The sequence below is a fragment of the Arthrobacter sp. TJ-266 genome, from assembly GCF_058269115.1.
The window spans coordinates 1-40,784 of sequence record NZ_JBZCNC010000008.1 but is presented as its reverse complement, the minus strand read 5'-3'; the positions used below and the strand labels follow the sequence as shown (position 1 = coordinate 40,784).

Annotated in this window: 40 protein-coding genes; 16 read left to right on the top strand and 24 right to left on the bottom strand. The window is 60.8% G+C overall.

Going from position 1 to position 40,784, the window contains the following annotated elements; all coding sequences use genetic code 11:
• Window positions 1-445 precede the first annotated feature (445 nt).
• Together AC4D12_RS16595 and AC4D12_RS16590 are read left to right on the top strand one after the other, a co-directional pair.
• Window positions 446-763: a hypothetical protein gene (locus tag AC4D12_RS16595; RefSeq protein ID WP_490951067.1), complete on the top strand. Its 318-nt coding sequence runs from the start codon at window positions 446-448 to the stop codon at window positions 761-763.
• Window positions 764-766: 3 nt separating this feature from the next.
• Window positions 767-1,465 carry an RES family NAD+ phosphorylase gene (locus AC4D12_RS16590; protein ID WP_490951066.1) on the top strand — a complete coding sequence of 233 codons (699 nt, stop codon included), beginning with the start codon at window positions 767-769 and terminating at the stop codon, window positions 1,463-1,465.
• A 1,135-nt stretch (window positions 1,466-2,600) separates the two neighbouring features.
• On the opposite strand, the gene AC4D12_RS16585 is transcribed toward AC4D12_RS16590, so the two are convergent.
• From AC4D12_RS16585 to AC4D12_RS16510, 16 genes are all read right to left on the bottom strand, one after another.
• The gene (locus tag AC4D12_RS16585) at window positions 2,601-3,614 is read right to left on the bottom strand and encodes a hypothetical protein (protein WP_490951065.1); all 1,014 of its coding nucleotides are present in this window, start codon (window positions 3,612-3,614) and stop codon (window positions 2,601-2,603) included.
• A 749-nt stretch (window positions 3,615-4,363) separates the two neighbouring features.
• A complete protein-coding gene (locus AC4D12_RS16580) occupies window positions 4,364-5,689 on the bottom strand; it encodes an MFS transporter (RefSeq protein ID WP_490951064.1) in 1,326 nt (441 codons plus the stop codon).
• Between the two features lie 34 nt (window positions 5,690-5,723).
• On the bottom strand, window positions 5,724-6,875 hold the full coding sequence (locus tag AC4D12_RS16575) for a hypothetical protein (RefSeq protein ID WP_490951063.1): 1,152 nt from the start codon (window positions 6,873-6,875) through the stop codon (window positions 5,724-5,726).
• 69 nt (window positions 6,876-6,944) lie between these two features.
• The gene (locus AC4D12_RS16570; protein ID WP_490951062.1) at window positions 6,945-7,220 is read right to left on the bottom strand and encodes a hypothetical protein; all 276 of its coding nucleotides are present in this window, start codon (window positions 7,218-7,220) and stop codon (window positions 6,945-6,947) included.
• 12 nt (window positions 7,221-7,232) lie between these two features.
• A complete protein-coding gene (locus tag AC4D12_RS16565) occupies window positions 7,233-8,420 on the bottom strand; it encodes a hypothetical protein (RefSeq protein WP_490951061.1) in 1,188 nt (395 codons plus the stop codon).
• 1,048 nt (window positions 8,421-9,468) lie between these two features.
• A complete protein-coding gene (locus tag AC4D12_RS16560) occupies window positions 9,469-9,894 on the bottom strand; it encodes a DUF4913 domain-containing protein (RefSeq protein WP_490951060.1) in 426 nt (141 codons plus the stop codon).
• Window positions 9,891-11,582: a type IV secretory system conjugative DNA transfer family protein gene (locus tag AC4D12_RS16555; protein ID WP_490951059.1), complete on the bottom strand. Its 1,692-nt coding sequence runs from the start codon at window positions 11,580-11,582 to the stop codon at window positions 9,891-9,893. The genes AC4D12_RS16560 and AC4D12_RS16555 overlap by 4 nt, the downstream gene beginning before the upstream one ends.
• Window positions 11,579-12,883, bottom strand: coding sequence for an ATP/GTP-binding protein (locus AC4D12_RS16550; protein ID WP_490951058.1), 1,305 nt, complete (start codon window positions 12,881-12,883; stop codon window positions 11,579-11,581). Before AC4D12_RS16550 ends, AC4D12_RS16555 begins: the two co-directional genes overlap by 4 nt.
• A 329-nt stretch (window positions 12,884-13,212) precedes the next feature.
• Entirely contained in the window at window positions 13,213-14,634 is a 1,422-nt protein-coding gene (locus AC4D12_RS16545) for a hypothetical protein (RefSeq protein ID WP_490951057.1), read from the bottom strand.
• 200 nt (window positions 14,635-14,834) lie between these two features.
• Window positions 14,835-16,769, bottom strand: a complete 1,935-nt coding sequence (locus tag AC4D12_RS16540) for a hypothetical protein (RefSeq protein ID WP_490951056.1) — start codon at window positions 16,767-16,769, stop codon at window positions 14,835-14,837.
• Window positions 16,770-16,848: 79 nt separating this feature from the next.
• Entirely contained in the window at window positions 16,849-17,637 is a 789-nt protein-coding gene (locus AC4D12_RS16535; protein ID WP_490951055.1) for a hypothetical protein, read from the bottom strand.
• A gap of 91 nt (window positions 17,638-17,728) precedes the next feature.
• Window positions 17,729-18,022 carry a hypothetical protein gene (locus AC4D12_RS16530; protein ID WP_490951054.1) on the bottom strand — a complete coding sequence of 98 codons (294 nt, stop codon included), beginning with the start codon at window positions 18,020-18,022 and terminating at the stop codon, window positions 17,729-17,731.
• Between the two features lie 10 nt (window positions 18,023-18,032).
• Complete coding sequence (locus AC4D12_RS16525) at window positions 18,033-19,316, bottom strand: MinD/ParA family ATP-binding protein (RefSeq protein ID WP_490951053.1); 1,284 nt, start codon at window positions 19,314-19,316, stop codon at window positions 18,033-18,035.
• Window positions 19,313-19,549, bottom strand: coding sequence for a hypothetical protein (locus AC4D12_RS16520; RefSeq protein ID WP_490951052.1), 237 nt, complete (start codon window positions 19,547-19,549; stop codon window positions 19,313-19,315). The genes AC4D12_RS16525 and AC4D12_RS16520 overlap by 4 nt, the downstream gene beginning before the upstream one ends.
• Window positions 19,546-20,136, bottom strand: coding sequence for a hypothetical protein (locus AC4D12_RS16515; protein ID WP_490951051.1), 591 nt, complete (start codon window positions 20,134-20,136; stop codon window positions 19,546-19,548). Before AC4D12_RS16515 ends, AC4D12_RS16520 begins: the two co-directional genes overlap by 4 nt.
• Window positions 20,136-21,266 carry a M23 family metallopeptidase gene (locus AC4D12_RS16510; RefSeq protein ID WP_490951050.1) on the bottom strand — a complete coding sequence of 377 codons (1,131 nt, stop codon included), beginning with the start codon at window positions 21,264-21,266 and terminating at the stop codon, window positions 20,136-20,138. The genes AC4D12_RS16515 and AC4D12_RS16510 overlap by 1 nt, the downstream gene beginning before the upstream one ends.
• 517 nt (window positions 21,267-21,783) lie before the next feature.
• On the opposite strand from AC4D12_RS16510, the gene AC4D12_RS16505 reads away from it, so the two are divergent.
• A complete protein-coding gene (locus AC4D12_RS16505) occupies window positions 21,784-22,125 on the top strand; it encodes a hypothetical protein (RefSeq protein ID WP_490951049.1) in 342 nt (113 codons plus the stop codon).
• A gap of 112 nt (window positions 22,126-22,237) precedes the next feature.
• On the opposite strand, the gene AC4D12_RS16500 is transcribed toward AC4D12_RS16505, so the two are convergent.
• The 4 genes from AC4D12_RS16500 to AC4D12_RS16485 form a co-directional block, all read right to left on the bottom strand.
• Window positions 22,238-22,705 (bottom strand): hypothetical protein, encoded by a 468-nt coding sequence (locus AC4D12_RS16500; RefSeq protein WP_490951048.1) that lies wholly within the window; start codon window positions 22,703-22,705, stop codon window positions 22,238-22,240.
• A 73-nt stretch (window positions 22,706-22,778) separates the two neighbouring features.
• The gene (locus AC4D12_RS16495; protein WP_490951047.1) at window positions 22,779-23,396 is read right to left on the bottom strand and encodes a phosphatase PAP2 family protein; all 618 of its coding nucleotides are present in this window, start codon (window positions 23,394-23,396) and stop codon (window positions 22,779-22,781) included.
• Entirely contained in the window at window positions 23,393-24,382 is a 990-nt protein-coding gene (locus tag AC4D12_RS16490; RefSeq protein ID WP_490951046.1) for a hypothetical protein, read from the bottom strand. Before AC4D12_RS16490 ends, AC4D12_RS16495 begins: the two co-directional genes overlap by 4 nt.
• A complete protein-coding gene (locus AC4D12_RS16485) occupies window positions 24,379-24,741 on the bottom strand; it encodes a hypothetical protein (protein WP_490951045.1) in 363 nt (120 codons plus the stop codon). The genes AC4D12_RS16490 and AC4D12_RS16485 overlap by 4 nt, the downstream gene beginning before the upstream one ends.
• 407 nt (window positions 24,742-25,148) lie before the next feature.
• On the opposite strand from AC4D12_RS16485, the gene AC4D12_RS16480 reads away from it, so the two are divergent.
• From AC4D12_RS16480 to AC4D12_RS16470, 3 genes are all read left to right on the top strand, one after another.
• Window positions 25,149-25,385 (top strand): hypothetical protein, encoded by a 237-nt coding sequence (locus AC4D12_RS16480; RefSeq protein WP_490951044.1) that lies wholly within the window; start codon window positions 25,149-25,151, stop codon window positions 25,383-25,385.
• Window positions 25,386-25,758: 373 nt separating this feature from the next.
• Window positions 25,759-27,483 carry a hypothetical protein gene (locus tag AC4D12_RS16475; RefSeq protein ID WP_490951043.1) on the top strand — a complete coding sequence of 575 codons (1,725 nt, stop codon included), beginning with the start codon at window positions 25,759-25,761 and terminating at the stop codon, window positions 27,481-27,483.
• Window positions 27,484-27,572: 89 nt separating this feature from the next.
• Window positions 27,573-27,857, top strand: coding sequence for an ANTAR domain-containing protein (locus AC4D12_RS16470; protein WP_490951042.1), 285 nt, complete (start codon window positions 27,573-27,575; stop codon window positions 27,855-27,857).
• Between the two features lie 484 nt (window positions 27,858-28,341).
• Here the strand turns inward: AC4D12_RS16470 and AC4D12_RS16465 are convergent, their stop codons facing one another.
• Window positions 28,342-28,593, bottom strand: a complete 252-nt coding sequence (locus AC4D12_RS16465; protein WP_490951041.1) for a hypothetical protein — start codon at window positions 28,591-28,593, stop codon at window positions 28,342-28,344.
• 355 nt (window positions 28,594-28,948) lie between these two features.
• Here AC4D12_RS16465 and parA point away from each other — a divergent pair, with 355 nt between their 5' ends.
• The 4 genes from parA (at window position 28,949) to AC4D12_RS16445 (ending at window position 31,195) form a co-directional block, all read left to right on the top strand.
• On the top strand, window positions 28,949-29,593 hold the full coding sequence (gene parA, locus AC4D12_RS16460; RefSeq protein ID WP_490951040.1) for a ParA family partition ATPase: 645 nt from the start codon (window positions 28,949-28,951) through the stop codon (window positions 29,591-29,593).
• 4 nt (window positions 29,594-29,597) lie between these two features.
• Window positions 29,598-29,813, top strand: a complete 216-nt coding sequence (locus AC4D12_RS16455; protein ID WP_490951039.1) for a hypothetical protein — start codon at window positions 29,598-29,600, stop codon at window positions 29,811-29,813.
• Between the two features lie 374 nt (window positions 29,814-30,187).
• Window positions 30,188-30,442 carry a hypothetical protein gene (locus AC4D12_RS16450; protein WP_490951038.1) on the top strand — a complete coding sequence of 85 codons (255 nt, stop codon included), beginning with the start codon at window positions 30,188-30,190 and terminating at the stop codon, window positions 30,440-30,442.
• Window positions 30,443-30,877: 435 nt separating this feature from the next.
• Window positions 30,878-31,195, top strand: a complete 318-nt coding sequence (locus AC4D12_RS16445; RefSeq protein ID WP_490951037.1) for a hypothetical protein — start codon at window positions 30,878-30,880, stop codon at window positions 31,193-31,195.
• Between the two features lie 866 nt (window positions 31,196-32,061).
• Here the strand turns inward: AC4D12_RS16445 and AC4D12_RS16440 are convergent.
• A complete protein-coding gene (locus AC4D12_RS16440) occupies window positions 32,062-32,643 on the bottom strand; it encodes a GNAT family N-acetyltransferase (protein WP_490951036.1) in 582 nt (193 codons plus the stop codon).
• Window positions 32,644-33,058: 415 nt separating this feature from the next.
• Here AC4D12_RS16440 and sigK point away from each other — a divergent pair, with 415 nt between their 5' ends.
• Together sigK and AC4D12_RS16430 are read left to right on the top strand one after the other, a co-directional pair.
• Window positions 33,059-33,718 carry an ECF RNA polymerase sigma factor SigK gene (gene sigK, locus AC4D12_RS16435; RefSeq protein WP_490951035.1) on the top strand — a complete coding sequence of 220 codons (660 nt, stop codon included), beginning with the start codon at window positions 33,059-33,061 and terminating at the stop codon, window positions 33,716-33,718.
• Window positions 33,719-33,762: 44 nt separating this feature from the next.
• Window positions 33,763-33,891 (top strand): hypothetical protein, encoded by a 129-nt coding sequence (locus tag AC4D12_RS16430; RefSeq protein ID WP_490951034.1) that lies wholly within the window; start codon window positions 33,763-33,765, stop codon window positions 33,889-33,891.
• Between the two features lie 203 nt (window positions 33,892-34,094).
• Here AC4D12_RS16430 and AC4D12_RS16425 read toward each other — a convergent pair whose 3' ends face one another.
• Complete coding sequence (locus AC4D12_RS16425; protein WP_490951033.1) at window positions 34,095-34,439, bottom strand: histone-like nucleoid-structuring protein Lsr2; 345 nt, start codon at window positions 34,437-34,439, stop codon at window positions 34,095-34,097.
• Window positions 34,440-34,691: 252 nt separating this feature from the next.
• Here AC4D12_RS16425 and istA point away from each other — a divergent pair, with 252 nt between their 5' ends.
• Both istA and istB read left to right on the top strand, forming a co-directional pair.
• Window positions 34,692-36,401, top strand: a complete 1,710-nt coding sequence (istA, locus tag AC4D12_RS16420; protein ID WP_490951032.1) for an IS21 family transposase — start codon at window positions 34,692-34,694, stop codon at window positions 36,399-36,401.
• The gene (istB, locus tag AC4D12_RS16415) at window positions 36,398-37,270 is read left to right on the top strand and encodes an IS21-like element helper ATPase IstB (RefSeq protein ID WP_490951031.1); all 873 of its coding nucleotides are present in this window, start codon (window positions 36,398-36,400) and stop codon (window positions 37,268-37,270) included. The genes istA and istB overlap by 4 nt, the downstream gene beginning before the upstream one ends.
• 50 nt (window positions 37,271-37,320) lie before the next feature.
• Here istB and AC4D12_RS16410 read toward each other — a convergent pair whose 3' ends face one another.
• On the bottom strand, window positions 37,321-38,844 hold the full coding sequence (locus tag AC4D12_RS16410) for a SulP family inorganic anion transporter (protein WP_490951030.1): 1,524 nt from the start codon (window positions 38,842-38,844) through the stop codon (window positions 37,321-37,323).
• A 174-nt stretch (window positions 38,845-39,018) separates the two neighbouring features.
• Between AC4D12_RS16410 and AC4D12_RS16405 the strand changes: the two genes are divergently transcribed.
• Together AC4D12_RS16405 and AC4D12_RS16400 are read left to right on the top strand one after the other, a co-directional pair.
• Window positions 39,019-39,426 (top strand): MerR family transcriptional regulator, encoded by a 408-nt coding sequence (locus tag AC4D12_RS16405; protein WP_490951029.1) that lies wholly within the window; start codon window positions 39,019-39,021, stop codon window positions 39,424-39,426.
• A 588-nt stretch (window positions 39,427-40,014) separates the two neighbouring features.
• Complete coding sequence (locus tag AC4D12_RS16400; protein WP_490951028.1) at window positions 40,015-40,698, top strand: helicase associated domain-containing protein; 684 nt, start codon at window positions 40,015-40,017, stop codon at window positions 40,696-40,698.
• The last annotated feature ends 86 nt before the right edge of the window (window positions 40,699-40,784 follow it).

Below are 40,784 nucleotides of genomic sequence, written 5' to 3'. Positions count from 1 at the left end.
CGTGGAGGAACTCCTCCAGCTACAGGCGCAGATCACCGCATAGCTCCACCGAACGCCCGGAGAGCGAGACTCACAACACAGATGATCGGAAGATGACCCACCTCGAGTCACTGACAACGTCGGCGAGCGGTCCTACACGAGAACGTAGCGTGGGACCTGTCGCCTGTCCGCACGCGAACTCCACTCCTACCCCTCGGTTGCACCACGTCAAGACACTCACAACCAGGACCCCTCCCCCGCATTGCAGTGGGTGTAGCAGGTGTACTCGTCAACATACATTGACATAAGCTAGCTAATCAGTGATCGCGGATGTGATCTGGCATGGGTTAAAACCATGGATTTCATGCGGGATGCATGAGATCATTGTGGCATGACAGCTGTAGCGGGAGCGCGCACGGACCTTCAAGCTCACCGAGATTCCATCCGGTTTCATGAGGATCAGCTCGTGCGTGAGCTGCGCGAGATCCTGGGCGCAAAGCTGGTGGCTTATCTGGGGTCCGTAAAGGAAACCCGGGCTGTACGCCAGTGGGCTGATGGTGAGCGCAAGCCATCCGCGGAGGTCGTGCAGCGGCTCCGCGACGCCTACCACGTGGCAGCGTTGCTCCGTCAGCGTGATGCTACTCCCGTCGTTCAGGCCTGGTTCATGGGCATGAACCCCCAGCTCGATGATGTGCCACCAGCACGACTGCTGCGCGAGGGGCGACTTGAGGACGCCGGCCCAGCGGTGCTGGCTGCTGCCCGCGCGTTCGCAGCAGCAGGTTAGTCCTTGCCACCCCGGACACTGACGACGATCAACACATCCCAGGTAGTTTGGCGGGTCGGCTTCTCTCCTGACCCGTGGGCGTGGAGCGGCTGGCAGTACGCCACCGACGGCCGGTTTCCAGGTCGTTGGGACGACGCCGACGGCAACTTCCGTACCATCTATGCCGGCTCCAGCCTGCTGGCATGCCTCCTTGAGGTGCTTGCACACTTCCGCAAGGACGCCCACTTGGCCGCTGAAATCCAGGATATCCACGAGGACGACCTCGACCGACACATGCACCCCACCATCGAGCCCGGGCTTGTCCCCCGGCGGTGGCTCGACCCCAGGAGCATCGCCACGGGAACGCTCACCGGCACCTTCTGCGTCGTAGCGTCGTCAAAGACCATCGCGAGCCTCTACCCGGACTTCATCGGGCAGGCTCTTTCTCTGGGGCTGACCGATTTCGACGCAGCCGCGCTAAAGGACGCTCGCCCACGACATCTGACCCAGAGCGTCGCGACATGGCTGTACGAAAATACCGACGTCAACGGCGTCAGCTTCAACTCCAGACACGGGGATGATCTGACCCTGTGGGCGGTCTTCGAGCGCCCCGAGGACGGGCCAGTATCAGCGTGTCTTACGGATACCGGGCATCACTCGTTCACAGGCGCAGAGCCCGAGTTGATGCGCGCTCTTCATCTTCTTGACTTGCAGTGGGCCTGAGCCTGAGCCCAAACTGACGCCCGCTGGACCATCGGCGGCGATTGTCCAACGGCCTGTTGGACAACTGATGTCCGGCCCCTGGCGTCAGCATTAAGGTGTTTGCGCCACAGGTCGTGGCGCAAACCGGCAGCGGCACAGATACCTATCCTTCTATGTATCCGTGCCGAGAAACCCGCCCATGCTTCTCCAGTAGGTGGGCGTGGTCGTGACTCCGCGACAACTGCGAACCCGACAGAACGTCGGTTATCGGCGATTAACAGGGACACGCCCACGACGTCGATAGCGCTCAAACGAGACGAAATTACCGGCTCAACTGACGAGATTTAACGCACGTAGGATCTGAACTATGGATGAATTTATTGCTCATTCTGCTTAAGGTGCGTGGGATTAGAATCTTCATGAGCTGAGAAGCTTGATTCGAGGTGCATTGTCTCTACCCTTTGGCTGCGGTAGGACGTCTGACGCCTAGCTTTCCGGGTCAGGCGTCAAATTCATCACCGGCTTGCAGTGTGCCGGCGGCCCGCAGCCCGCTCAGGGGTAGCAGGCCAGCGCCATTCCCGCGGAACATAAGTAAGGCCCCGTGCTGTAGCACGGGGCCTTACTTAGTCTTTTTCAGGGCTCGATCATGGCCGCGGTGGTTGGATAGGAGATGGTTCTGTGTTCTTTGGCTCTAATCCCCGCTGATAGTGCTTAAAGGCACTGTTGATTAGCATTGCCGTCAGCACCAGCCCCGCAAAGATAATGGCCGTCATGTAACCGAGAACCAGTCGACTCCACCACTGATCAGCGAACATACCGACAACTGCACACACTAGCGCGGCGCCCACCATTGAGCAGTAGCCCCCGAATAAGACTGTCCGAATGTGATTCCCGTACTCTCGCATCAGCGCCTCAAGCATCTTCGAGTTGAGTGTTAGGACTGCAGTGCCGGTCAGCGAGAGACCTCCAACTACTCCGCCAATCGTGGAGATAGCCGTAAACCCGTCTGTAAGTTTATCCTGGTCGACGCAACGATAAACGAGGAAGAACCCCGCGCCGACTAGTAGGACGCCAATTGAGGTGAATATATATAGCAGCGTTAGGCTACGATCCGTTCTTACTTTATTCCGTCCCTTCATGACCCTCCCCGCACAACTTAGGTGACACTTTGCAGCTCGTTGCGGATGCGTAGTAGGTCAGCCCTATCCTTGTCGAAGGCACTGACAATTTGCTCGATGGTTCTGATGGCCTCGAACGCTCGCGTCGCGCCGCTTGTCAGACGGATGTTAGTCGTCCTTGTCAGGCGGTGGTGCAGAAGGTCGATCTCGGTCGGAGGTATGTCGGCCTGATGGTCGCCTGCCGTCTTGACTTGAGCCTTCAGTACGTCGCCCTGGAGCTCGCCGAAGGTCTGATTGTAGAAGTCAAGGAGGGTGCGCTCGTCCTCTTCAGTGCTGATCCCTCTCACCGTCGAGACCTTGATCTCGATCCGAAGCGCACCCACTGTTTTAGACTGCCCGCCGAAGAGCTGCTGCAGTCCACTCGCATCCATGACGAACTGCCCCAGGTTACCAGCGACGGTCATTGACTTCAGGCCGTTCGCGCGGTTCAAGTACTGGATGCGTTCCTTGTCGATCACGGGTAGCGCCTCCAGCGAGAAGTGTGCGGGGCCTACCGTCACGATGCCCTCACTGAGCAGTACCCGGGTGAGCCACTCGGCGAAGATGGCCGCGCGAGGGGACGAAATCGACTCAGATATGACTCCGAACATGTTCCCGAAGGGGCAGAACCAGACGAAAAGGTTGTCGACCGGGTTCCAGGCCTCGCCTGCAAGCTCCATCGCTTGCTGATCACCGGTGTCCTCGTGTTGCTGGTTCGGCACATAGTCCTTATCGCCGGCAAGGATCAGACCATACGTCGTAGTCCGGTCCTCGATGGTTGGAGCACCCTCAGCGTCGTGGACACTGAGCGCATCCTGCAGGGCCGATGGGACGCCAAGTGCCACGATGGTGCCGGTAAGGACCTGACCGTCAATCGTCTGCTTGTGCGCCCTTCCGTAGAGCGCCACCAGGGTATGGATCCAGTCAGTTTCCGGGAGCCCCGAGGAGCTCTGGCTGTTCGTCAGCCGCCAATATTGAAGAGTGCGCGGTAATGTTTTGGCTCGTGCGGCCACAGGTCCCCCAACGTGTATGGGCAAGAGGGCAAGCTCGCAGCCGCCTCACGCGATGTTTAGATGCAGTGTAAGCAGACGCCGGGCCAGGAAAGCGCAGCGGGATGCGTGTCCGATAGCGGCAACGTAGGGTGACGGCGCAAAGCCGCCTAACTTCGGCGTCCTCAGGTAGCGATAGAAGATTAAGGCGAAGCAACGTCTCTATGTCACTGGTCTATTGAGCAATATGAAAAGGTCAGACTTCCTGACCATATGTCTAAAGGTGCATCACGAGTGTTTTGTGTCAGTTTGTTCGTATCGCAACATGAGGGCTGGACTGGCGCGCGCGAACTCAATCTCACGGAGTGCTTCCCAATCGGTCATGAGCGTTGTGTAGACATACCGATCATTGAACCAAATCTCGACTAAACCCTCGCGGGCCGTTACGCCGAAGGAACGGCCGTCATCCGAAGGTTCGAAGGTATACGGGTGACGCATCCTTACTCACCACTATCGTTCGATCCGAAATCTATATCGAGGCTGCTGCGCGTAACCCGGTTGATACAAATCTGACGTGCTCGTTCGCCGTTGACGAAGAGAGCGAGCGTTCCTCAAGCCCGGGGAAATAAGCATGCGCACGCTGCCCGTTGCGCCTACTCGATGAATTTGATTCCAGTACCCTCCTGTCAGTCCGCAGGAGAGTTGGAAAGGCTGCCGTTTCCCTGACAATCATCTAAGGCGGCCCTTCCGCGCGGAGGCTCGCGGAGATTCCACTAAATACTGGAGGCCTCCTCCTCTTGGGGCAATTGCGACCGAGACGTGGTGGCTTGCCAGACTCTGCGTTGTACTAGGAGCCAGAACACACCACACACACCAAGGGTCAAACCAGATGCCAAAAATACGATCGTTCCGCCCAAGTAGTCCATGATGTAGGCGGCAGAAATGATTGCCAAAGCATTGACAACTCGTTCTGTGCCGTTTATGAGAGCGAACCATGATCCCAGCTGTCCTCGAGGAGCATTTAGCTGAATGATTAGACTCATCGACTTCAACTGAAGCACGCTCCCGAATCCAAGAACTACCGCTCCAATCCCCGTCCAAACCAGGTTACCGCCCCCGGATGCGACCAAAATCACACCGAATCCGCTACCTAAGCACCCTATTCCGAAAAGACGCGATAATCCTTCTTTGTTTCCCTTGGCGATAAATAAGGCAGCAACTAGAGAGCCCAGTGCGAGCAGACCCAGAAGCGCCCCAGCAGTAGGTGGTTCAAAGCCATAGTCTTGTCTAAAAAGAGAATACATAAGTAAGAGAACTGTCGATAGTGACATTGTTGCAACGACGTCGAGCACCAGAAATACTCTCCATCGTTTTGATCTGCGAACGGCCGAAAAAACCTCCCCCAAGGAAGTAGACTTCCTCGGTGTCGATTCCTCGACCTGAACCGAAGACGCATGCAGGGCGGCAGCATTGGGGAGGGGGGAGGCCTCATTGCTGACAACGGTTGACGCCGACTTCGTGACTCTAGTGCCGGCTCCGGTGAGGCGAGTTTTTTTCACGCGAAACAAAAAAGAAACGAAGAATACATACCCTGCCGCATATAAGGCACTAACAACAACGAGAGACTGGAACCCAGGCGACTGCAAGATGATGAAGCCGGATATAACAGGTGTAACAGTTGCCGCAACCGAACGAACAGAAACATCGAGGCTCGCGAACTTTATAAGACCTTTGTCGTCATCACCGAACGCTTCGGGTAATGCTGCATCACGACTGATACCAACGAGTTGGTTGATATAGTCAATCAGTGCTGCCGTCAGGATAATAAATACTACGCTGGTAATACCAAGTATCGAGCTCGAAAAACCAGCAATAGCAAGCACTACCGTCCCGAGTCCAGAGAAAATAATCATGGACCGCAGTGGACCCCAAGCATCTATTTTAGAGCCGAGGGTGAAGCTAGCTACTGCTTCCGTCATGTACCCTGCAAAATATATCCATCCGACTGTACTGACTTTTTCGGATAAAGTCAGTGCGGTATTAGCGAAGGCCATGTCGTACGTTGACTCGCCCAGTGTGGCAAGAATGCCAGCCGTCACGAATATGAAAACAATTGGCAGACTGCTACGGAACCTATTCATCAAGTGCCAGCATTCGTTCGACTGATACATCGACCCGATCACCAGGTGCCCTGAATTTATGAGAAGCAACGTCATTTTTATCGATGGCTATGAAGGCTGGTTGGTCCTGGCCGGGACTCTGCGTGTGAATCTCATACTCAAGTCGGTAGTGGAAGTTGGAAGGACTGTGCATCCGCCACATCACCCCCGGTTCTATCCTCAGACACAACCGAGGATCTTGAGGCAGAGAAATTTGAGATCTTTCCCCAAAACTCTCCGATCCCTCACGACGATCGATCAAGTCCAAACTGACGGCGGTTCCGGTTGTAGTTAGAACGGAGATCTGCATCGTTATGTATGGGTGAACTGAGTAATGCGTCGGCCAACTCGTGGAGCCCTCGGAGAGAATCGTCTGCGCAATACCGCTGGGAACGTGACTTGCCACTGTGACGGCGTCTTCGCGAACCTGCTGATACGATCCTCGTTTCACTGATGCCAGTCGAATTCCGGTCTCGATCGAATCGGGTTCTGTGCCGAACTCCTTATCGTTTTCAAGATGCAATTGTACTTTCCGGTCCCCGACAGTGACTTCCACTTGACTTGAACTCTTCGCTACACCTCCTCGCCAGGACTCAGACACTAGGCGAGATATGAGGAACTGGGCATCAATAGGAAGCATGCGGTCGTTCTGCCGGACTCGAGGTCGGCTTTTCTCCATCATCGCCACAGGCACGGTAACGTCATCGTTCATCGCGTTCCATTTCGACCCTGAGAAGGAAGGAGCGAGAATCGAATAGTCGTTTCGAGTGGCTACATTCTGGAGATCAGTAAACCAGTGAGCATACCCAGGTGGAATTTCCAGTATCTGCGATCCATCGGTCGGAACTTTCACGACCATTTTTCGATCGAGGTCGTCAGAATCCTCGCGGCAATCATAGATATGAACAGATACTGGGTCGGTTATTGTAGCCGAAAAGAACGAGAGTCGATCCATCTGTCCGCGATGAATGCCGTACTCTTGATACTCGAAATCCGGCCCGTGCGTCACGTAGTGGTAGGGCGAGCGATTGCGTGACGTAATGATGCGCTGAGCGGTTGGGGTGCCTGACTTTGGGTCATACCTCTGCGTGCGACTCATAATGATTCGCGGTTGATCGAGTTTCATTGCTACTCCTTGACGTGGGCAGGGAGGGTGCTCTCGCACCCTCCCCGCCTTTGCTACATACTTCGAACGTTAGAGCGCGTTGACAGTGATTCCCTGCGGAAGCATCGCCTCAACCTCGGAAAGATCCTTGAAGGTGCTCGTCGTCAGCTTCTCTTCATCAGCCGATGACATCATCGTCGTCTGAATCTTCGACAGAAGCGTGTTGAATGACTCCGGCTGGTCGAAGTAGGGGTCAAGCGCGCTCTTGAGCTGCACAAGGGCTTCGACGTCGCCTTCGCTGGACGTCTCGATGAGACGGTCCAATTCGCTCTTCCAAGACTGCGTATCTGCTGTAGTAACGGACATGTTTTTCTCCTTTTATTGTGTGACGAGCTCAGTTTCTTTCCTTGCCAGGAGGTTTGTGACGCTCCCTGGTATAAATGCCCAGCCTTCGTTCGGGGCGGCGGGGCCAAAATCATTCGATCGATGTGGATTTACTGTCGTCTCGATATCGCGATTCACTTCGTTCGACTCACTGGGAGCAATTCGCAGTTGTTCGGAACGTAAAATCGCTGTGCCGGTTCCGATGTAGCGGTACCAGGTGTAGGGTGGGATATTCACGTGGATCGTGGGGTCTGCTGCATGGATGATGCTCGATCCGTCGCAGGAAAGAATTTCTACAGCGAAAGTTCCTTCACCGCCGAGCCATGTCAGTTTCCGATGAGATCGGGGATGCCTAGTCCAAGACTCATCCAAAGCGTCAAGACGAAGGCGTAAGAAGTCGGACGTACAGCTGCTTGTGCTGGGCACGATGGTGAAGGACTTCGGCCCAGTCATCGCGTAACGATTCTCTTCGACCCTAGGATCGTCCTGCGAAACCGCGCCCTCGGTTGATGCCCACGCCGGGCGGACAGTGACATACCGATCCCCATCGGTGAATTTCAAATTATACCGAGCTGCATATGCAGCATGCGTGGTGGTGTTCACGCGCTGTGACATCTTGGAGATGAGAAGGCAGGCCTCATGAGGAACGAGCTTGTCGCAAACTTGTACGACTGGGTGGACTGGTGATGAACGCACGATGGAGACAAGGTCATTGTCCACGTACCAATCGGGCGTCGTGCCTGAATACCACACTGGTTCGTCCCGCGTGATTACTCCGTCAAGGCCATCAAGCGTGTGAGCTACGCCCCTGGGGATGACGATCATACGGTTGCAATCAACCTTCATCGTCACCCGGACCTCAGTTCCCTGGGTTGGGGAGTTCTCTCGACAATCGATGAGGCTGATTATGACGACTTGATCGACACCTAGGAAGGTAAGACGGTCGTCTTGTCCAATATGGATGCCGTAACTTGAGTACTCAAAATTGGTCTCGTGTGTGACGTAATCGGTAACGCCCGTGCCGCTCGATACTTTCACTACTTCGATAGGCGCTCCTTGAAAATGTCCTGTCACAGCTCTTGTGGGGACAACTTCAGCTCCCTCGATCGGAAGGACGGCGCTATTTTGTCCGTCGGCGAGATCAACTGCAATGATCTCAGCAACACGTTTGGCTTCGAACACAATGACTCCAATTCTGCAGATATTAGTCGGCGAGATGGGTAACGCGAATGGGTAGGGCATAGCAGAACGGTTTGCCTTAGGTCATCAACTCTCACTGAAAACTGGTGATCGTATCGCGCCTCCTAGGCGCTATTCGACTCAGGCATCGGTTGTGAATACTTCATGTTTGCGCTACCAAGTGAAGAAGTTAGCAGGTAGAAAAAAGGAACGCAATAGTGCAATTTGATGCAAGTGATCCAATCCTTCGTCACCTTTTTGAGCGCGACTAAGGGACTAAACAAATCACGAATTGATTGGTCAGGGCTCGCGCAGATTTAGATCTTCTCGATGCCGAGCGTTAGAGTTCGGATTCTACGCGAGGGTATGGAGTAAGCCGTGATGAAGGCTTCTACCAGCGGACAACTGGAACACGCCCAAGATGACTGTGAATCAGATTCCTCAGATTCTGGGTGCCGTCCTGTTTTATGTTCAATGCTGATTGTCACTGCTCCCCCTTGAAACGTCGTAAGCAGGAACATACCGGACCGTCTGCGCCTTCACGGGCCGTTTCGGGGAAATACCTACAGTGACTTACGTGAGTATTGCCTTTCAAGCTCCTTGCTGCTATTGGGGGAGGTTCAGGCTTGGTTTGATCCAGGAGCTTAGAGGTAGGGGCAGTCCTCCTCGATGTCTTATCGGTCTGCGCAATAAATCGCGAGGATGACTCCGATTCGTAGCTGAACCGTTACATCTGTATGAGTGTCGTTCAGCAGTAGTAGACCAGGGCCATGGATGAGTTGGATGAGTTGGGATTCACAGAGTGCATTGCTGGTTCCTTATCGCTCGTCCGCAGGCAGCGCGACTATCTCGTGCCCAATGACAAGGTCCTGCCCATCACCTCCTCTTCGGTGACATCTCGCTCCAACGCTTCGTTATGTCACACACCCTTTCCTCAGTCATGCGTGCTCGTGGTGGTCATGCGTGCCCGTGGGCTTTGGGACGTCTAGGCCAAGAGGGTCGTCCTCATATTCAGCTGGAAGTACCCAGACGCCGCCCACGATGCTTGGCATCATGTCCCCCAACCATCGGGCGGAGGAACCGTGTCGAGTCGAGGCGCGTAGGTCTTACTTCTCAGCAGGAATTCGTGTTCCTTTTGACAGTTCTTGAAGGGACCCTCCGTCGAGAACAACACGCGGGCCTGGGGGTCCCAGTGCTGAATCCACCAGGCGGACATGGTCTGCTCCTCCACGGCGGCGGCGTAGGCCTCATGCAGTGCTTTGAGTCGGGCAACTCCTTCAGGATGCTGCCACCATTCACGGCACCAGTGCTGGTCGGTGTAGTCATCAGGCACTGATTCGAGGTCGTGTGTGAAGGCTTCTACCCACAAGACGAACTGATCGACCAGCTCCGCCTCGGTAGTTTGCTCGAGTTTGTCCTCAGCGCTGTCCGTACGTTCCGGGTTCTGATCCTCGAACATGCTCTCGAGCTCGCTCATACCTGGAGTCCTCGAACGATTTCTGTCGCGGCGAGCTTGTCCTTCTTAATCTGGTCCGCGTCAGGGCGCTCCCACCACGGTGTGAGCTTCACACGTGCTGGCGGCAGATTGCTGTAGTGCATGAACGCCTCACCGACCGGCAGCTGCTGGATGTTGTGACCGCGGATCACAGGGTGTTCCTCTTCGCTGGTTGTACGGGACGACCCGCCGCGGCCCTGCGACGTTGACACCCGTTCCTTCTTCACGGTGCCGGCGGCCCGGGCGATCTTGTCGAGTTCATCGAGTTCCTCCAAACCCGGGAGGAACAGGCGGATCGATGACGTGCCACGGATTGCTGTGGCGGCATCCGTTCCCCACCGTTGCCGGTTCTGGGCGAACGATTGGCTGAGCCCGATGACGCGGATCCCGCGCCCGCCGGAGTCCGACAGGGCGCCGGCCATGTCCGGGAGAGCAGCGACATTCGGCGCCTCGTCGAGGACCATCGAGAGGACCGGCCACAGCCGCCCACCGGGCATCGCCTGCGAGATGCGCTGCGCTTTTCGGAACATGAAATCGGCGAACATGGCCACGAGCGGTGCGACCGGTGACCGTTCACCGTCGGTAAGCAGGTAAACAGTGTTCGGTCTGGCCAGAAACTTTTCCATGTCAAATCCTTGGCCCGGTTCGGGGCTGAGGATTTGCATTGCTTTCGGCGATGACAGGGGCTCCAACAGGCCCGCGAGAGTCTCCTGGATTGAGTCGACAGTTTCCCCGGCCCGCGACATCGTCAAAGCCTTCAGCCGTGCGGAGAACGCCGCAGGCGCGTTGTGCGCAAGCAGGATGTTCATTGGCTCCCGGTCGGAAAAGTTGTTCGTCCACCGGACGACGTCCTCGATCGTCTTGCCGTCCAGCGCTGCCGCGTGAAGAAACCGGCCGAGTACGGCGGAGGCTTTGGAGTTGAAGAAGTCCCCGTTTTTCACGTCTCCCATTGGCTGCGCACCGGCCCAGGCTTTTGCCCGGGCCAGAGCTTCGTCCGGGTCCTCGCAGCCGTCGATGACGTTCCATCGGATCTTGTTCGGCCAACCCGAAATGTCCTGCAGGTCAAATACGGACACCTCGCCCTTACGCTGCCGTGCCACCGCGGTGAGCATCAGCACGTCGTTCTTGGTAGAGGTCACCACCACCGCTCCCGGTGCGTCCAGGATGGTGCCGACCGCCAAGAACAGGGTCTTACCGGAGCGCTGGGGGGCGAAGACCCACATCGAGTCCTCGTGCTGCACGTACAGGGTCTGGCCGTCGAGCTTGCAGAGGGCCACGATCATCTCGTCTTCCGTAGCATTCGCGGGAAGTTCTAGGGACTGCCTCGCTTTGGCCAGCGCGCCCTTGCGGCCCATGCGCTTCTCGAGGTCCTTGTAGCGGGGCAGGCCATCGTCACGGGTCCGCTTCGACCCCGACATCACACTGAGGTACGCGGTTCCCAGGAAAAGCAGGATCCCCAGAACCACGGCGATCCACGTCGACGCGGACGGCCACACGAACTGACCGGCCTTGATCTTCGTCCACACCGCGGCCGGATTCGTCCACGGCATACCCGTCGGGGTGATCAGCTCACCGAGGAACGCGGACGCCCAGGCAACGCACACCGCCACAACGAGGAACACCACCAAGTAAATCTTCATCAACGTGTCGATCGACGTTCTCTTGCTCATGCCGCTTCCTCGTCCCGGTCAACATCGCTCGTGTCAGTGGCTGTGTCGTGGCCGCCGAAATCGACGGTGCTCGTGGACTGCATGGACTTGCTGGTGTCGGTCAGTTCCACCTCGAGCTCGCTGCGCACATGGATGGCGACGAACGGGTCGAGGCTTCCGATCTTCATCAGGCATGTTCCCTGCGGGAGGGAAGCGATGTTCGATGCCGACCCGGGCGGCAGGTTAAACATGTCCTCGCACGCCCGCGCGTCGGCGCCCTTGTCCTGCTTGTAGAGAAGGACCGTCCCGCATTCCTTCAGCATGGCGATAGCCGGGCTGTCTTCGGGGATGTCCGAGATGTGGTGGAACGCGAACTGGCATGACAACGACAGGGCGCGGGAGAGCTTGGTGTTGCGCCGGGTGACCTTGGCGACCGAGCCCTGAACCGTGTGCCACGCCTCCTCGATCAGCAGAGTCGTGTTCACCGCGGTCTCCTGCCGGTACAGGGTGTTCGCCAACCACGTGTTGATGATCGTCATGACGATCGGCAGCGCCGGACCGTCCTCAGGCAGCAGGGACACATCGAACACGGTCAGACCGTCGTTGAGCTTCACTTCCGGGCTCGTCGGCCCGTCGATCAGTCCCGACAGGTCATCCTCGATCATGCGTTCGAGCTCGAACGCAGGATCCTGACCCCATTCCCTCAACTCGTCCGCCGTGAGCTTCGACGCCTTCGCCGCTTCCTCATCCGGCTCGTACAGCGCCGTCAGGACGTGGCCGATATGGGCTTCCTCGCCGGCCGCGGTCGCAGCCCGGAGGGCCTGCTTATGGGCCATCCGCACCGCCTTGCCCTCCTTCGGGTACATCGGCCGGCCGAGTGCTTCCTCAACCACGGCTCGCAGGAGCATCGACTGGCCCGCCGGCGTATTAACGTTCGGGTCATCGTGGTTGGTCTCGTTCAGGCGGGCAGCGATGTGCGGGTCGAGAATGTTGATCCGCGCCCCACCACCACCGACCGTGAACTGCACGGTGGTCACACCCAGTGCCCTAGCCAGGTTCGTGTATTCCCCACCCTTCTGATCGACCTGGTACTTCTTGTCGATCACGACCACGCGGCGGCCCAGGATCAGTTGACGCATCACGCCCCAGGTCTTCATCGCGGACGACTTCCCCTGGTTGAGGTCCCCGATGTAGCAGACGTTCGGGGATCCCAGATCTTTGCCGTGCCCCGTGAACGGGTCATGCATGACCATCCACCCGGACCCGGCATCGATGCCGAAGACCAGACCCCTGTGCGAGGTTGGCGGCGACGCGATCGCCATGTGTGAGAACTCCATCTGCCGGGTCGAGGACAACACGCCAGGAGCCGCGGGGTCGTAGTACCCGAGGATCGATGCCCGCTTGGACTTCCGATCATGGAACCACCGCTCGGTCTCACCGACCCCAGCAGCTGCCTTCTCCCGCTTCCTGGCCTCGTCCTTCGCCGCTCGCTGCGCTGCCTTCTTCGTAGCCCTCTTCGAAGGGGTCTTCACAGTCCTGCGCTTCCGCTCGTGAGCGCTGGAGCCGCGACGATGTGCGTTGCCTGTCGAGGTGTCCGACGTCGACTCATCCGACGTTGACGTCATCTCTTTGCGGTCCTGTCCAAGGATGGTCATCGGATTCCTCTCGTGAAGGGCATGGTCGTGATCGAGGCGAGGTCCTGGCGCTTGTCCATCCAGTCGATGAACTCGATCCCGGCGTCAGCTGCGGCTGCCTCGATCAGATCGGCGGTAGTCAGCAGTTCCGCCTCTGACTCGACGGAGTAGGACACATACAGGGCGTAGGCCGCGCCATGGTGCCCGGAGCCCGGCTTCAGATCCAGCAGGCGCTGCGTCGACGCGCCTTTGAGAACTTCTTCCATGCCGTCGGTCACGATGCCGGACTTCGCGACCTCTTTCTCCCGTGCCCGGTCCATGGCCGCGTCAGTGCGGGCCCGCCGGCGGGCCTTCCGTGCGTCCTCGAGCTCCATCACCATGGACACCGAATGCACGACGGCCGGCTGGATGCCGCTGATCAACGCCTGCAGGGCGGAAACCGGGATGGCTTCCGGTGAGAAGGCGGACGCCGGAACGTATCCGGTGCGGGTGTACCAGTGACCGTTGACGACCACAGCCTTATCGGCTGCGGTCCCATCGAGGTGCTGCCAGCAATCCATGAGGTCCGCGCCGTCGGTGTCATCGATGTCCCAGTCAGGGTCCTGCAAATGCCGCAACAGTGCGGCTGTCGCCTCAGGCCCGAGCGGTCGGAAATCACGGATGGCGCCCGTCATCGTCGCTTGAGCCATCGCCGATCGCACTTCCTGGAAGATGGCCTGCCCGAAGCCCTCGTCCCCGCCGCCGAGGCTCTCGGCCCGACGAGTGAGGGCGTCGGAGCGGGGAATCCGGAACGTCTCATAGGTGCGGTGTTGCTCGGAGCGGGACTGCACCGCTTCCACTAGGTTCCCGTAGGACTCAAGCAGCACACGCGGCACAGACGCGGCCCTACGGTCCTTGATCCACAGCAGGTGATCCGCGGAGTCCATCGGTACCGCACGGGACAGGGACTGGACGTGTGTCACCAGGGACTGGGGTCGGGCCAGACGTGCGAGCAGCTGGCCGCGGGCGAAGTACGCCGAATCTTCCTTGTGTTCCTCACGAAGACCCGAGGACGACCCCATGACCTCTACCGTCACGGTGTAATACGGGTCGTTGATCTTGCCCTGATGCCGGAACACCGTCATCGGACCCGCCATGGTGGCCACCGTGAACGGGCGGACGTTCCCGACCATCAACGGTGCGTTCTCCTTGTGACGGATAGGGACCTCGATCATGCCCTTCTCATCAGCCCTGTCCCGGTCGGCTTTGCCGGCCTTGATCTTCCGGGTTTGATCGCGGAACTTCACCGGCACGAACGTCGCGGTTCCCTTCCGGGCGCGCACACGGTTATGACGCGATTCCACGTACAGGGCCCCGACCGAGCGGTGACCGGTCAGCCGGCTCGGCGTCGTCAGCGCCACCCCGACCAGCAACACCGCCGCGGCCAGGGTGATGCCCACCAGACGATTCGATCCCGCGGCTGCCAGAACGATCCCTGCGAGCAGAACAGTGACCGCCAGCGCGAACCATTCCGGCCCCGTCCGGCCTCCGCCGAACAGGCCACGCCGTGATACCTCGCCTCCAACGACGACCATTCTTCCCATGACCACTCCCCTACCGCTACGTGTTGCACAAGACCGCTAGCTACTGCTCTGACTGGTTACCGGCCGCTGATGTGGTCGGTGTTCGGCACGATCGATTTCGCTCCCTGACGGCCTCGCATGCTGGTCTGGCGGGCCCCCTCGCGGCCCGCGAGTAGGAACGCGGTAGCTCCGCCTGCGGCGATCTTTGCCGACCCGCGTCCAACGGCGGCAGTGCCACGGCCAGCGGCCCCAGCGCCCGTCCGCAGCGCTTCACCCGCCTTACCAGCCGGGGTTCCTGCGCGCTCATCACGCTGCAGCTGCGCGATCGTCCGCGTATCTGGAGCTCCACCAGCGGCGCCGTCGGACCCGTCGGCGGCCCCCTCGTCGGCAGACCCGGTCCTGGCGGAACCATTGCCGCTGCTTTGACCGTCAGAGCCCGCATCACCGGGAGGCTGGCGGTTCATCATGCGTGAGCTCGGCTGGGGCGCGGTCTGTCCGCCACCAGTACCCGTGCCAGTGCTTGTGCTTGTGCTTGTGCCGATACTCGCCCCACCATCGGTTCCTCCACCCGTGTTGTTGCCCGAAGGGGCATTGAATCTGTTGGTGGCCTTGCTGCCGGCACCGCTTCCGAAACCGCCACCAGAACTACTGCCCGAACCGGACTGGTTCTGGCTGATCCTGCGGTTGCTGATCGCCGACTTCAGAGCCGCTCCGGTGCCTGCGACCATCGCAGCTCCCGCGATGGAAGGACGATCTGCGCCGTATCCGGTTGCGGACGATGGAAGGATCGGGACGAACTTGAAGAGCGCAGCAGGTGAGAACGCGAGGACGAGCATTGCCGCCGCAGCCAGGAACACTGAGGACGCGTTGATCAGCGCGTCATTCACGCCCTCCGCCTGAAACGCAGGACGGGAGCTGATGAAGCTGAACAGCGCTCCCATCAGCAGCAAGATGAGCGGCTTCGACAGGGCGATGCTGACCCACAAGGCTGCGGTCTTGCTCACCTTGGCCCGGTACTCGGGATGAATGAGGAACCCGACCATCAACGCCAGTCCGACGCCGAGCATGTACAGGGCGAACGGTTGCAGAGCGAATAGTCCCAGCAAAGCCCATGCGCCGAGGAACATCATCCCGAACAGCAGTACGGCGGCCAAAGGGCCGAACGCGCCATTGGACTCATAGCTGGCGAACCGTGAAATCGCCGTCGCGAAATCGGTGATCTGGTTCGAGGTCCAGAACGTCATCGAGCCCGTCACCTGCATCAACCACCCGTTGATCACGTGTCCGAGAGCGGGCCCGAAGAGCACAAGTACCATCGACAGCGGCCCGTACCAGAAGATCGACTGCCGGGCGGTGTCGAAGTCGATCTTCTCGTCAGCGACGTCCTTGAAGAGCTTCAGATACATAAGCGCCATGATGACGACCCCGACGCCGGCGAAAATGGCCCACAGGTCCCTGAAGGAATCATTGACCTCGAAAGAGGACACCTTCAACAGGTTGTTCAGGACCTCGTTCGTTGCCTGGATTGCGCCTTCCTTGGTCGAGTTCGCGAACTTCTCGAACCCGTCTTTCGCATTTGCGATGAAAGCCACCGTGTCAGCAACACCCAGCACGAACAACCCGCCCGGCTGCAGGCCGATCGCCGTGCGAAGAGCAGTCCCTAAAGCGGGCTGAAAGTCCTTCCACGCGGTGTCTACAGCGCACGCAAGAACCGCAGGATTAGGCGCGCCCTCTTGATCCAGGGCCGCACAGAAAGTTGTCTTCTGAGTAGCAGGGTCGTAGTCCATCGATTGCTCGGGCGTCGTCAAGAAACGACCGAACGCTCTTGTAGCTAGTCCTTCGCAGTCTTGTCCTATGAGCGCAGTTGACATCAGATTCGGCTCGCATGCGTTTTTGGCCAACTCCTGATTGAGCTGGTCACGGATCCCGTCGCGCTGGTCCTGCGGCAGGCCGGCCAGACGTTTCATCTCGTCGGCGTTGAGTCCACCCTCAGATGTAAACAGGTCCTCCATTGCGCTAGCGGAGCCAGCGGTAAGCAGTCCGAGGCCGAGGAACACGGCCAGGAACGCTGCGACGAGTCTCAGGACGGAGCTAGCGCTTAGCGTTCGCATACTCGATCCACCCCTCCCGGCTCAGGTCCTTGAAGTAGTAGTCCGCGACGTCCGATGTCAGAACGGGCATCACGCCGGTTCCCTCGTCGGTATAGCCACCACTGGGACCTCGATCGGGAAGGCGCTGTTCAAACTCGGGATTTGTACGCAGCAGCGCATCGGAAATTTTCCAGTCTCCGTCCCAAGTCAGCTCCAATGACTGAGTACCGAAAAGGCCTTCAGGGAGTGTGTCGCTTGAACTGAGTCCCCCGAAAAGCACCTGCACGAGAGCCTGTTTTTCGGGTTCGCAGGAGACCATTCGATACATACCGCCCGCCCGTACGTCCGTTTGTTCCATCCAGCCACCATCAAACAATCCAGGGAGCTCGGTAGTCGCAGCAGTCTCATAGATGAGATCCCCGCCTAGTACGGCGTCCTCCACCCACGGCCCTTCTACAGCAAGAGACAGGAGCGTTTCCTTCTGTTCTGGCCAAGTTCCGACATTGAGGTCGGTCAGCAAAGGTGTGTACGCCGCTGCAGCCTGGGCTGCTGAGTCGCAGGACCCGTTGTAGCCGATCGGTGTGCGGCCATCCGGTGCGGTTGCGGTGCCGCCCTCCCCGATGTTGATGTCCGAGACAGGGAAACCGAGCGTGCCGGTCGTGATCGTGCTGTCCGTATCCGGCGTCGGTTCAGCTGTTGGGTCGGGGCGTGCACTGATGATGATCGCGGCGACGACCACGGCGATCACCACTGCGGCCACGGCGGCCAGCGCCTTCCAGTGTTTCCTCATGAGGTTCCGTTCAAAGGTTGAGGTGAGTTATGCCGGGTGCTGTCCGGTGATCCGGACAGCACCCGACGGCGATGGCTCAGGGGTGTGTGACCTATGCACCTGCAGCTGTGGCGACGGCAATGATGCCGCCGAGGATGACGCTCGCTCCGACCGTGGCCCCGAATGCGATGCCGCTGCGCTTGGCGCCTTCAGCGCCGTCCGCGATGTCATCGGAGTGGCCCTTCTGCCGTGCGATGCCCCACTTCATGAGGTTCCACAAGAACGCGGCGGCAACAAATGCGAGAGCCAGAGCCCAGATGCCGCCGAGGACGAGAGTGATGGCACCCTGAAACTCGACGCCGAAGACGGAAATGCTGGGCGTGACGCCCTCAAGTGGGTTTTCCATGGTGATTCTCCTATCGGGTGATGGTGCTGTTGGAAGTGGTGGTGAGGTTGGTCGTTGGTCTGCTGTCGACCTCGAGGAGGCCGGCGGCGATCTCCGCGGTGACGCGTTCGAAGGCCCGCCGTGCGGGATCTCCGACGAGCTGCCAATCGATGATCGAACCCGTGTCCAGTGCCGCGTCGTACGGGATATCGATGATCGTGCGCACAGCGGAACCGAGCTTCTCGCGCAGGTCGGCCTGCTCGGCCGGGGAGGCTTTCGCGCCGCCGCCCTGAGTCACGATGACGACTGCGTTGTCGACCAGGCGCTTGTAGTGCGGGTTGCCTGTCCGCTCGGACATGGTTTCGAGCTGCTCGATCATCCGCAGCGCGGATACGACCGAGTTGCGCTTGAGCGTTGTGGGGATGACCAGCTGATCGGTGACTTCGATGGATGCCAGCCAGTTCGCAGACCGGGTGTTGTTGCCGGTGTCCACGATGATGGTGTCGTAGAAGCGGGACACCACCGTGTGGATGCGGTTGAACTCTTCAGCGCCGATCGAGCTCATCCGGTCAGGATCCTCGTCAGAGGCCAGCACCGAGAACTGATTCTTGCCCTGGTGACGGGTGTAGAAGGTGAAGTCACCCTTCCGGGCCGAGACGGTTTCGAACTTCTCCAGGACGTTCAGCAGGTCCCAGACGGTGCGGGTTGATTCGTTGGAGTTGGTGCGCACTCCCGCTGTGCCCATCATCTCGTTGTTGTCCCACACGATCGCGTTCTGTCCCGAGTGGATACCGAACGTCGACCCGATGCCGACACTGCAGGTGGTCTTGCCGACTCCGCCCAGGGGCTGGGCGACCATGATCTGCATCGGACGCGAGTAGACACGCTGGATCGCTGACAGGTCGGTGCGCCGCGCGAGCTCCGCTGCGCCGACCTTCGGGGTGATCAGACCGAACGTGATCGACCGGATGAACGCCTGCCACCCTGTTGCCGGCGGCAGCTGATCGTTGACGTTCTCCTTGCGCAGGATCGTCGCGCTGCGTCGGCCGCTCACCAAGGGCCGCTCTACCGAAGGCTGTACCGGAAGCGCAGCAGGAACACTCTGGATTACCGAGCCGGTCGTGGTGCTCGCCGTCGCTTCCTGCTCCTTGTCCTGCACAACATCCGTCGAGGCAACAGGCTCGACCCCTGTTGAGGTCTCGACCTGCGCCCCCTCCTGCACCCCGTCCTGAATGTCGTTCTGGGGTTCGTCGGGATCGGTGAGGCTGATAGGAGAACGTGACTTGCGTTCCACTCCTGACCAGTTGGTCGTCATCGGGTCGTCCTTCCACTCGTGGTGTGCGTGCCTGCGGCGGGGCGGGGCTGGATAGGGTCCTGGAAGACCACCGCATCGGGCCGGGTCCTGAACGGCTGATACGTGGGGTCCATCTCAGAGACGGCAAGCGGATCGGTGAACAGAGGTGGTGTGCCGTACTCGTCCGGCAGCGTGTGCGTGCTCAGGCCTGGGTTCATGTCTGGGTTCATGTCGGTTTCTTTGAGGGTGCTCATGTGGTTTTGGGGCTGATGGCCGAGACGAGCCAGGGGGCGTCTTGGCCGGTGCGGTGCAGTAGCACGTCCCACGGCCCGTCGTTGGTGTAGAAGGACGCGGTGACGGTCATCGGGTTATCTGCCTCCCGGCTGATCGCAGGTCCATCGGTGATCGTGGTGATCGGGACACGTGCCGGGTCGATGTACTTCGCGTTCTCCGCGTACTCGACCGTCAAGAGCGGCTCAAGCTCGGGAAACCACTGCGTCTCGGGAACCTCGGGGCGAGCGAACATAGTCATGGCCTTTTGAGCGGCGTCCTTCACCCGCGCCTCGTCATCGGCGCTCCACACGACGTTCGGGCCGTCGTAGTGCTCCGTCACGTCATGCTCCTCATCGCCTTCTGCGTGCTCGCCATCGGTCCCGGCGCCGGCCTGGTCAGTGGGAACGCTGGTGCTGGTGCTGGTGCTGGTGCTGGTCCTGGCGCTGGGGGTAGTGGTCGGGGCGGTGGCTGATGTCGGCTCGCTGGCACACCCCGTCATGCCGATCATGAGCACTGAGCCCGCGACGAGAACTGTCAGGGCCGGTGGCAGGGACACGGGCTTGCGCATCAGTAGATGCCTTTCTCTTGAAGGATCGGGGTCGGATCGATGGTCGGGTTGATAGGAATGCCGGGGTTGGTATGTGCCCCGGCAAAGAACTCCATGTGCAGGTGCCGGCCGGACACGTTGCCGGTGGCGCCTTCGGTCCCCAGGGGCGTGCCGGCGGACACGGTGTCACCGGCCTTGACCTTGATCGATCCGGTTTCCATGTGGAACATGCTGATGGTGAGCTTGCCGTCCAGGGTCTGGCCGACGACGCCGTTGCCGTACTGACCTTCCATCTCCTTGATGTGGACGATCTTCATGTCCGTGATCGCCACGACCGTCCCGGCCTGGCCGGGGGTGGAGAAGTCGATGCCGTAGTGGAAGTTCGCCAGCACTCCCCCAGCGGTCCCACCGGGCGCTTGCCGGGGTCCGTAGCCGCTGGTCACGACTCCTTCGGCCATCGGCTTCACCCATTCGCCAGCAAGATCACCGATGACCTGGTTACCCTCCGCCGGGCAAACACCCGAAGGGTCGAGCTGCGCCGCAGCCTCCCCGCCAAGGGCCTTGACGATCTGCGTCGCCGGAACCCGGAACTGGGTGTAGTGATTCGGGTCAGCGTTGCGCTGGACCCGGTTGATCGCGATCGTCGGTTCCAGCGACTCCCAGCCCTCGACGGTCTGGAGGACCTTGAAGAAGTTCGTGGCACTGATGTAAGGGTCCATGCGGTCCTCATAGGACCCCCACGCACCATTGGCACGCTGCTGGAATAGACCCCCAGAATCAGGGCCGGCACCGTCCCCGAAATCAACGACCCGCAGGGTTGATTCACCGATCGCGGTCTGCACGCCGATCAGCTGCGCCTCCACAGGCAACCCAAGATCCGCTGCCGCCTTCATGATCGCGGACGCGTTGTCCATCTGCTCCGCATCGAAGCCTTTGACCGGGCTTGCGCCTACCTCAGGGCCATCACCTGCCGGCGTCCCTGGCGCCACGCACGCCGACGCGGCCTGGGCAGGTGTCCCACCGTCGTCCAGAACCACAACGACGAAACCCAGGGCTATCGACGTCGCGGCCACTACGGGCACGACCACCTTCCGCAAGACCTTCCCCGACACACGGGCGGCCTGCGCGGCGAGCAACGGATTGACGGCCATCAGAGCCTCGTCACCAGAGGCCCGGAAGGCTGGGAAGCACCGATCAGCGCATCACTCATCGCCCCGCTCCTCCTCATCGTTGTTTTGGCCTGCTGGCACGCAGTGCTCTGACGGGCCGATTGAGAGGTGCTGTCCACCGGGTTCACCGGGGCGTGGAGGAAACAAGTTTGCACGGGGCTTTCCTGCGCAGCAGGCCGGGCGAAGTTTTTCCGGAAGGACCCGGCGCGAAGCGCCCGGTTGACCGTGCCTCGCGGTCCGTCATGATCCGAAGGACAGCTGACCAAAACGTCGCTTGAACAGTCCGAGCGAAGCGAGGCCCGCTCTAGCAATTCCTCGACAGCGGCAAAGGTGGCTGAACACGACTTGTGCATCGTTCCTTCTCCCCTTCGTCGCACCTCGAGTGGTGATACGTGCTATCACGCCAAGTCTGACATATAAAGCATTGAACTAGACACTTAAGATGCTAAGTTGCATATGGAATTACCTGATCAGTGGAAGGTTCGGCACAATGGAGCGCATGCCCCGACACGTCCGTCCGAACGACCCTTTGTGGTCTGAGGACTTGGACGCCGCGATCGTCGCCTACGGCACTGCCGTTCGCATGCAGATCATCCGTCATCTGAGGATTTCTGGGCCCTCGATGCGGTACCAGATCCAGGAGGCAACGGGCATCAATGCGAGTGTGCTGACTCAAAGCCTAGGCAAGCTCGAGCTGACGAAGGTTGTCACGGCGAACCTCTCGGCGGAGGAACGATCCACGAGAGCTCTGACCTACACCCTCGATGCTGATCGAGCGGACAAGCTTCTTTCGCTCATCGCCGGCTACGTCAGCGCTGACGGCCTTCGGCCGAGCGAGTAGTGCGAAGCGTGCAAGGCGCACGACAAGGCTGGGGACTGCAAACATGCAACCAGCATAGGTGCAAAACTGAAAAAATTTCAGTGATGGAGGCGTTCAGCCCCTGATGTTCATGTCAGGTCGACCTGGGCGCACGCTTCGGAAGATTGCGAAGTGCCCGGGTTACCGCCCGAAGCGCGTCTACGTTCACCTCACCGAGTGCTCGGGCAGCGTAGTGCTCAACCTCAGAGATGCGATAAGCCTCGATGAGCCGAAGCTCGGCTTCCACACGCTCCGGCACTGGACCCGAGCGTTGCAGGAGAAAATTTGGATCGACGTCGAAGAAGTAGGCAAGGGCCTTCAGTAGTGCGGGGTCCCATTTGTTGTCCGCAGATCCTGCCAGCAGTCGATGCCACCGGGTCTTCGTGAGTGTGAATCCCTGCTCCTCGAGACCTTGCCGAATGTCTTCGTAGGTGAAGCTCGCGGCGTCTTTCTCGTGAACTATGTCGAGCAGCAGCCGGAGCTTGGAGGCAAGAACCTCTTTATCAGTCCGGGGGTCAACTGGGTCCTGATCTTCGCCCAAGGTGACCTCGTTTCGACTCATAGACCTGTCCGGACGCAGGGCACCACGTGATGCACGGACGGTTGCAGCACGGTGATGCACTCTGGCGAGACCACTACCTGGCAATCAGTGTGTAGGAGATCCCGAACGCAACCGCGCCGACGAGAAAGCCAACAATTACTTGCGCTGCCGAGTGATCTTTCAGATACACCCTAGACCAGCAGACGAGCGGGGCGGCCACCAAGACGGGCAATCCTGCCCATCCGAACATCAACAATGACGTCACCGTGGCTCCCCCGAGCGTCATAGCGTGTCCCGATACTTTCCACACAGGACTGATGACGATCAGGGTCACAATTCCTGCGAAGATACCGCCGATCAAGCCCCACACTGGCCTTGGCGTGTCCATGAGGGTGAGGAGGCCGGCACCCACGATGGCTGAGCCAAGCGTCCAGAGCATGACCCCGCGCCGTTGCCGCTTATCGCCCACGTGATGGTCGGTCAGGCGGCCCCGGCGAGCCATCACGACGACGACCGCGAAGGGAATCAAGCAGATCGACAGCGCTGCCACGAGGCCGGTCGCTACGAACGGCAGGAGCGGATTTTCGAGGATGGATGCGAGTACGAGGAGGGCGGACAGCACGAGCGGAGGCTGAGCCACTTCTGTGGCTACCCGGGCAACACGGCCCAGTGCCGAAGACTCCCGGGACTTGCTGATCATTTGGATGCTCATCGGGTGTCCTTCTCTCTCAACGTCATGTCGAACGACTCATCAAATCGATTCTCGGCCGAGGAAAGCGCGCGCTCGGTCAGTCGAGGCAGAGCTCGATGCTCACCGGTCACACGTCTGTCGCTCTCTCGGATGATGTGTTCGTACACGGCTCCCGAGGGGTCGGGGTGCACGACCGCAGACCTTACTCGTGCGAGTGGGCGAGGTCTCGCTGGCGACGTGCCGGCGAGAGCTGATGAGGCCTCGAGGATGAGCAGCGTCACCCTGTTTACGAGGTCGAAAGCGCGCAGCACGCGGATCAGCAGTGGCAGCGCAAGACTGAGCGACACGATCAGAACGCCGCCGTACAGTAATGGTGAGAAAGCGGTGTACAGGACAGCTCGCAGTCCCGCAGTACCAACGTCCAGCGCTTCAAGCTGCATATAGGCGATCTCATCGACGCACGCCGCCGTCATGAACGCCATACCGATTGCTACACCACGGGCGCTTACTCTCACGGCCCTGCTCGACTGAGGTGTCAGGCAGGTCCTCACGACCGAGGCTGCGAGAAAGCCCAGGGCGGCCATGTACACCGTTGCGTAGATGAGAACAGGGAGCTGATCGACGTTCTCCGGGACGAAGCTCTCCGTGGTGGGAACGAATCGCTGGAACAGGAATGGAATGACGATCGCTGCGGTGATCAAGAGAAGGAACCTGCGGCGATAGATGAACTTCCCGCGGTCCGCTTCGTCACCAAAGGCCCGGACAACGCCGTCACGGATGAGCCACACCGCGTATGTCACCGCAAGGTTGCGTAGCAGGTGGAGGAAGTTGTGACCGCCGAGCAGTCCGTCCAAGACCACCTCTGGGACCAGGACGCCGGTGCTGAACAGGCCCACAAGACCGATACCCATCGCGGCGAGGAAGGCGGTGGATGACCCGAATCGCAGGACGAAGATCAATCGGGAGACGAAAGCGACGGCGAGAAGCCAGAACGCAACCGCGATCACAGGCCGAAGATTCGTTCGGCCGTAGTTGTGTTGCTCTGCCCTGAGCCCAGCAGCACATCGGCGAAGACAAAGGCGAGGTCCTCGGCTGCGCACTCGATGTGATCCGCAGGCCCGTCGACCTGACGGAACATCCAGCTCACACCCTTTCGCGCTCCGACGCCGCGGAAGAAGCCGGACTCCGTCATGGGATCGCTCTTGTGACTCTTGTGGTCAAGGACGATGTGCCCGAGCTCGTGAAGGATCACATGGAACTGCCAGATCCGCCGACCGGCTGCGTATTCGATGCGGCCATGAGTCGGGAAATCTGTCCACTGCCCAGTGATGTTGGGTCCCAGCGACTTTGCCGGTACCTCGTGCAAGGTGAGGGGTTTCCCGTAACGCTTCTCGACCGCGGCTACGAGGTCGCTGAGTTGAGGTCGTGGGGGTAGCTCAAGCGTTGCGAATGCCGAGAGTGCTACTTCTGACCGTCCCACGTACCTCACCTGTTCTTCCCGCCGGTCGATGACCCGCCGAGGATCAAGGCTCCCCCGTTCCCCAACGGAACTGAAAAAAATTCAGTGATGTGTACTATGAAATCTACGCTGCGGCCCAATGTGGGCGTTGATGCAGCTGTACGTAGACGAAGACCGAGTCGATTGTACCGTCCGGACTGGACAGCACAGGCGGTTCGGGTCCAGACAGCGATTGGATGGTCCTGGCGATGTTTAATCCCGACACGCGGACAACCAACGGGCTTAACCCTAAGAGTTATAGATAGGTTCTGCTCATGGGTAAGACATTGCGCCGAGCGCGCGGCACCAGCAGAGGGAACATCCAGGCGGGCTACATCATCCCGCCCGAGTCCAAGCAACTTCTCGCCGATGTATCCCGTCGACTCGGCATAAGCGCCTCCGAGGGGCTGGAGCTTATCCTCGATCACCTAGAACTCGATGATGACGGTTACCCCACGTGGGCCGACCGCGACAGGATTCCGGAGGCGCTGCCCATGGCGCAGGCCAGTTAAACGACGAAGGCCCGCATTACGCGGGCCTTCGTCCAAGTTGATCGAGCTCTCCACCGCACTATCCGCCAAGATGACCGGCGAGGAGCTCCCCAGTCACAGCCTTCGCTGTGCCTGATCGCTGCTACGCGTCTCACGACGCGTTGCTAATACGAAAAGGACTCTACTACACGTGCTGGAAGGTCCTCCAGTCGTTTCGGGCGCGCCGCGCCGTAACGATTCCGCACACCCCGCACAGGATGCGTGGGCGCTCGCTCCCCTGATCGCGGGCCGGCCGGTCTACCGGCGCGGCCGACGCGTCGACGGCGACGTCCGATACCAGCGATCGGACTCCCACCCGATCACCAAGACTCTTCCTGCAACGCCAGCCGCAGTCATGGTCCACGACGTCGACGGGACCGTGCGGACCCTGTGCCTGGACCTCGACACCTCACGTGCGGCCCGCCGCGCTGTGGTCGACGCCGACGCGGCGCGGCTCGGGCAGCTCCTCCGGGACGCTGGCGTTGCCTACGTCGAGGACCGCTCCCCCAGCGGTGGACGCCACCTGTACGTGCCGCTGCGCGAACCACTCACCGCGGCCGAGGCGCACCAGCTCGTGCAGGCCCTGCAGCTGCACGCCGCGAGCCTGGACCCAGGACCCCACCGAAACGTCACAGACGGCTGTATCCGCGTTCCAGGGTCCCCGCACAAGCTCGGTGGCCACCAGATGCTCATCACTCCCCTCACCGAGGCATATGGCATCCTCCGCCGCCGTAACCCCGCTACCGTCGTTGCCGCCCTTCGGAAGGCACTGGCACCCGAGCTGTACCGCCTCGAGCAAGAGCGGCGCCGCCAGCAACGCGCGGCCGCCGACGCCGTGGCCGCGCTGAACTCCCCCACCGGATGCTCGACCGCGCCGCTAGCCGAGACCTTCGGCGGAGCGGCGTCATCGACTGGGAGCCGGTCTGTGCTGCGCTCCGTGGCCATGACGGGCCGGTACGACACCAACACCTACCCCAGCGACTCAGAGGCCCGCATGGCGGTCCTCAACCACCTCGCCGGCTGCGGCTGGACCGTCGACCAGGTCCGCACCGCCATGACCGGCCAGTTCGCGGGCCTCACAGCGCTCTACAGCACCACCAAGAGAGCCGAGCGGCTCCTGCCCGTGGAGTGGGCGAAAGCCCACACCCGGATCACCCAGCTCGACGCGAACCGCCCCTCCCAGCGTGCAAAGAAAAGACATGCACCTACTTGCGACACAAGCCGGACTGTACTCACACCCCCCGCCACATCTGAGGCGCCTTCGCTGTCTCAGCTCACGACCGCTAGCGTTCATCAGCTCGTCAACGACCTCGAGGTTCTCACCTACTCAATCCTCGATCGAGAGTTCGAACAGCTGGGCGCTACATGTACATCAGTGAAGGTCCTGCTGCGGGCAATGCTCGGCTTCGCCAGGACCATGGAAACCAACGTCGTCGCCGTCGGCTGCCGCGCTCTGGCCCTGGCAACCGGGATGAGCCACGACACTGTCGCCAGGCACCTGAAGACGCTCGAACGGGTCTCACGAGGAGCCGTGACCCGCATCGACCGCGCCCGCGGCCGCAACGCCGACGTCTATACCCTGCAGCTGCCGGCCGACTTCGAGCAGACAGCGCGCGCGCTGACCTGGCTCAAAGGCAAGATCTACGGCATCCGGCCCGTGTTCCGCGCCCTCGGGCCCATCGCGGCCCTCGCCTACGAGGGCATCGAACGCGCACGCCACTCCCCCACCACCATGGACCTCTCCCGCGCCACCCGAATCAGCCGGAACACCCTCAGTGAGCACCTGGTGGTCCTCGAGCAGCTCGGCATGATCCGCAGGCACCACGGCGCCTGGCAGATCGTCCACACCACCAACCTCCGCCAGCTCGCCGACCGGCTCGGCGCCTCCGACGACTTCGCCGTCCAGCTCGCCCAGTACCGGGAAGAGCGCCGCGCATGGCATGCGCGGCTCAGCCGCCACGAAACTCAGATCGGTGAGCACGAGGTCTACGACCACGACCGGGAACACCACTGGCTCCGACCGACAGACAGCGAGCAAGAGCACCAACGCGCCCTTTGGGACGTCGGTAGAGCCGCCTGACCGACAGTGCACAGGTTGAGCCCATGGTCATTCCCGGGTCGCTGTGCTGGACTTGAACTGATCGATTCGCAGCGACGAGCCGAGGAGACATGGACGAGACACAGCCGCAAGTCAGCACCCAGACTCTGCAGCGCAGCGTCGACCTGCTCCTGACGGAGCTGCTGCAGGAAATGGACAGGGTCGAGCAGCTGAAAGAAGCGGTCGCCAGCCGGGATGTCATCGGCCAGGCCAAAGGAATCCTCATGGAACGACTGAAAGTCGACGCCGACGAGGCATTCGAGATCCTCTGCAAGATGAGTAACACCACCAACTTGAAGGTCCACGACGTCGCGGAAGACCTCACCCGCACAGGCACGCTCGATCCCGGCCCCTAACGGGGCGCGGAACAGCTCCACGAGCGCCTCGCAGGGCCGCGTGGCCTCCTGCACACCTGGGCACGGCCCAAGCCCTCCCCGCTGCGCTGCTTGGCCCGCACACACGTGCACAGCAGGAACCAGGCCGACCGCCTGCACACACCCACCACGTCACCGAAGCGTCGACGTCCCACCTCGAGCGAGCGGTGGGCATGCACAGCCTAGAAAGCATGTGGGTGGGAGAAATCACCTTTCGAGCCCGTGAACGGATCGAGCCTAATTGATGAGTGGCTTCGTCAGTTCAGCAGAGGGCTGACGTGAACCATGCAGGTGGCAGGACGCACTCTGCAGGGCGACGTCCTGCCACCTGGCACTCCCCCACACGCGGACTACACCGCCTGCAGAAGGAAAAGCAGCCGGCGCTCAACGCGGATGGGGTGAAACGCGGAACACCGACTGCCGAATTCAAGGCTACAAGCCGGTGCTGACACCAGCTTGGCCAGGGTTAACCCGGAATCGTCTTCTTCGCGAGGATCTCGCGGCGACGGCACTGATCCGGCCGGACCCACGCCTCACGGGCTCGAGAGAACTCAATCCACTGCGCGTACACCGCGAACGACGTCCACGACATCGCAAACCCCTTCGCGGACTGCCGCGCGCCGTCCGCGTACTCGAGCTCAACCCAGATCGGCAAAGCCTTCGCCGGCTCCGTCACGGCGACGTCGTCGCCGGGCTCCTCGAGCTGCAGCGGCGCCACGTACCGATCAGCACTCGGCGGGATCCCATGCCACCCAGGACGCGGCGCCGCCGTGACATCGGACGATTGAACGTCGGCGCCGGCGGTCACTTGTCCGTCCGGATCGCAATCATCTTGTACCCACTAGGTCGACGCTCAAACAACGCAGCGCCGGGCCGTAGTCGTCGCCAGCTGCCGACAAGTTTTCGATCGTCTCGACGTCCGCGCCACGGCGAATCTTCCCAGCCACGTTCATCCATGGAGCCTAACTACCCAGCCTGACAAGGAGACACGCCGACACCTCCCTCGAAGACTCATTTACTCATGTGCCCATGGCATCATTTGAGTAAATGAGTAATCTGCAGGAAGGCAGCACGTGAAAGTCATCGCCGTACTGAACCAGAAGGGCGGAGCTGGTAAAACAACTCTCGCCACTCACCTAGCCAGAGGTTTACAACTCTCCGGGCACTCAACTCTGCTGGTCGATTCCGATCCCCAGGGCAGCGCTCGGGACTGGGCTGCGGTGCGGGAGGATCACCCCCTGACGGTGATCGGCATCGACCGGCCCACCATCGATAAGGACATCAAAGCTCTGGCCAAAGTTGACTACGTAATCATCGACGGCGCTCCGCAAGCGGCAGATCTTGCAGTATCTGCTGTCAAGGCGGCCGATGTTGTTCTGATTCCAGTTCAGCCCTCCCCTTATGACATCTGGGCTACTTCGGATCTCGTAGATCTGGTGAAGCGTCGCATCGAGATCACCGACGGGAGACTCCGGGCTGCGTTCGTCGTCTCCCGCGCGATCGCTGGCACCAACATTGGCAAGGACATCGCGAAGGTCCTCGAGGGATACGACCTGCCCGTGCTCACGAGCCGGATTCATCAGCGAGTCGATTACCCGGGGACCGCAGTCACCGGCAGTACCGTGCTCGAGATGTATCCGAAGTCAGAAGCGGCCAAGGAGTTACAGGAGCTCATCGCAGAAGTAGAACAGTTCACCCACGCGGACAGGAGTAATTGAGTAAATGAGTAGTCTCGGGAACCTCGGCCCTGGCCGGCCCAGTGCCAGCAAGAGTAAGCAGCAACTGATGGAGTTCCTCGAGGACGTAGAGCCCACCCGTCGGGTGAACTTCGAGCTCGCCATCACCAAGCACCAAAAACTACGCATCCAGGCCGCGAAGCGAGGCATGTCCATCAAGGACTTCCTCACCGCCTACATCGACTCCCTACCCGATGAGTAATCGAGTAAATGAGTAATTCATCTTTTGAGTAATTGAGTAAATGATGATTAGTTTGAAGACCGTGTACCTCGAGGTCGGGGATGGTAAGGCGGGCACTCAGTCTCGGGAACCTCGGCCCTGGCCGGCCCAGTGCCAGGAAGAGCAAGCAGCAACTGATGGAGTTCCTCGAGGACGTAGAGCCCACCCGTCGGGTGAACTTCGAGCNCTCGCCATCACCAAGCACCAAAAACTACGCATCCAGGCCGCGAAGCGAGGCATGTCCATCAAGGACTTCCTCACCGCCTACATCGACTCCCTACCCGATGAGTAATCGAGTAAATGAGTAATTCATCTTTTGAGTAAATGAGTAACTGATCAAGTGGGTGGATGAGTAAATGATGACTCTGATGGTCATGTACCTCGGGGTTGGGGATGGCACGACGGGCATTCATCGGCTGTGGTGGCATGAGACCTCGACCTACGTGAAGGCGGACTGGATGCGTGGTGGGGCCCGGCGAAGTGACCGACGTTCGCCTGTTCACAACAGGGGAGGAGTTCTGAATCTGTTCCAGGAAAAAGCAGAGGCGGTAGACGCGATACTCGGGCTACTCAAGAACAAGCTCGGCGACATGCTGACCGGGTTTCAATAAAGGTTTCTTTGGAGCGCAACCGGTCTCCTTGGCCCCGGAATTCCGGGCTTCGCGGACTTAGCGGAATGGTCGATCACGATGACTGACTCTGAATCATCAAGCAAATCGTCTCGGAGCAAGCCTTAGAAGAGAGGCAGCAGCGTGTGAGTGGATGAGTAAATGAAGCTATGAGTAAATGAGTCCAGGTCGACTATCGCTAGGGCCGGTCTCTGCACTCAAGAGTGCTGTTTGGGTCCGTCGTTCGCTTGGGAACGTACCCGCTCTCGGTGACGTAGTGCGTGCATACATGTAAGTTTTTGGTTTCTGCTGTGCAGGTGTATGAGGGCCACGTAGCGAAGCGAGGGCGCTTGAGTCGTGTACAGAATGGTCGAGAGGCTGGACGGGCTACTTGTCAGGGCATGAACGAATCGTGTGATTGTGACGAAGGGATTAAGGATGCCGACGAACATGTTAAAAGTCATGGCGGTGCCGGGCTACACGAATCAAAGTGTGTGGGGGTACGACGAGTCATTGCGGTCCTACTTTGCAACCGTATGGGCGGACACGGCCTCCGGGGACGAGGAGCCTGACATCTGGATTACAGGTATGCCTCCCGTGCTAAGCGAGGAGGATCTGGCGGCCGCCGTCGGGCAGAGACTCAACCTCGAGCAGGGCGATGTCCTGTCCTACATGCATCTGTGGGACGCGGTCGAAGGAAAAGTTGCAGGTGGAAACCGCGGAGCGTGGTGGCGCAAGCTGTTCGGCAGGTTGTAACACACCGCAGGGGGAGTGGCACGACGAGTGCGGGGAGATGGAGGGGCCACTGAGTGGGTCTAGGTTGAGGGTCACGTTCTCTATCGATGGAAATGCAGCGATAACAAGGTCTCACACCATGTTCTTAGCCGGTCGACCTCACCATGAGGTGCAGGTGCATTTTGCCTCCCGCGATGTCCTCATGCTCGTAGCTTTCCGGCAGCTCCTGAAGCCGTGCGCTTTCCTGCGCATCACGGGGACCAGTGACGGGACGGCCGAGACGCTCGCGGCTGTAGCGAGTGAGGAACCGGATGTGCTGGTCATCAACGCGACGTCCGCGCTCGAGGTGAGGGGCCTTGTCGGCGCGCTACGAGCAATGGGTGAGCCGCCGAAGGTCGTTGCTGTGGCTGACAATCGGTTCGCCGAGGACCTGTTGCGAAACCCACCCAGCCAGTTGGACGGGGTCCTCGTCAGGGGAGGGGATCGCCTTCAGGACCTCGGCCCGCTGCTGCGATTCATCAGCCAGGGCGGCCGGGTTGTTTCCGGAACCAGTCGGACACCCCCGCGCGATCCTGCGTGGGGTCCGGCGACGAGAAGTGAGCGGCTACGGCGGTCCTTGGCTGAGCGAACGGGCAACGGGGTCAGGGAGGGCGATTAGCGAGTCTCCCACGTCACGCACTGCTGGCGGCAAGCCCACACCTTCCGCACCTCCACGCCCCGCTGAAGTAATTTGCGGATACGAACGATCCCTCCGCAGTGTGGGCACAGATCGGGGATCCTCGCGTCCCTCTTACTCATCACGCACCATCACACCCCTCCTGGCATCAACCGGCTCGGCGGTATGCGGTGGCGTGTGATGGCGGGTAATGGTCAGCGAATTGTGATGGTCAACGAGTGAGTGCGACGCTGCGATGAGTGATCAGTGCCCGGTAGTGCGGGTTCTCTGTCAGGAAATCGACCGCCATCTCGCACCGCGGCACCAAACCCATTCGACGCTTGTGAGCGTTGAGCACAACGTGCCGCATCAGGGTCATCTCATAGCCCTGACCCTCGAAGCCGGGCCGTTCAATGCCCTCGACGAGCACAACACGATCACCACTCGCCACGTACTTCACGTACGCAGCGAGGGACCCGTCCACGAACAGTTCGAACCGGCAGTACAGCGGGTTATCCCGGAAGGTTCCATTGACCGTCGATGTGGCTGCTTTGCGCGCGGCTTCTTCTGCCCTGGCGTCGAGTTCCTCAGTGATGAGCGCACGACGGGCTGCGACGCCGGCAGGCGGATTCGAGGCGTCCAGCAGTGCGAAAGTCTGGTTCGCCAGTACACGGAGCTCCCGGGTCGTGAGCCCGGCGAGATCGTTCACGATCAGTAGGTCATCGAGCTGAGCAGCGGCGCTTTGCACGGCGGCCGCCGTCACGTCCAGCGACTGACTCATCCTCTCCGCCGGCATGTTCACGGGCGTGTCCACAGTCGTGCAAGTGGAGCTCGGGTCATATCGGTCAATCTGGGCAGAGTGCAACGTCGTGGTCATCGTCGTTCCTGTCCTGGAGCTGCCTGAGGCCTTCCTCTAGACCCCAGAGGTGTCACAGAGTAGTAACGAACGCCGTAAAAGCAAACCCAGACCACCCAGGACCAACGAGGTCATCGATCGTTCTCGCGGCCTTCGACGTCGACCTGCCTACGCGTCCTGAGCGCCGCGAGAGCTCCTCATAAGAGGCTGGCACCTGAGGATGAAATCGTGCTTGAGAGGCGGACCCATCGCGACGGTGCTCTTCGGCAGGCTGCTGAGCAGTGCTCCGGTGCGGATTAGGCTCACAGCGGGGTGACGTGGTCCTATGGTCGCTCGGACATGTACTTCTCGGTCTCACACCAGTAGGTGCCAAGTGCTCTCCAGCAGTCCTTCTACCGCTCAATCGCCCCGGGTAGACCAACGTCGGCCACCACGGGCATCACGCGAAACCGAGCCCGGCCTGCATCGCGCGGACGATGGTGAGCAGGAGCTCACCGTCGGTGAGCTCCTCACCGGTGTCGCCGATCAGGATCAGGGAGCGTTCGATGAGCTGTATCGGCTCTGCTTCTCACGCGTGTACGGGTTGGTGCGCAGGGTCGTGTGGGATGAGCAGATGAGCGCCGAAACAGTTCAGGACGTGTTCCTGACCATCTGGCAGGGTGGCACCGCACGCTACAACCCGAGCCGGGGCACGGGAATGTCGTGGCTGCTCACGATCGCTCACCGCAAGGCCGTCGATAAGGTCCGAGCGGAAGAGAACCACCGGGTCAGGGATCTCCGCTGGGGCATTAAAAACCAGTCCGTCGATTACGACCAGGTCAGCGAGAGCGTCCTCACCCGCGAGGACACCGATGAGGTCCGCGAGTGCCTGAAAAATCTCTCCGCGGTGCAACGCGAAGCCATCTACCTCGCCTACTACGACGGCCTCACCTACAAAAATGTCGCCGAGCATCTCGGGATCCCGATTTCCACCGCCAAAACGCGGATCCGCGACGGTATCGCCCGCCTCCGATCAACACTGCAGTCAGCCTGATACTCGGAACACAGCCTTGCAGGTGCATGATCTGGCTACCCTCAATGCTGTTGATCATTCGTCGACTCGCCGTCGCTGCGGCGAATAAGAAAGTTGCGACGTTCGAACTCGATCACGCGTACCTCAACCTGAAGGAAGCAGCCGTCGTCGCCCTCGAGCAAGCACACCCCTAAGGTCATCCCTCAGGTGGCAGACCTCGAGCCCGGGGAAGTCATCGACCTCGTAAACAACGTCGAGGAACCAGCACCCCCGGCGTTGAATGACGCTAACCTTTTCCCTGCCAACCAAGCAGGAGTGCTAACGACTGACCGCCTCCCGTCGAGGACGCCAGCTAACCTCGGGTGACGCAAGCCTCTCGCTGTAAGTCTGGCACCCGCTACTTTTGAGCTTCGTTGTACGCGTCAATGATTGTCTGGTTGATGCGGCCCCTCGAGCTGGGGTTGTACCCGTTCTCTTGCGCCCAGGCGCGGATCTGCTGAGTATCTTCCCGCTTTGATCGGCTTGCCGCGCCGCCCGCCTTCGAAGCGCTTTGACTCCGGCGCCCCGTGCTGGCCTTCCGGCCGTTCTCCACGTACTCGGAGAGAGTGGAACGAAGCTTCGACGCGTTCTCGGTAGTGAGATCGATCTCGTATTCCGTGCCATCGAGTCCGAAACGAACTGTTTCGTCTGCCGTTTCGCCGTTGACGTCGTCAACCAATTCGACTTGTACGCGCTGCGCCATTCTTCACTCCAACTTTCAGTCGTCTATCCCCACATGACCACCCTATCGTTCATTACATGACAAGGGTGTCGGAATCTTTGCTTCCTAACTCGGAGGAATCCCATTTAGTTATGACACCTTTAGATGGCCCCGGTAGGACGGATATATCTGGCCCCACTTCATGACTCGCCGGGCTTGTTGTGACGGTTATGTGTGGCCCCACCGCCACCGTTGATCTCATCAGTTGATGAGTGCGACGGAAGGCTGGTTCGGATGGAGTCAAGAGTGGAGCTGTTCGCACTGATCCGCAGAGACGCCCGTGTCGAGGGCCTCTCAGTGCGCGCGCTAGCGGTCAGGCACGGGGTTCATAGAAGAACTGTTCGGCAGGCTCTCGTGTCGTCGGAACCGCCGGAGCGTAAGCCCCGGCTTGGCGGGTCCCGGAGGCTCGAGTCATTCAAACCAGCGATCGACGCGATGCTGGTCGAGGACACGACGGCGCCGCGGAAGCAACGCCATACGGCCCGTAGGATCCTTGCCCGGCTGATCGAGGAGCACGGGGCCGGGGAACTGTCGTATTCGACGGTGAGGGACTACGTCCGGGTCCGTCGTGCGGAGATCGATGTTGAGGCCGGCCGCCGGGTTGAAGTGTTCGTCCCGCAGGAGCACGCACCGGGTGCGGAGGCCGAGGTGGACTTCGGCGAGGTCTGGGTGGTGTTGGACGGGGTGAAGACGAAGTGCCACATGTTCGTCTACCGGCTGTCCCACTCCGGTAAATCGGTCCACCGTGTGTATCCGACGCAGGCGCAGGAAGCGTTCCTCGAGGGACACATCGACGCGTTCACCGCTTTGGGCGGTGTCCCGACCAGACACATCCGCTACGACAACCTCACGAGTGCGGTCACGTCGGTGGTGTTCGGGCAGGGCAGGCAGCGGGTCGAGAACGACCGCTGGGTGCTGTTCCGCTCCCACTACGGCTTCGACGCGTTCTACTGCCAGCCCGGCATCACCGGCGCCCACGAAAAAGGCGGTGTCGAAGGCGAGGTAGGCAGGTTCCGCCGCAACCGGCTCTCCCCGATGCCCGTCGTCGCGTCCCTGGATGAGCTCAACGACCGTATCCGTGTCTGGGAAGCAGAAGACGACAATCGGCGGATCAACGACAGGATCCGCACCGTTGGCCAGGACTTCGCCACCGAACAACCGCATCTCGCGCCGTTGCCGGCGGAGACCTTCGATCCAGGGCTGGTGCTGACGCCGAGGGTGGACCGGTCCTCGATGATCACCGTGCGGATGGTGAAGTACTCGGTGCCGGCGCGGTTCATCGGGAGGAAGGTCCGGGTCTCGCTGCGGGCCTCCGAGATCGTGGTGTTCGACGGGCGCACGGTCGTGGCCAGGCATCAGCGGATCACGATTAAGCATGGGCAGTCGGTGCAGCTCGATCATTACCTTGAGGTCCTGCAAACCAAGCCCGGTGCCTTGCCTGGTTCCACTGCTTTGGCCAGGGCTAGGGAGGCTGGTTCGTTCACGAACGCCCACGAAGCGTTCTGGGCGGCGTCCCGCCGGGTCAACGGCGACGCCGACGGGACCCGGGAACTCATCAACGTCCTGTTGCTCCACCGCTCACTGGAGACCGACGCTGTTCATGCGGGTATTAGTGCGGCCCTTGGGGTAGGTGCGGTCAGCGCTGACGTCGTCGCGGTCGAAGCACGCCGTCACGCCGCAACGACTCAGGGTGGGTCCGGTTCGGACCGTCATTTCGACGCGCATCGTGGTGCTCACGGCGAGGAACACGTGCAACGGGTTGTCAGTCTCACCCAGCGCCGGCTCATGGACCCAGCCGCTGTCATCGCCGGCCTGCCACCGGACAGCCGCCCGATCCCGTCCGTCAGCTCGTACGACGAGCTGCTCGCCAAACGTGTTCCGTCGAACCCAGCGAACACCTCTGTCAACGCGTCCGTCAGCATGTCGAAGGAGAACATCTCATGAGCCCCACCATCTCGACCACCACGGTGACTCCTACGCTGCGCCGGCGTCGTGGTCTGACGGAGCAGGCCGCCGTTGCGGCCGTCGATCAGGCGTGCCGTCGGCTACGTCTGCCGACGATCCGGGCGGTCCTCGACGAGGCCCTGACCGTCGCCGGGAAGGAACAGCTGTCCTATCAGGGGTTCCTCGCCGAACTGCTACTGGCCGAATGCGACGACAGGGACCGCCGCTCCTCGAGCCGACGCGTGAAAGCCGCGAACTTCCCGCGGGACAAGTGGCTCGGGGACTTCGACTTCGACGCGAACCCGAACATCAACGCCGCGACGATCCACACGCTGGCGACCGGGGACTGGATCCGCAAAGGACAGCCGCTCTGCCTCATCGGTGACTCCGGGACCGGGAAATCGCACCTGCTCATCGGGCTGGGCACGGCGGCCGCGGAGAAGGGGTATCGGGTGAAATACACCCTGGCCACGAGGCTGGTGAACGAACTCGTGGAAGCCGCGGACGAGAAGATGCTCGCCAAGACCATCGCCCGGTACGGGCGGGTGGACCTGCTCATGATCGACGAGCTCGGCTATATGGAACTCGACCGCCGCGGTGCCGAGCTTCTTTTCCAGGTCCTCACCGAACGCGAAGAGAAGAACTCGATCGCGATCGCGTCCAACGAGTCCTTCTCCGGGTGGACGAAAACCTTCACAGACCCACGTCTCTGCGCCGCGATCGTCGACCGGTTGACGTTCAACGGAGCGATCATCGAGACCGGGACAGATTCCTACCGCCTCGCCCACACCCTCGCCCACCGGGTCCCCGGGTCCCCGGCCAGAAAACCGGTTAAGGAATCAGTCAGGCAACCAGCAACGGCGGAGTGAACCCGTCACAGTCGTAGTGATCACGCCGTGAGGAGTGCTGGTTGACGGGGTTAGTGCCCGGCGCCGAGTTTCCCACCGAGGCGTTCGCGCATCATGGTTGATGCCTCGTTGAGTCCGACGATCTTCACGTCGGTGCCGTGGCTCCGGTATTTCTCCTGAATGGCGTCGAGGGCGGCGATGGTTGAGGCGTCCCAGAGGTGGGAGCCGTGCAGGTCGATCGTGACCCGGTGCGGGTCGGTGGCGTACTCGAACTGGGTGTAGAGGTCGTTGGAGGACGCAAAGAACAGCTCACCGTTTACGGTGTAGATGGCGTGCCGGTCACCGTTCACGGTCTCCTCGGTCCGGTCGACGGTGACGAAGTGGGCGACCCTGCGGGCGAAAGCGACCATCGCGACGAGCACGCCGACACCGACGCCAATGGCGAGGTTGTGGGTGGCGACCGTGACGATGACGGTGGCGAGCATGACGGTGGTCTCGCTCTTGGGCATCCGCTTGAGGGTGGCGGGCTGGATGCTGTGCCAGTCGACGGTGACGATCGAGACGAAGATCATCACCGCGACCAGAGCCGCCATGGGGATCAACGCGACGAGACCGCCGAGGACGACGACGAGGAGGAGCAGGAAAACGCCGGCGAGGAACGTCGAGATCCGGGTACGGGCGCCGGAGGCTTTGACGTTGATCATGGTCTGGCCGATCATCGCGCAGCCGCCCATGCCGCCGGTGAACCCGGTGACGATGTTCGCCACTCCCTGACCCCATGCTTCGCGGGTCTTCTGGGAGCGGGTGTCGGTGACGTCATCGACGAGCTTGGCGGTCATCAGGGACTCCAGGAGACCGACGAACGCCATGGCGACGGCGTACGGGAAGATGATGCCCAGTGTCTCCAGGGTGAAGGGCACGTTCGGGATGAACAGGGTCGGCAACGACTCCGGCAGCTCGCCCTTGTCCCCGACGGTGGGTACCGCGATGGCGGCGAACACGGTGATCGCGGTCAGGACCACGATGGCGACCAGCGGGGCGGGTACCGCTGTGGTGATCTTCGGCAGGCCGAACACGATGACCAGGCCCAGGGCCACGAGGGGGTAGACGAGCCAAGGGACACCGAGGAGTTCGGGGACCTGAGACATGAAGATCAGGATGGCCAGGGCGTTGACGAAGCCGACCATGACCGAGCGCGGGATGAAGCGCATGAGGCGGGCCACCCCGGAGACCCCGAGGATGACCTGAAAGATCCCGGCGAGGATGACAGCGGCGATGAAGTAGTCCACGCCGTGGCTGGCGACCAGTGGGGCGATGACTAGGGCGATCGCACCGGTGGCCGCGGAAATCATCGCAGGACGGCCGCCCACGAAGGCAATCGTGACGGCCATGGTGAAGGACGCGAACAATCCGATGCGCGGATCGACGCCGGCGATGATGGAGAACGCGATGGCTTCCGGGATCAGGGCCAGCGCGACGACGAGACCGGCGAGGGCCTCGGTCTTCAGCCGTCGCGGGGACTTCAGGGTTTCCCGCACGGATTGGAGCTGTTCGGGAGTGATCACCGGCTGATGATCAGGTGATGTGACGGCCATTTCTGGCTCCGTTCATGGTTGAGAAACCGCTTCTGCGGCTTCGCTTTGCAATGCTTGAGGGGGGCGCAGCGCCGCGCCGAGGAAGGGGGCCTGAGGTTCGAGGTCTTATCCCACTACCCGAACCTTACTCTAACGTGATGGTAGGGTTTGCATTCGATCAGAACGGAGCCTTTGATGGCAGCGAAGACCACCAGTACGAGCACTGGTGCCGGCACGATGCATATCGGTGAGCTGGCCGAACGGACGGGTCTGTCCCTGAGGACCATCCGCCACTATGACGATGTGGGGTTGCTTCCTGCCACGTTGCGCACCGACGGTGGCTTCCGGGTGTTCTCCGAAGATGACTTCGAACGCCTGATGGTGATCAAGCAGATGAAGCCCCTGGGGTTCTCGCTCGAAGAGATGGCCGAGATCCTCGGTTTCCTTGCCGTGCCGGACAACGCGGAAGCGCAGGAGCTCGGGGCGAACGGATCCGCGTCACTGGCAGAATTTCTGGAGAGGGCTGTGCATCAACGAGCAAAGATGGCGCGGAATCTGGCGCAGGCTGATGAGTTCATCGAACGGCTCCAAGGCCGCGTTTGAGCTGTGTTGAAGGTAACGGGCGCGGCCAACCGTAAGCAGGTCGGTCTCCAGCAAGAAGCTGCCAACCGGCACCCGTGCTCAACTCCTAAGAACCAGTCCACCTTGTAATGGTGTTTGAACTGGCGGACGGCACCTCATTGATCAGAGCTCCCGTGGGGCCATTCCTAACCGTCACAACGGGGCCAGATTAGATTGACACAGCCACCCATTGCGAATGGTTGCTTGTCATTCCCGGCTGAGATTTGAGGGTGGCTACTCAGTGCAGGTGTGTATGACAAGCCGAGGTCGCAAGCAATACGAAAGGCGCCCTGGCCCACCTAGGCATGGCCAAGCGTCGGTAACTTGGCTGTTGCTTATCACCTGAGTCGGCCCCTTCATGAGGCTGTGCATGGCCACCGCTCGCTCGAGGTGACCTGACGATGCGTTGGTGACGTGGTGGGTGTGTGCAGGCGGTCAGGCTGGTCCCTGCTGTGCACGTGTGTGCGGGCCAAGCAGCGCAGCGGGAAGGGCTTGGGCCGTGCCCAGGTGTGCAGGAGGCGTCTCGTCTCCCGCAGTGAACTGATGGGGGTCTGCGGTTAGGTTGTGAGCGTGAGGTTCGATGAGCTGATCCTGCCCGAGGATGCGTTCGCGCCGGTTCCGCGGGAGAGCAAGCCTGAGTGGCTGCTCATGTACTCGCGCGGTGTCCCCGTCGCGGTGATCGCGCAGGTGTGCAGGGTCGACGCAAGGCGCGTCGCGCGCGCCGTCAACCGGCAGATCCTTAGCGACCCAGGATGGCTCGGGCGGTGCTGGCTGATCCATGACCAACCGGTGACCGGCATGGCCGCGCAGCGCCGGTATGTGAAGAACTTCGAGCAGACCTGGTGGGAACGTTACGCGGAGCTCGTGGAGTACATGTGTGCCCGCGGTGGGGAGCTCCCGCGGCAGAACGACGGCGCGGAAGGTCAGAGGCTGTACCGGTGGATCGAGGGCCAACGCCGGCGCCGCAATGCTGGCACACTCAGCCCGGAGAGAAACGACGCAATGAACGAGTTGGGGGAGTGGCTCGGCGCCCAACGAGGCTCTCATGAAGCTTGGTGGGACCAGCGCCTCGAGGAAGTACGGCAGTTCCACGCCGAGGCCGGACACCTCCCGCACACCGACAGGGAACGTCACCCCGACGAGGCATACCTGTCCACGTGGCTCGTGAACCAACGCATCCTTCACCGCAGAGGCCGGCTACGCCAAGGCCGGCGGGAGCGACTCGATAAGGATCTGCCCGGCTGGTTCGCGTAACCAGCAACGAGCACAAGGGCTTCCCTAGGTTCCGCTGGCGCTCCACCCAGGGCAATGGTCCTGCGCTTCGCTTCGGCCTGTCACGG

Coding starts and splice junctions, on each gene's coding strand:
- AC4D12_RS16525 (WP_490951053.1), bottom strand. CDS start 19,316: ATGACGACCAACTGGTCAGGAGTGGAACGCAAGTCACGTTCTCCTATC.
- AC4D12_RS16425 (WP_490951033.1), bottom strand. CDS start 34,439: ATGGCGCAGCGCGTACAAGTCGAATTGGTTGACGACGTCAACGGCGAA.
- AC4D12_RS16530 (WP_490951054.1), bottom strand. CDS start 18,022: ATGGAAAACCCACTTGAGGGCGTCACGCCCAGCATTTCCGTCTTCGGC.
- AC4D12_RS16575 (WP_490951063.1), bottom strand. CDS start 6,875: ATGAAACTCGATCAACCGCGAATCATTATGAGTCGCACGCAGAGGTAT.
- AC4D12_RS16540 (WP_490951056.1), bottom strand. CDS start 16,769: ATGGAGGACCTGTTTACATCTGAGGGTGGACTCAACGCCGACGAGATG.
- AC4D12_RS16480 (WP_490951044.1), top strand. CDS start 25,149: ATGGGTAAGACATTGCGCCGAGCGCGCGGCACCAGCAGAGGGAACATC.
- AC4D12_RS16430 (WP_490951034.1), top strand. CDS start 33,763: ATGCTGTTGATCATTCGTCGACTCGCCGTCGCTGCGGCGAATAAGAAA.
- AC4D12_RS16515 (WP_490951051.1), bottom strand. CDS start 20,136: ATGCGCAAGCCCGTGTCCCTGCCACCGGCCCTGACAGTTCTCGTCGCG.
- AC4D12_RS16555 (WP_490951059.1), bottom strand. CDS start 11,582: ATGAGCAAGAGAACGTCGATCGACACGTTGATGAAGATTTACTTGGTG.
- AC4D12_RS16550 (WP_490951058.1), bottom strand. CDS start 12,883: ATGGCGATCGCGTCGCCGCCAACCTCGCACAGGGGTCTGGTCTTCGGC.
- AC4D12_RS16505 (WP_490951049.1), top strand. CDS start 21,784: ATGCCCCGACACGTCCGTCCGAACGACCCTTTGTGGTCTGAGGACTTG.
- AC4D12_RS16445 (WP_490951037.1), top strand. CDS start 30,878: ATGCCGACGAACATGTTAAAAGTCATGGCGGTGCCGGGCTACACGAAT.
- istA (WP_490951032.1), top strand. CDS start 34,692: ATGGAGTCAAGAGTGGAGCTGTTCGCACTGATCCGCAGAGACGCCCGT.
- AC4D12_RS16535 (WP_490951055.1), bottom strand. CDS start 17,637: ATGAGGAAACACTGGAAGGCGCTGGCCGCCGTGGCCGCAGTGGTGATC.
- AC4D12_RS16570 (WP_490951062.1), bottom strand. CDS start 7,220: ATGTCCGTTACTACAGCAGATACGCAGTCTTGGAAGAGCGAATTGGAC.
- AC4D12_RS16475 (WP_490951043.1), top strand. CDS start 25,759: ATGGTCCACGACGTCGACGGGACCGTGCGGACCCTGTGCCTGGACCTC.
- AC4D12_RS16520 (WP_490951052.1), bottom strand. CDS start 19,549: ATGAGCACCCTCAAAGAAACCGACATGAACCCAGACATGAACCCAGGC.
- AC4D12_RS16510 (WP_490951050.1), bottom strand. CDS start 21,266: ATGGCCGTCAATCCGTTGCTCGCCGCGCAGGCCGCCCGTGTGTCGGGG.
- istB (WP_490951031.1), top strand. CDS start 36,398: ATGAGCCCCACCATCTCGACCACCACGGTGACTCCTACGCTGCGCCGG.
- AC4D12_RS16500 (WP_490951048.1), bottom strand. CDS start 22,705: ATGAGTCGAAACGAGGTCACCTTGGGCGAAGATCAGGACCCAGTTGAC.
- AC4D12_RS16470 (WP_490951042.1), top strand. CDS start 27,573: ATGGACGAGACACAGCCGCAAGTCAGCACCCAGACTCTGCAGCGCAGC.
- AC4D12_RS16410 (WP_490951030.1), bottom strand. CDS start 38,844: ATGGCCGTCACATCACCTGATCATCAGCCGGTGATCACTCCCGAACAG.
- AC4D12_RS16495 (WP_490951047.1), bottom strand. CDS start 23,396: ATGAGCATCCAAATGATCAGCAAGTCCCGGGAGTCTTCGGCACTGGGC.
- AC4D12_RS16560 (WP_490951060.1), bottom strand. CDS start 9,894: ATGAGCGAGCTCGAGAGCATGTTCGAGGATCAGAACCCGGAACGTACG.
- AC4D12_RS16405 (WP_490951029.1), top strand. CDS start 39,019: ATGGCAGCGAAGACCACCAGTACGAGCACTGGTGCCGGCACGATGCAT.
- AC4D12_RS16455 (WP_490951039.1), top strand. CDS start 29,598: ATGAGTAGTCTCGGGAACCTCGGCCCTGGCCGGCCCAGTGCCAGCAAG.
- AC4D12_RS16450 (WP_490951038.1), top strand. CDS start 30,188: ATGATGACTCTGATGGTCATGTACCTCGGGGTTGGGGATGGCACGACG.